The following is a 57,671-nucleotide window of genomic DNA, read 5'->3' as shown; positions in this document are numbered from 1 at the left end:
ATACAGATAGGTTGATTTCATTTGACTGAGCGAGTTGCTCATCAAGGAATAAATAACCAATGCTGTCTTTGGCCGGTTTGTCATCAGGAGAGGGAAGGTATTGCAGTTTTTCTCCGTGATTCAGCAATGTAATCGCAGGTAGGTAATAGCTGCTGGTAGACGTGCGCTTTTCGAAAACAAGCGTTTTTCCGCGCAGGTCAGAAAGTGACTCAATGCCACTCTCTTTATTAGTAAAGAACACCGTATGATATTTTTGCAGGCCTTTTTTCCATCGTATAGCGAGGACTTGGCTATTAGACTCCTTTTCTAAGGTCATCGCATTAAAGGGGGTCGCCGTTGCAATTTGAACGGTGCCATTTTCAAGCGCAACCGCGAGCTGACGATAATTTTTAAATACCTTTACCGCCCCTTTTGCGTAACCATATTCAGCCATATTTTCAGTTACATACTGGGTAAGGGGCGTCGCTTTTTTGATTTTGCTTTGGGCTTTATTCGACACAATGCCAAACGTGAATGTTTTCTCAATATTATCTTGTGCACTGACGACAAAAGGTGAACTCAGCAAAGTGAGTAATAACAGAGTGCAGGCAGGTTTCATCCGGCTTCAACTTCCTTCTGGTGCATGTCAGTAATATTTAGTATTTATCAATGTGCCGAAATCAATCTTAAAAACAGTATGATGTACAAATTTCGTTGTGTGCGCACTTTTTATAATGTGACTTGGTCACTTATTCCGTTCAAATAGTACCGAATTTGACGTTTATGTACAGGATGAATGTATCACCGTGAGTCTGAATTCACCGGATTCTTGGTCAAGCGCAGTATTGGCTGTGAGCTAATGCGCCTTATGTATCGCTATTTTGTACTAAGAAAATTTTTCCAACTGTTTTTGATACTTTTTCTCGAGAGCTTCATTGCCTGCTGCACGTTCAAGTTGAATCATGAGTTGCAAAGAGGGCTTCTTCACGCCATACATTTGATTGAATCTCATTAATCGAATTCTAGCTTCAGTATAATCACCGCTATCAATTTCTATTTTAGCGAGTTGCAAAATCGATTTTGGTCTATAGGGGTCATGATCGATAGCTCTAGTAAAGTAGTATCTCGCTTTGTCTTTATCTTGTGATTTTAGCGCACAAAAAGCTGCATTCTCATAGCTTGCTGGAATAAGGTAGTAATAAGGCTGCTCAATGGCTCGATTAAACATCTGATCGGCTTTTTCGAAGTCACCTCGCTTGCAAAGAAAAGTACCGTAGTTATTGAGCACATTTCCGTTTTTAGTGTGTTGGCGTAGAGAGCGTTTATACATCTGTTCGGCTTTAATATCTTCACCAACCGTTTCGTAGTAGTGAGCCATAGATAATTGCGCGCGATAGTATTGAGGTGCGTGGTTTAAGGCTTGTTGTAAGTTATCATGCGCGCGAATCATGTTACCGCCGTCTAAATAACCTAAGCCAAGTGCGATACGTGATTCTGCCATTGCCACAGGATCGGCTTTAACGACAGGGCTTCCATCTTCTTTCACCGTCACGCAACCCACGAGTGCAAACTGAGACAATAATATTAGTGCACCGAGCTTTGCTGTTTTCATTCTTTATCCCTACATCCCTGAATCTTTCTGCATGATATGAATTACTTAGCAAAAACCTATTGAGGAAAAAACACTATGCGATCAGGTTTGCAAACTGTTATGAAAAAGCCGCCATATGGCGGCTTGGTTCACATATTACATTTCGGTAATGATGAGTGCTTTGTTTGCTTATTTTGAAGCTAATCGTCTTTAGTGAAAGCATCTTCACTGAAGTGATCGAGGTCGTACGGTGTTTGCTGATAAACACAGTAGTTCAGCCAGTTTAAAAAGAGGAGGTGTCCATGGCTTCTCCAGCTTGCAATTGGTGGGTTATCTGGGTTGTTGTTTGGGTAATAGTTGACAGGAATAGCGGGCTCCATACCTTCGCTTAAATCTCGGATATATTCATTATGTAAGGTGTGAGAATCATACTCAGGGTGTCCTGTGACAAAGACATTGCGTTTGTCTTTTGTGGTGGCTAAGTACACACCTGCGACATCCGATGTCGCTAAAATGTCTAAGTCAGTATGCTCTTCTAGAAAGTGAGGCGAAAAATCTGCGTAACGCGAGTGAGGAGCCAAAAACGTGTCATCAAATCCACGTAAGATAGGGTGAAATTGATGATGGATTTGGTGGTGATACACGCCTGAAAGTTTTTCTTTACGCGTTTTTTTAGGTAGATCGTAGAGTAGCTTTAGTCCCGCTTGCGCAGCCCAGCAAACATAAAGAGTGGATGTCACATGATCTTTTGCCCACTCCATGATGGTTTTGAGATGATCCCAATAAATGACATCTTCAAATTGTACCAAACCTAATGGAGCCCCAGTAATGATCATGCCATCGAAGTTGTTATCTCGCACCATTTCAAATTGGCGATAAAACGTGTCTAAATGTTCAGTTGGCGTATTTTTACTCGGGCGGTTATCAATGCGCAGTAATTCGACGTTAACCTGTAGTGGGCTGTTTGAGAGTAGACGCAGAAACTGAGTTTCAGTCTCTATTTTTTTTGGCATCAGATTAAGGATCAGTACTCTTAAAGGACGTATTTCCTGACTCGCTGCACGCGTTTCACTCATCACGAAGATGTTTTCTGTCCTTAATACATCGGTAGCTGGTAATTGATCTGGAATTCTAATTGGCACGACTTTCTCTCCCTAAGTATAGTCAATCTAGACGTCTATACTTCTAAAGCTAACTTAATTAAGTTTAGATGTCGATACGAAATCCGACTTTTCAATCTACTCTTTACATTATGGTAAACCGTACTCGGGGTTGTCACACAATTGTGACTAAAGCAGAGTTTCTGATGAGATAGGTTTGAAACGCAGTGTGTACTATTTGCTGGTAATTATGCGATCACGTTAATATGTGAAGGTGACTTCGTAGTAAGGAAGTCTCAAATTAATGAGCCATACTAAAAACAATCAGCTCACCATTTTGCATTAATGTGCATATTTGGAAACATCGTCAGTGGAGGACATTATGTTCGGTATTTTCAAGAGAAAGACAAAGATTCAGAGCATCGCTCAAGAAGTTCCTTGCGTGCTACTGCATTCGTTTGGTGATAAAGACATTTATACGCCGGAAGAGATTGATCAAGCTCTTCAAAAGCTGGGTTATGATAAGAGCAAGGATATCAGTCATTATCAGTATGCGTATGGAATGTTTGCCGATGAAGCCTCTTACGAGCTCCTAGAACTAACGGATGAGCTAGGTAATTATGGTCATTTCCAACGTGAAGTAGGTAAGATGCTACTCAATACACCTGAGCCGATTGATATGCATATCTACTTTGAAATTTCTCGTCAGCACCAAAACGTCAGCCTTTCACCTGGTCATCAAAAAGTAAGCGAAAGTGATGGTGTGTAAACATCGTTAGTGGTATTCCATCGTGAGATGAGTTGGGTATAATGCGCGGCCTAATTATCCGGACATGTTGTCGGTTACATTTCTGTTGAGCGTTAATGCCTTATGTTCAAAATGCTTATCTCTATGCCACCAATGTTGGCGCTGTCGATCGCGATTGTATGTGAAGTGATTGCCACTTCTTATATTCCCAAAACAGAGCAATTTACGAAAGTAATGCCGAGCACAGTCGTTTTGATTGGTTACGGCATCGCTTTATTCTTGCTTTCCGTCACAGTGCAAACAATGCCTGTCGGGGTTGTTTATGCCATATGGAGTGGTGCTGGGATCGTTTTGGTTGCGACGGTTGGTTACTTTGTTTACGGACAGCGTCTAGACTTACCAGCCCTAGTTGGTATTGGGTTTATCATCGCTGGTGTGTTGATCGTAAATTTATTATCCAAAACAGTAGGGCACGAATAACGCCACTCTACTTGTTAAGTGAATAAGAAGCCGCAGCGAGAAATTGCTGCGGCTTTTTAGTGCAAATTCAATCGCTAATGACGAGTATTGATATCACTTCTTATTATTGTATTCATCACGGTCGCATTATGTGATTGAAAAATAGACATTATTTAGCGCATTGAAAATACAAAGTTATATTTCTTCAAACTTTAGGAAAGGGCAGTAGATAAATCACTCCGATAGATGTTAACGTGGCGACTCATCTGTACTGCTTTTTCATTCCCTACATATTTCTGCAAAGTTCTTATTGTGTAGTGTGTCGAAGAACCATAGAATCCGCGCGCTTTAATTTATGTTATTAGCGTTATCAATGATAAAAGTGCAGTCCATTATCATTGTTTTTATCACTTATAGATGGGCACATCTGACAATACTTACATGAACAAATACAAAAAGCCTGCATTCAAGGCCGAATTTCTTTTGCCTCGTTACTGGGGAACGTTAATTATCATTAGCGTGATGTACTTACTTAGCCTCCTTCCTTTTAAAGTTCAACTAGCTTTGGGACGCAACATTGGTCGTTTAGCTATGCGATTCATGAGAAAACGTCAAGTTACGATCAGACGCAATCTTGAGCTTTGCTTCCCTCATATGGAAAAATGCCAACGCGAAGCAATTCTAAAAGACAACATCGACAATACTGGCATCGCACTTTTTGAGACCGCAATGGCATGGTTTTGGTCAGATAAACGGGTAAACAAACACGTCACGATAAAAGGCATGGAGCATCTAGAGGCTTTAGAGAAGTCAGGCAAAGGTGCATTAATGTTGGCCGTACACTCAATGAATCTAGAGTTAGGTGCTCGAGCTTTTGGCATTAAAAAGTCTGGAACCGGTGTTTATCGCCCAAACAATAATCCGTGCTTTGATTATTTTCAGTATAAGGGACGCTCTCGCTCTAATCGTACACTGATTGATCGTAAAAACGTCAAAGCCATGCTTGAATCACTTAAAACGGGTGAGCGGGTTTGGTATGCACCGGACCACGATTATGGTAACCGACGCTCGACATTTGCACCGTTATTTGCCGTTAAAAATGCTTGTACTACGACAGGTACAAGTTTGTTGGTTGATTCTACAGATTGCGCCATTGTGCCTTTTACGATGGTAAGAGGAAAAGACGGACACTATACCCTAACCATTAGTGCGCCCGTCGAAGGTTTCCCGAAAGAGGATCATCAACGTGCCGCCGCATTCGTGAATCAAATAGTTGAAACATCAATCATGGCAAGTCCGAGCCAGTATATGTGGCTTCATCGTCGGTTTAAAACTAGACCAGAGGGTGAGGACTGTTTGTACAAGCCTAGGCTCATCCCTAGCTTGGCATAACACATAGAGAGCCTACAAAAAGCCCAAGGAACATACGAACCTTGGGCTTTTACTTTCTATTCTTTTCGCTTTATAAGTAGCGATCTTTTAGGTGAGCTTGAAAGTGTTTAGCATTCAGTGTTTCACCCGTGGCTTGTTTTACCAACTCATCAGTGGTGAATAAGCTACCTTTACTCCAGATGTTTTCCGAGAGCCAATTGAATATCGGAGCTAAGTCGCCAGAACGAATAACCGCATCTACATTGACGGTTTGTTTCATTGCTGCCATAAATTGTGCAGCGTACATCGCACCGAGCGTGTAGGACGGGAAATAGCCAAAACTTCCGTCTGTCCAATGGATATCTTGCATACAGCCATTTTTGAAGTTTCCTTCGGTTGATAGCCCCAAGTACGCTTTCATCTTTTCGTTCCAGAGTTCTGGTACATCTGTATGTTTGATGACGCCGTTCATGAGATCTCGCTCAATTTCATATCGAAGAATAACGTGAGCAGGATATGTTAGTTCGTCAGCATCTACGCGAATAAAGCCTTTTTCTACGCGAGTGTAAATTTTGGCTAAATTGTCTTTTTCGAATTCACTACCAGAAAAATGGTTAGAAGCCAGTCGAGCGAGGTGATCGATAAACGCGCTGCTTCGTCCTATTTGCATTTCAAAGAAGAGTGATTGTGATTCATGAATACCCATAGAGCGAGCTTCTCCCGCGGGTGTTCCTGATAAATCTTTTGGTAGCCCTTGCTCGTATCGAGCATGGCCAGTTTCGTGGACAATCCCCATCAGTGATTGGACAAACTCGTTTTCATTATAACGTGTCGTAATACGCACATCTGTCGGTACACCGCCACAAAATGGGTGGGTACTCTCATCAAGTCGACCGTGTTCAAAATCGAATTGAAGTAGCTTCATGACTTCCAAACCGAGCGCTTTTTGCTTTTCCGCAGGGTAGTGTGCAGTTGGCAATAAGATGTTGTCTGATTGTTGTTTTTCAAGCGCTTCATCGATCAAAGTAGGAAGCCAGGTTTTCACGTCAGCAAAAAGAATGTCTAACGACGCAGACGTTGTGCCAGGTTCATAAACATCGAGCATGGCATCATAAGGAGTCGTGCCATTTGCTTCGGCTCTAATTTGCGCTTCTTCCTGCGATAGCTTTACGACTTCAGCCCAGTTCTTTTCAAAACCAGCCCAGTCATTTTCTCCACGTTGCGTACGCCATGCATGTTCACATTTGGAGCCAGCAAGAGATTGAGCTTGAACTAATGATTCTGGTAGTAAGTTAGCTTGCTGCCACCCACGCTTCATTTCTCTTAGGATAGATTTTTCTTTTGTAGACAGCGTCTCTTCTTCTGCCTGAGCGAAAAGCTCTCCCAAGTGCGGTTGAGTCATTAAAGAATGGATATGTACATCGAGCTCTGCCGTGGCATTCGAGCGTGCTTCAGCGCCACCAGGTGGCATGACCGCTGCTTGATCCCAATCTATGATGGCAGATAGATGCTCAAAATTTGCCACTTTTTTGGAATGTTCAACGAGTTTTGTAAATGCGTTCATGTGACTACTCTTATTCTTTTGTTCTTTCCCTAAACACCCGATAACGGGTCCTTCATATGATGTTGCACTAAGCAACCTGCGTTAATTTACTAATAATTAACAATTAACTCCAACCCATTGTCCATAAACTCACCCAGTTGTATAGCTCTCTTAAAAAAGAAGCTTGCGAATCTTGTGGATTGGCGGTATTGATGAAGGATTGACAATTAATTATCACGATAATATGGATATTTTGAATTTCGAGGCATTTATTATTGCCATTACGATTTTAACGTTAACGCCAGGTTTAGATACTGCACTTGTTATCCGTAACACTAGCCGCTCGGGCCTAAAAGATGGATGTACAACCAGTCTAGGGATTTGCTTTGGCTTATTCGTACATGCTTTTTTTTCTGCGGTTGGTATCTCGGCGATTCTTGCGCAATCAGCAGAGTTGTTCCAAATCGTAAAAATGATTGGCGCGGCTTATCTTATCTGGCTTGGTTTGAGCAGTTTAAAAGCGCTAATGTCGTCGAAAGATGGATTGACCGTGACCGAGCAGATTCACGAAGTGTTTAATGGTAAGCGCTCTTTTAGAGAGGGCTTTCTTTCTAACGTCTTGAACCCGAAAACGGCGGTCTTCTATTTGGCTTTCTTGCCACAGTTTGTGAATCCAGAAGGTTCACCCTTGCTTCAATCAATGATGATGGCATCTGTACACTTTGCTATTGCGATGGTTTGGCAGTGTGGTTTAGCTGGCGCGCTTAACTCGGCTAAAAATCTACTAAAGAATGCAAGCTTTATGAAGTGGATGGAAGGCGCGACGGGCGCAGTATTAGTCGCACTTGGTGTGAAGTTATTAATTGAAAAACCCGTTTAATGCGTAATATTTATCGATTGTTGATACTACTCGCTGTATTTATTGTGGGGATAGGTGCCGCTGTTGCTTGGCATACGTGGCCACAAGTACAGTTTGCGCAACGCGGCATGATCTGGTCTTGGCACTGGGGCTACTTCGAGCCTTTTGCTAATGGAATACAACAAACGCGAACTCAAGACACTAAACAGTTATTGCTCAGGCGTGTGTATTTGCATGACGCTATTGTCGTTTTTGTTTCGACAACTATGGACAATAAATTTGAGGTCGACGTTGTAAAAGAGCAAACCTGTGAACCTAAAACGACGACTTGGGCTTCGGTCTCTGTCAATCATCAACGTGTCAGGCATGTACCTATGGTGTGCGATGCGTTTGGGCAAGGCTACTTTTATCGCTACATCGGGAAACATCTGGAATCGATTGAGGTTGGTGTCGGCGACTCGTTTGTAACAGAAGCATTTTTAGACTGGCCGCTATCAGAGTTGAAAGCGGATCAATTCAAGCAAAAAAATGCGAAGTTTTTTGAAGAACGTGGAGAAAACGTTGAGCATCAATGGTTGAGAGATTAACCATTTAACCGAAGATAAATAAAGCCCGCTAAATAATAGCGGGCTTTATGTTTTTACCATTTCTAATGTGCTTTGCTCTCCGTTACTGGTAGTTTGTGACCGAACAGCTGTCGTTTCACTAAGCTTTCACTGCTTCAACTTCACCTGATTGCGATGTTGAGCTAAAGAACAGTTTGGTTTCTGCCAGTACGACGTGACGCAGTGCGATCAAACCAATCAGGTTAGGAATTGCCATCAGACCGTTTACGATATCAGCCAGTAGCCAAATCATATCGAGGTGAAGGAATGCACCAGATGCCACCAAGCCAACGAAAATCAGTTTGTATGGAAGCACAGCTTTAGTTCCGAACAGGAACACAACGCAACGCTCACCGTAGTAGTTCCAACCAAGAATGGTGGTAAAAGCGAAGAACATCAAACCGATTGAGACGAGCATAGGGCCAAATGTATCTGCATTTAAACCCACCGCAAAAGCATGAGTCGTCATCGCGGCGCCTGCTAGGTCACTTTGCCATGCACCGGTCAGGATTAGAGCAAGGCCTGTCATGGTACAAATAATGATGGTATCGAAAAAGGTACCCGTCATTGAAATTAGGCCTTGTTTAACACAAGAGTCTGTCTTCGCTGCTGCTGCTGCCATAGGCGCGCTACCCAAACCTGATTCATTTGAGAACACACCGCGAGCGATACCTGATTGGATTGCCAGCATGATGCTTGCACCTAAAAAACCACCAGTCGCTGCTGTTGATGTAAAGGCTGAAACCAGCACTAATTCAACGGCATTGAACAATTGGTCTGCATTCATGATGATCACGCTTAAACACGCCAACACATAAAATACAGCCATGGTAGGAACCACTTTTCCTGCAACGTTAGCAATGGATTTGATGCCACCCAAAGTTACGAAAGCAACCAAAAGAGTTAGTACAAAGGCAGATAGCTCACGGTTAACACCAAGAGATATCTCACTTGCATCCAGAATCGCGTTTACTTGTGGAAACGTACCGATACCAAAACAAGCAACACCCAAAGCAAACACTGCAAACATGATCGCGAGAGCTTTTGAGCCAACACCGTATTGCAAGTAATACATTGGGCCACCAATCATTTGGCCTTTATCATCGACTCTTCGGTACTTAACCGCCAACAAACATTCGGCGTATTTAGTCGCCATTCCGAAAAGGGCAGCGAGCCACATCCAGAATAGAGCGCCTGGTCCACCGAGTTTGATTGCTGTGGCAACACCAACAATGTTACCAGTACCAATTGTTGCTGAGAGCGCAGTACAAAGAGCTGCAAAGCTAGAAACGTCACCTTGAGTATTAGATGACTTATCTTTACTGAATACCATCGCTAGCGCTGTTGGGAGGTGTTTAAACTGGATCAAGCCAAGGCTAAAAGTGAAGTAAACACCTGTACCTACTAGCAAAATAAGCAGCGGTGGACCCCAGACAAAATTATCGATGGTTTGTAGTAAAGATTGTAGGTTGTTCATGATTTCCCCTTAATAAAACAACTAATAAGGAGAAGAGGGAAAGGACGAGATCAACGATCTCTAAAAGAACTAAGCTATTGGTTGTAGGCGGGAAGGCCAAGCCAAAATAGTTAGGTTGTAACTTTCCACTCCTCTGTCCTTTTGCCTGAGAGTTTCACCTTGCGTGAGTGCAAGACTTGCTCCTTCGGCGACCGATTTAACGGTTCTCTCCAGAGGTTCCTCCAACTACAGTCCCCGCTACCTAGGTAGCACCTGAAATAGTTAATTCTTCGGCGAGTTATGCTAATCAAATGTTAAAATTTGATTAATAACCACTCTCCTGCAGTCTTCATCGGAACAATTACTCAATTAAATGAGTAAAGGTTAGTTAATGATGCTGGTCATCATTAACGTGTGAACTCTATCATGTTTTTGGTCCATTTCAACACCCTATGTCAATTTATTTTCAATGAAATAACCTCATCAATTTTCATGAAGGTATGTTTGCCAATCTTTTTGTGCGAGTCACGGCATAAATAAAATTTATTGGGTTAGGGAATGGAACCCAAAAATACTTCAGAACGATAAATGTGTTTCGATTGTTACGACATAAGTTATTCAATTAAGGACACAAAATTGATTAAAATCGGAGCACTTATTTTAAAATCTACGCTAAGTTGACCTTATGGTACGTATAAATGGGTTACAATGAATCTTTGTGAAACAGTCTACGGACCTAGGCAGTTTTTCATGAGTGGACAAGGAGGCGGTATGACCAGATTATTAGCCATTGCGGTGTTGATTGCAGTAGCATTTGTGCTGTTTCGTTATCGAACCAATGAAAAAGTCCAAAAAGCGACCGTTATAACATTAATTGGCGCATTTCTGATTTATACAGCATCAATTATGTTTGCGGAATTGATCCGCTAGCAAAGTAAAAGAGTCCTTGGAGTAGTATACGGTGAGTTCTCAGAACAAAATGGAAGAGCAAGACGACGTAGTTGTCATTGAAGAGCGTGACAAACGTACGCATATCTATATCGCAATCGCTGCGGTGTTAGGCTTGGCATTTGGTGGCCTTGTTGGATCGGTTGTCACTGCGAACAAGTGGGAATCGACTTACCACGTATTAGAAGAAAAGTATCAAGCACTAACGCAAGATAAAACCCAGTTGGCATCTCAAGTAAAAGTGCGTGAAGAGGCGCTCGACCAAGAAATACAAAACCAAGTTAGTGAGTTACTCGCCGCGAAAGATGAAGCTCATCAGAAAGCACTTAAGAAGTTGCAAAAGCAATTGACTGAGGTCGAGAAGGTCAACTTGTCACTAGAGTCTCAATTGAAGCAGCAGGCAGATAAGATCAACACGACGAAGTCAGAAAATGAGAAGTTGAGTCGTCAAGCGGATATGCAAGCGACTATGTTTGAGCGGTCCCGCGAAGTATTCCAGAAAGAGCTAAAAATTTCGCAAGAATTAGAGTCTCTCGAGAAAGAACGGTCAAAATTATTACCTAAGATTGAGAAACTCAAGAAAGAGTGTGACGTATTTTTAGAAGGCAAATCTTGGGACGTGAAGTCGGACGCGTGTGATAAACATGATGAAGCTAATTCACGACTAAGTCAGGTCGATCAAATGATTGAAGTCTATAAAATGGACCTCAAACAAATCAAAGCAATAACGGAAGATATCGGCCTTTAAGTCTTTTGTATCCGATTTTTGAAAAGCAAAAGGAGCTCTTTAAGAGCTCCTTTTTCGTTGTTAGCTATGACTTTTAGCCTGTCGCGTATATTAGATTCGTGAGGCGTCATAGCCTGAGGCGAGCAGGAGTTCTCGTTCGTGTTTAATCAGCTGAGCTCGATCTTCAATTAGTTCATTGAGTGCTTGAGATGGCTTACCTGCTAATGCTTTGAACGAAGCAAAAGATTCCGCGGTGTCGATTTTATCAATCATCTGACTGATGACATTACGAGCCTCACACGGGTTACTCGTCGTTGTAAAGTATTCTACTTGCTTTGCTGCCGATTTCATCTCAGTTAATAGCTCAAGCGGGCTACTTTCTTTGGCTACTGCCATGTAGTTATCCAGCACGCGCTTTGCATAAAGCAGTTCTTTGAGGGGGATATCTCTTCCGCTCTCGATTAGGGATTCGCTAAGGATCATACTTGAGCTCATGGGCATTCCTTCTTATTACTACGCCGCTTTTGATGTTTCCTTGAGTCTAATTTATTGAAGTCACATTGGGAATGGGTAAAAAGCATTTTTAACGCATTTTTATTCATTTATGAAAACGCGAATGCGATGCTTATCTGGATCGATAGCCATAAAATTTAACCCATACACTGATGTCGCTGGTGGTTGAACAAACTCAACACCTAGGTCTTTCCAGCGCTTGTAAATGCGCTCTAACGTATGCCTGTTGGGCACTGATAAAGACAACTCGGTACCACCACCTCGAATGCCGCTGTAGGGTGAAAGATTATCTCTTTGCTTGAGTGTCAACGTTAAGCCTTCGGTCAGTGGAATAGCGGCGAAGGTTGGAGACAACTGCGTGACTTTGCGTTCGAACAGTTTCGAATAAAAAACTTGGCTTATGTGGATGTCCTCAACGTAGAGAACGAATGAATTGATAGTCAGCATGGTTTGTTCCTTAATCAATTAGAAATAGTAGGGGCAATCTAACGGAAAGGAACGACAGGAGTTGTCAGTAGCACATTCTCGAAGGTAAGTGAAAGAATAAGAAAAAGGAGCCGTTTAGCTCCTTTTTATCAGCGCAATCATTGGTATTAATGAGTGTTTTTGGAAGAATACCAGTTGTTTTGATACGCTTTAGATGCAAATAATGCGTTTGCTTTTGCACGCTCGATAATAGACTCGTCCACCTCTAGCGGCTTCATGGTTTGGTCTTTAAAGTCGTACGCCAGGGTCGATATCTTTTCACCAGGGGAAAGCACAACGAGATTGTCGCGCGTTAAATAACCAAAGTTTTTGTCGTATTGCATCATTGCGCGTTCATCTTCGCGAGCCAGTGGCTTCGTTAAATCACGACCAATCATCGGTGTTTTAGCATCTACCCCAATTAGAGATAACAGTGTAGGCGGCATGTCTATGTTGTTTGCTATGCGGTCATCTTTACGTGGTTGAATGCCTTTACCAAGGATCAATGCTGGAATGTGAAAGTGCTTAACCGGAACAAGGTTAGCGCCAGAAACACGTGCATCATGATCTGCAATTACAATGAAAATGGTATCATCCCAATAAGATGACTTTTTCGCCTTTTCAAAGAAAGTGCCCAAAGCGTAATCGGAATATTTTACGGCGTTGTTACGCGTCATATGTTCTGAATCGTATGGCTCAATTTTGCCTTGCGGATACTCATAAGGGCTATGATTACTTGACGTAAAAACTAAGCTAAAGAAAGGTTTGTCGCTTTTTGAAAGGCGTTCAAACTCTTCGTTTGCTTTGTTATATAGATCTTCATCGCTAACCCCCCAAGAGCCAACAAAGCTTGGGTTGTTATAATCGTCTTCTTCTACTATTTGATCAAAACCGTTACCAAAGAAGAAAGTTTTCATGTTGTCAAAGTTGGCTTCACCGCCGTAAATAAATTGCGTGTGATAGCCTTGAGCTTTTAGTAAGTCCGCGATAGTAAAGAAACCCGTTTGGCTTTTACTCAGCTTCACTACCGCGCGAGACGGAGATGGAGGAAAGCCCGTGGTTACGGCTTCAATTCCACGGACAGAACGAGTACCAGTGGCGTACATTTGTGTGAACTGCCAACCTTCCTTCATGAGTTCATCAAGGTTTGGTGTTAGAGGCAAACCACCCAAAGCACCGACAAATTGGGCGCCTAAGCTTTCTTGTAGCAAAATCACTAAGTTTTTATGTTTACCTTGGTAAGTCGCGGGGTTACTGTTCATGGTTGGGAGTAATGAAGGGGTGAAGTCGGACTTTGTTGATGAAGTGCGAACTAATTCCAACATCTTTTGAGTGTCCATTTTTCCGTAGAACTGCTCCGCGCTCTTTTCTGACTTCATGCTATTAACCGCAAACAACAATGAGTAAGATGAGTTCAGTGCTAAGTCGTTAAGCAGTGGATCGTTAGAAAAGGCGACCATAGCAGGATTTAGCGGGCGGTGACCTAAAGATGAGCGAGCACCTGCAACCCCAAAAAGAACAACGAAAAGTGCCAATAGTGGTCGCCATTTCCAGTTGACCTGCTGCGCCTTATCGGTCAGTTTCTTACTCCACTTCCAACCTAAAGTGATGGTTAAAACTGTACCTAACGCACCAATAAACAGTTCTAATTTGTAGCCAGTCCAGAGCATACTCAAGACTTCTTTTGGGTAGATTAAGTATTCCACAAACAGGCGGTTTGGACGTAGGTCGTATTCCTGAATGAATGGCGCTGTTGCGAGCTCCATGTATACAAGCACCCAAAGCCCTAAAACCATCCATATGCGTAATATTCGCTTCCAACACTCTCCCATCTTACCGGTTAATGGCATGAAGGTTGAAAACAGTGCTGGAAGAATAAATAACCAGCAAAGCGTTGCAATATCTACGCGCAAACCTTGACCTAGGATGTAAATTAAGTCGTTTAGAGAGTCAATACGGTCAATCTGCCAAAAAGCTAGCAAAACTCTTGAGATAGACAGAAATAGAAGTGAAAACAAAGAAAAGGCAGCAATTGGCTGCAAAGGCCCCCACACAGAGCTCTTTGATAAGTTTTTCATATTTATTCGAATAGTTTAATTGTTATGTTGTGTTGTTTTTAGCAAAGCAAGCGTGAAATAAACGTGAATTATAATGTGGGTTTATGGTCGAGTAGTGTAAGTGTTGGTATGTCTATGTAAGGGGGAGGGGCGTTTGTGTAAAAAAGAGCCAGTTGATAACACCAACTGGCTCTAGAGATTGATAAAGGCATGATTACATTGCGGCTTTCTTCGCTTCTTCGACCCATGCGTCGAACTTTTTCTGGTTCGCTTTGATCCAACCATTTACATGAGACTCGATGTCCGCTGAGCTGTTCTTACCTTGGCTCATCATCATATTCTGAGCACTAACATCATTGATATTTAGTTTGATGATTTCAAATAGCTTCGCAGCAGCAGGGTTTTTTTCCGTAAACTCTTTATTGGCAACGATGCGCATAGAGTTCATCTCGAAGCCGTAGTTCTTACCGTTCTCTAGTGTCGTATCAATGTCCTTACGCTCACCAGGAAGTGAAGAGAATGGCACTTCTAACCACACAACATCTTTCCCTGGAACTAAAACGCCACTTACCCAGTACGGTGTCCAAGTGTAGTAAAGAATCGGATCGCCTTTTTTGTAACGTGAGATCGTATCAGCGATAATCGCCGCGTAGTTACCTTGGTTGTGTGTTACTGTGTCACGAAGTTTGAAAGCATCCAACTGATGCTCAACAACCATTTCACACCCCCAACCTGGGTTACAACCAGTTAAGTCCGCTTTGCCATCGCCGTTTGCATCGAATAGCTTCGCCAATTTTGGATCTTTTAACTGACCAATGTTCGTGATGTTATATTTTTCCGCGGTTTTCTTATCGATCAAATAACCTTGCGCAGCACCACTTACGTATTGGCCTTTACGGAAGAACTTATCATCACCGCCCGACATCGTGTACTTATCGGCGTGAAGAGGGAACCAACCAACCGCTAAGAAAGTAGCATCACCTTTAGCAATAGAGGTGTAGCCTACGTTGTAGTCCACTTCTTTGGTCGGTTTAACATCGTAACCAAGCTCTTCAAGTGCGCGGTTTACGATCAACGTTTGAAATGTTTCTTCTGCAACGGTTGATTGAACAGGCTGAACAGTGACACCTTCACCCGGTAGTTCACTTGCCACACCATAAGTTGAAAATGCGATAGTACTTAGAGCTCCAACAGAGAGCGCTTTCTTCCATGAATTATTCATTGATGTTTCTCCTAAGTTTTAGATCGTCTTGGTTCGTCTTTGTTTTCAGTTTTAATAGGTATGAAACAGGACCTGTGTGATACCAGCGAAGTTTAGTGTTGCCCGCATTAACCCCTAACACCTGGGTGATACGGTCTAACAAAATCGCAAGAATAACGATGCCTAAGCCACCAACGGCAGCAAGACCCATATCAAGTCGGCCAATACCACGAAGTACCATTTGGCCTAAGCCGCCAACAGCAATCATTGAAGCAATCACTACCATAGAAAGTGACAGCATTAAGGTTTGGTTTACACCTGCCATGATGGTTGGTAACGCCAACGGTAACTGGATGCGATAAAGCATCTGTTTTTTGTTTGCCCCGAAAGAGTGGCCAGCTTCGATAAGCTCTTCAGGTACTTGCTGAATACCCAAAATAGTCAGGCGCACAACGGGAGGCAGGGCGAAAATGATCGTTACTACTACGCCAGGAACGTTACCAATACCAAACAACATAACAATTGGCACAAGGTAAACGAACGCGGGAGTCGTTTGCATTGCATCTAATATTGGCCTAACAAATTTGGCAGCGGTTTGGCTCCTTGCCAACCATATCCCCATTGGTAGCCCTATAAGCAAACAGAAGAAAACGGCGGTTAACACCAGTGCTAGCGTTGTCATCGCTTGTGACCACGCACCAATTAGGCCGATGAAAACAAGGGATACAAGAGTAGAAAAACCAAGTTTTACATTGGAAAACTGCCACGCTAGCAAAAATAAAATGAGTACCATTATAGGCGCAGGTGTAGACACCAAAGCAGTTTCAAACGACGTTAGAATAAAGTCGATTGGAACTCGTATTGCTTGGAAAACAGGTCGACCATGTTCCACCAGCCAGTTCAAACCGGACTCTACCCAGCTATCGAGGGGTAAAACCGCATCTTGGAATGGGTTCATAATATCGAATGGTGCTTGCTCTACAGTTTCTGAGTTGAGCCAATCATTACTTGGCGCGGCCTCTGTACCTTGCGACCAAGGATCATCTTGCGCAGGAGCAGTATTTGACCAGGGATCATTGTTAGTTTGCTCTGAAGACATCGTGTTAATCCTTATCTAGTGTTTGTAGAAGACGTGATTTAGTCACGACACCAAAGTAAGTTCCTTTCTCATCTACGACAGGCACGGCATAAGGAACACCAGCAACCAGACCCAAAATGTCATTAATTGACTGATCAGGCTGAAGAGTAACTTCATCCGGTAATTGAGCACTGGCTAACGAACGGTTTTCTTTATGAGCCAAACGTAGTGAATCAAGAGATACGATGCCGGAATATCGGCTAGATTTATCGACGACAATACCGTAATCACGGTCGTGATCCATCAGAATCTGCATCGCAGAGCCTGGACCGTCATTTTCCGATTTCTTAAAAACAGCCGCTGGCTTCTTGCGCGCGATATCTTTTGCTGTCAAGACACTTGCGATGTTTACGCCGCGGAAAAACGCTTCGACATAATCATTTGCTGGACTGTGTAATATTTCATCAGGTGTGCCAACCTGAACAACCTCACCGTTTTGCATGATGGCGATACGGTCGCCAATGCGCATTGCTTCATCCAAATCATGAGAAATGAAGACAATTGTGCGTTTGTCATCGTTCTGTAGACGAATAAGCTCATCTTGCATCTCAGAACGGATCAATGGGTCTAAAGCGGAAAACGCCTCGTCCATTAATAGGATGTCTGGATCACAGGCTAACGCTCTCGCTAAACCAACGCGCTGTTTCATACCACCGGATAATTCGTCAGGGAAAGATTCTGCATAAGGGTCTAAACCCACTCTTTCTAAGGCGGAAAGGGCACTTTTCTGACGCTCATTAACATCGATGCCGGCAAGTTCTAAACCAAAGGCGGCATTTTCAATCACCGTCATGTGTGGCATGAGTGCGAAACTTTGAAACACCATTGAGATATTATTACGACGAACTTCTCGAAGTTCATTCTCGGAGATGTGGGCGATATCTCTTCCTTTGAGATAAACACTACCTTTAGTCGGCTCAATGAGCCGGTTAAGAAGTCGAACAAGGGTGGATTTCCCGGAGCCAGAAAGGCCCATGATTACGAAAATTTCCCCTTCATTTATGGTGAGAGATACATCGTTTACGCCGACTGTTAAACCTGTCTGTTCAAAAATACCGTCTTTATCGACGCCTTTGTCGATAAGCGAGAAGGCTCTCTCTGGGTCTTCTCCAAACACTTTATACAGTCCCTTAACTTCCAGTATGGGATCCATGTTATCTGTCCTTTTTCGTGTGTTTATAACTGTTTAACGATTTGTACTCTAATTAATTTTAGTTCAACTTTCAACGAAAGGGGGCTGGTTAACTAGTTCTGCCGTGCATAGAGAATTCGTTGAGCAAGGTATGTTCAATTCTTATTTTTTATATTTAAAACAATTGCTTGTGATGTGTTTTTATCCGCCATAACGTTGCCCTGACGTAGGGTTGAATTTATTTTGAATTTTTTTGTACATTTCAACTCAACTCGCTTGCATAGATATAAGCTGTGATAGCTTAGAACTCTACATATAAAAGGTTAGAGCTCTAATTTTTGGTTAAGGCTTGGTCCTGTGAAATCGGTTAGGTACTGTTATCCTTAGATTTATTTATTGCTTGATTTCACTCAGAGTGATATTTATCGCTGTAGTTTAGGCAACGTATGGAATAAAAAATGGAAGCCGAACAGTTAGAAGTGCTCAATTTCATTAGCCAGTACCCACCTTTTGATGACCTACCTGAAGAGCAGCTTAGAAAAATTGCTCTCAATGCCGAAGTTGCATACTTTCGGCAAGGAACAAAAATCCTTAACTTCGGAGATACGATCCGCGACTTGTATATGGTGAGAAGTGGGGCGGTAGAGATCTATCGACGTAAAGGTGAACTCTATAACAGGATTGATGCTGGTGGACTGTTTGGTCAGATGGGGTTGTTGATGAACAACCGCGTACGGATGCCAGCCAAAGCGATAGAAGACACTCTCGTTTACTGTATTCCGGAAAACATCTTCAATGAACTTTGTGATGAGTTTGAAAACTTTGCGGACTACATGGAACTGGAAGATAGCGCGCGTTTGCGAAGCGCAATATCTAGCCGCTCCGAAAGCAATGACTTTACCACCGCTAAGGCACGTAAAATCTTAGCAAGAGATCCAGTAACTCTGGAGGCAACGGCTTCAATTCAGGAAGCTGCGATACTAATGGCAGAGGAAAATGTCACCTCTCTGCTCATTATTCGCCCGACAGAGGAGCTCACAGAAGAAGATGACGAACAGCTGCTTGGAATATTGACTGATCGCGATCTTTGCATTCGCGTACTAGCTCAGGGTATTGATACCAATATTCCAGTGAGTGAGGTCATGAGTTATGACGTGGTTTCATTGGATTATAACGCCTATGTGTTTGAGGCCATGTTAACCATGTTGCGTTACAACGTGCATCATTTACCAATTTTAAAAGATAAAAAGCCGATAGGAATTATTGGCATGACGGACATCGTTCGTTACGAATCTCAGAACAGCCTATTGCTAGTGAGCTCTATTTTTCAGCAAACCAGTGTCGAGGATCTCAAGCAGGTTTCTGAACAAGTAAAAGACTGTTTCGTAAGAATGGTCAATGAAGATGCCAACGCGCACATGATTGGTCGAGCCATGTCGGTTATAGGCAGTAGTTTCAAACAACGCCTCGCTGAATTAGCTGAGCAAGAGTTCGGCCCAGCGCCCATTCCTTATTGTTTAGTCGCAATGGGTTCAATGGCGAGGGATGAGCAGCTAATTGTAACGGACCAAGATAACGCGCTTATTCTCGATAACAGTTATGACGTTGAGATTCACGGAGAGTACTTTGAAAAGTTTGCTAAATTTGTTTGTGATGGTTTAGCGGCATGCGGCTATGCTTATTGTACTGGAGACATTATGGCTACCAACCCAGAATGGCGAAAAACTCGTGCAGAATGGGAAGAATGCTTTGGAAACTGGATAGACAATCCAACCCCTGAGAGATTGTTAAATAGTAATATCTTTTTTGATCTCCTCGGTGTGCATGGGCGAGTGAAATGGGCGGAGCAATTAAGCAGCTTTATTGTGAGACGAGCGAAAAGAAATAACCGCTTTCTTGCTTGTATGGCGTATAACGCAATACGTAGGACGCCTCCACTGGGCTTTTTCAAAGACTTTGTGATGGAGAAAGATGGTCGTCATCGCAACTCGATTAACTTGAAGCGAAGGGGGACGGCTCCGTTGGCCGATTTAATACGGGTGCATTCTCTGGCAATCGGTTCGCGATCGCAAAACTCTTTCGACCGTTTAGATGACATTAATGATGCTGGCATTTTACCGAAAGGTCGAGGTTTGGATTTAAGGGATGCGATGGAGCTAATCTACATGGTTCGAATTCGTCACCAAGCCCTTGATATAGAAAATGGAGAAGAGCCAGACAACAATATTGAGCCGGAGAACATGTCTGAATTTGAACGTCGAAACTTAAAAGCAGCATTTCAAATTCTAAGTAACGCTCAGAACTTCATTAAGTTTCGATACCAGAGAAGTAGCAAATAATGTGGTTCTCAAAAAAAGTAGAAAAAGAACAGCCGTTGTTGGATACATCCCAGACGCCAGAGTGGTCAATGTTGTTCAAACAACTCGCTAAAGAAGCGAAAGACGAGAGGCTCAAACGCTACTATTCGACACCGATGGTTAATGGGGAAACACCAATTGAACAAGTGCCATTTGTCTCGGTAGACTTTGAGACAACAGGATTGAACTCGGAAGAGGATGTCATTCTCACGATCGGACTTGTGCCGTTCACTATTGATCGTGTTCAATGTAATGGTTCTGCTCATTGGGTCGTTAACCCAAACAGAGAGTTAAACCACGAGTCTGTCATTATTCACGGTATCACTGACTCTGAGGTTAAAAACGCGCCGCAGCTGTCTCAGATCTTGGGTGAAATATTGGATGCGTTGTCAGGCAAAGTGGTACTTGTTCACTACAAGAACATTGAAAGGCAGTTCTTTAATAACGCCTTGCTAAATAGCATCGGAGAGGGGATACAGTTTCCTGTTGTTGATACGTTAGATATTGAGTATGCGATACAGCGCCGTGAATGCAGAGGTTTTATCAATAAGTTGAAAGGCAAGAAACCCGGTTCTGTACGATTAGGGCACGCTCGTGAAAGATATGGCCTCCCTGCTTATCAACCTCACCATGCCCTGACGGATGCGTTAGCAACTGCGGAGCTGTTTCAAGCACAACTGCAGTATCACTTTAATCGAAACATGCCAATATCTTCGGTTTGGCAATAGGCGTTATTTATGGTGAAAACAATAAAATGCAATGAGAGATAGGGGGCTTTAAGATTGTGATGGCGGATTGAGTAACCGCTTATAAGAACAATGTTTTATGAACATGTGCTTGGTAGTGATGAAGACGTTTCATTACTCGAACTCCGACGAAAGTAATTTAAACTTGGTCACGTATTTTTAAGGAGATTATCCGTGAGCACCGATAATAACGGTGGCATTCAACGCCCCGATGGAAAAGTAAACGCAATAGATACTGACTATCAAATTGGTCAGGATAACGTTGCGCTAAAGGTAGGCCCATTTGGCCTTGATATTCACAACCGTGTTTTTGCAATTTCTGGCTTAGCAATCGTCATGTTTGTTGTGATAACACTATTATTCCGAGAACAGGTAGAGCCGTTTTTTTCAGACCTACGAGCGGGTTTGTTACACAATTTAGACTGGTTTTTTCTCGCTTCAGGTAATATTTTTGTCATTGTCTGTGTCGGATTGATCTTCACACCATTAGGCCGTGTACGAATCGGTGGTACTGAAGCAACACCGGATTACTCCTATGCTGGATGGTTGGCAATGCTATTTGCTGCGGGTATGGGCATTGGTCTCGTATTCTTCGGTGTATCAGAACCGATGTCCCATTTTAGTTCTGCGATTGGTGGCGTGAACGTTGAGAATGGTGTACGTACTGACTGGGCACCGCTAGGTGGTGCAGAGGGCGATGCAACTGCAGCTTCGGCATTAGGGATGGCTGCGACGATTTACCACTGGGCACTTCATCCGTGGTCAATATACGCGCTCTTGGCTCTTGGGCTGGCTATCTTTTCATTTAACAAAGGTTTGCCACTCACCATGCGCTCAATTTTTTACCCTTTGTTTGGTGAGCGTGTATGGGGTTGGACTGGTCATATTATCGATATTCTTGCAGTGGTAGCGACGGTTTTTGGTTTAGCAACATCGCTAGGCTACGGTGCGTCTCAAGCAGCAACGGGTTTGAACTTCCTGTTTGATGTCCCAATGACCAATACCACGCAGGTTATATTGATTATTGGTATTACTGCGCTCGCTTTAATCTCTGTTGTGGCTGGACTCGATAAGGGCGTGAAAATCTTATCTGAAATCAACATGGGTCTTGCAGCGCTGCTATTGCTATTTGTTATTGTTGTTGGCCCGACGATTGCGATTTTAACTGGTTTCTTCGAGAACATCGTTTCCTATGTGGCTAATATCCCTGCCTTATCTATGCCATTTGGACGAGAGGATGTGAATTACTCTCAAGGCTGGACGGCGTTTTACTGGGCGTGGTGGATTTCTTGGTCACCATTTGTGGGTATGTTCATCGCACGTGTGTCTCGCGGTCGTTCAGTTCGTGAGTTTATTATTTGCGTTATTCTTATCCCATCTTCAGTTTGTGTGTTATGGATGACGGCTTTTGGCGGTAACGCAATTAGCCAATACGTTAATGATGGCTACGAGGCGGTGTTTAACGCAGAACTACCTTTAAAACTTTTTGCCATGTTAGATGTTATGCCATTGGCTGAGATAACATCTTTTGTCGGCATTATCTTAGTCGTGGTGTTCTTCATTACCTCTTCTGACTCAGGATCACTGGTTATTGATACTATTGCTGCGGGCGGTAAGGTCGATGCACCAACGCCACAACGCGTGTTCTGGTGTACGTTTGAAGGTTTGGTTGCGATTGCATTGATGTTGGGTGGTGGTCTAGCTGCTGCTCAAGCAATGGCGGTGACGACTGGTTTACCGTTTACTATTGTTTTACTTGTTGCAACGGTATCTTTGATAAAAGGTTTGATGGATGAACCTCGTCCAAAGGCGGTTTCTAAGAAATCAAAATAACTAGTATCAGCAGTTAAATTATTGATAAAAGCGGTATGCGAAAGCATGCCGCTTTTTTTTGGATTTCTATTTTTCTCTGAGAAATGAACAGCATGGAAAACGGTCTTATTCTGGTTGTTTTTTGTACTGTGCATTTAGGTGACTATTTAATAAATTAGACCTCGAACTATTTTAACTTTTGGTTAATAGGTTTATTTTTGTGACATGTGTCACAAAAATACCGATAAAAAGGCGGATTATTTGATTTTTAGTCGCGAGGGATGCCCATAATAAAAAGGAAATTTAATTAGACCTCAAAGGATATGTATTTTCACATGATCACATCAGCACCTTGGGTCCTTTATCCAGAGATTGGAGAAGACTCAAGTAAAAAATGGATTTTTCGTGAGCCTAAAATCTCTGATGGTGACGACATTTACAGCTTGATTGCAGACTGTCCTCCATTGGACATGAACTCATCTTATTGCAATTTCCTACAGTCTACGCATTTCAGCAAAACCAGTATTTTGGTTGAGCAAAAAGGCGAAATCGCAGGTTTCATTTCCGGTTATCAGAAACCAGACGAGCAAGACGTTTTATTTGTCTGGCAAGTTGCAGTCTCACCTCGCTTTAGAGGTCATGGTTTAGCATTCCGCATGTTGAAAGAACTTCTCACCCGAGAGGAATTAGGCGGTGTTAAATCGGTAGAAACTACCATCACGGAAGATAATAAAGCCTCTTGGGCACTGTTCAAAAAGTTAGATGCGATGAACGGCAATTCTGGCCAAGTAAGCACATTTTTGGATGAAGAAGCCCACTTTAAAGGCAAACACGATACAGAATATTTGTATCGCATTCCTCTCAAATAATCCTCAAACAATAGGAATTAAAAACGGTCTCATCATGGATATTTTCAAAAAGCAGGAATCCAACGTACGCTCATATTCAAACAATTTCCCGGTCGTTTTTCGTAAAGCGAAAGGCTGCTGGCTAGAAACAGAACAAGGTGAACGATACTTAGACTTCCTTGCTGGAGCGGGATCTCTAAATTATGGCCATAACAATCCAGTACTAAAACAAGCGTTGCTTGAGTACATTGAAATGGACGGTATTACTCACGGTTTGGATATGCACTCAGAAGCGAAAGCATCGTTTCTGGAAGCGTTGGATACTTACATCCTTAAACCAAGAAACTTGGATTACAAGGTTCAGTTTACGGGCCCAACAGGCACTAACGCTGTTGAGGCGGCATTGAAGCTGGCTAAAAAAGTAAAAGGCCGCGACAGCGTCGTTGCGTTTACTAACGGTTTCCATGGTTGTACTGCTGGCGCACTGGCTGCAACGGGTAACCAGCATCACAGACAAGGTAACGGTTCTAGTCTAAGTAACGTCACTCGTATTCCATTTGAAGGTTACGCTGGCGTAGATGGTCTCGCGCTGTTCGAAACCATGCTAAGTGATAACTCTGCAGGTATGGATAAACCAGCCGCTGTACTTCTTGAAACTGTGCAGGGTGAAGGTGGTTTAAATGCTGCTTCAAACGAGTGGTTACAACGTTTGAGCAAAATCTGTAAAGCCAATGACATTCTTGTGATTGTCGATGACATTCAAGCAGGTTGCGGACGTACCGGTACTTTCTTTAGTTTCGAGCCGTCTGGTATCCAACCGGATATCGTGACGCTATCGAAGTCGATCGGTGGTTACGGTTTGCCGATGGCTGTCGTATTACTTAAGCCTGAGCTTGACCAGTGGAAGCCAGGCGAGCATAACGGTACGTTCCGTGGCAATAATCACGCCTTTATTACTGCGGCAAAAGCACTAGAAATTTACTGGGCAAACGATGATTTTGAAACACACATCAAGCAGTGTTCAGACAAGGTGAGTGCAGTGATTGACCGTTGTGTTCGTCGCTTTCCACAAATGTTTGTGCAGAAAAAAGGCCGCGGCATGATGGTTGGTATTGAATGTATCAATGGTGACATGGCATCTGAAATCGCGAAAAACTGTTTCGAGAATGGAATGGTGATAGAGACAGCGGGTCCAGACGATGAAGTTGTGAAGTTCTTCTGTCCACTAACCATCAGCGAATCAGAGCTAGATCAAGGACTAAGCATCTTTGAAAATGCAGTAGAGACTATCGCTGCGAAACATTTCAAACAAGCATCTTAATAAGGATTTTAATTATGATCGTCAGAACTCTAGATGAATGCCGCAACAGCGAACGACGTGTTGTTTCAGATAACTGGGAAAGTGTCCGCATGTTGTTGAAAGACGACAACATGGGTTTCTCTTTCCACATCACAACGATTTATGAAGATACAGAAACTCATATTCACTATCAAAACCACCTTGAATCGGTGTTTTGTATGAGTGGTGAAGGTGAGATTGAAGTTGTAGGTGGAGAAACGTACCCAATCAAACCAGGTACATTATATATCCTTGATAAACACGATGAGCACTACTTGAGAGCTTATAAGAATAAAGAAATGGTAATGGCGTGTGTGTTTAACCCACCGATTACTGGCGCTGAAGTGCACGATGAAAACGGTGTTTATCCTCTCGTTGACTAAAAGATGATGGTGGGGTGCTTTGCCACCCCACACTTTACTATCTCTTCTTTTTTCTTTTTAAAGTTACCAATCAAAAAAGGCTTATCATGACATTTACCGTAGAAAAAATCGGCGGTACATCAATGACAGCATTTGATGCTGTTCTCGACAATATTATTCTTCGTCCCAAAACACCATACAATCGTATTTTTGTCGTATCTGCATACGGTGGTATGACCGATGCGCTGCTCGAGTGTAAAAAAACCAGTAAACCAGGCGTTTATCAGCTTATCGCGAAACGCGACGACAAATGGGAAGAAGCGTTAGCGTACGTTGAAAGCCGTATGTTGCTGACCAATGAAAATATTTTTGCGGACCCAATGAATCGTATCCGTGCGGATAAATTCATTCGCTCCCGCATTGCTGAAGCGAAAAACTGTATCGCGAATATTTTAGAAACCTGTCAGTACGGTCAATTTTCGTTGCGCCAGTACTTGCCTCAAATTCGAGAGTTTCTCTCGTCTATCGGTGAGGCACATAGTGCTTACAACACAGCACTAAAACTAAAAAATATGGGTATTAACGCTAAGTTCGTTGACCTGTCTGGTTGGGATAATCAAGCGCCAAGAAGCCTTGATGAGTCGATCAGTGACGCGTTTGCTGATATCGATGTATCAAAAGAACTGCCAATCGTGACAGGTTATGCTTACTGTAAAGAGGGCCTAATGCACACTTATGACCGAGGTTATAGTGAGATGACATTTAGCCGAATTGCAGCAATAACAAAAGCGGATTTAGCAGTAATTCACAAAGAGTACCACTTGAGCTCAGCAGACCCACGCGTTGTTGGCCCTGAAAAAGTATTACCAATTGGTAGTACAAACTATGACGTAGCAGACCAACTTGCTAACCTTGGCATGGAAGCGATTCACCCAAATGCCGCTGCGGGTTTACGTGAAAGTGGTATTGAGCTACAGATTAAAAATACATTCGAACCTGAACACGAAGGTACTTTGATCTCTTCAAGCTACCGCCCAGAAGAAGACAAAGTCGAGATCATCGCAGGTAAAGAAAAAGTATTTGCACTGCATTTGTTTGACCAAGCAATGGTAGGAAAAGCCGATAACGTTAGTTACGAATTGATGGAAATCATCTCCGATGCTCGTGTAAGTTTGGTTGGTAAAGAGATGAACGCTAACTCTATTACTTACTATCTAGGTGGCAGTACTGATAGCTTAAACAAAGTATTGTATAAAGCCGAGAAACGTTATCCGAATGCCTCGATTAAAGGTCGTATGGTCGCGCTTATCTCAGCCATCGGTTCTCAAATTGATACCAACAAGACGTTGGCGAAAGGTGTGCTTGCATTGATGAATAATGGCGTTACGCCAGTTGCACTGCACTCATCATTGAGAAATGTAAATGTTCAATTTGTTGTCGGTGATAAGGAATACCAGCACGCGATTTGCGCATTGCATGATGAGTTTTTCCAAAGTAGCAGTTTAGCTAAATCGGTTAATGTGGCTTAGTTTATCCACGGTTAAAATACAAAGGAGAGCAGGTTAGCTCTCCTTTTTTTGTTTTTCAGTTTGTACTCACAATGCCCACTTTGTATAGGCTAAACAGGCGATTTAAGTAAGTTCCTATGTGGCGATACACATAAGCCAGCAGAATGGTCTGCTGGCTTATGTTACTGATTAACTAACGTTAACTTAGTTTACTTAAACTTGCTGATTTCTTGTTCAACTTTGTCTAGTTGTTGCAGCTTCTCTTGCATTTTTAGAGAGTCGTAGTTTAGTGAAGCAGGGTTCATCGCTGTGCCACGCTGCATTGGGTATTCTGGAAGTGTTTTAAAGAACTCTCCCACAACGTCTTGTACAGGTACAAATAGCCACATGTTGTCAGCCATCCAACGCAAGTACATTTGTGATTCGCTTGGGCCTTTTTCGAATGGGTCAGCGCGTAGGTGGATGATTTTAGGCCAGTTCGGAGCAAAACGAACTGCGTTACTTAGGTTCCCTTCAAGCGTTGCAAAGTGAAGTTTCCAGTCATTCCAGCGGACAGCGTTTAATTCACCATTAGACGTAAAGTAAAGCAGCGACTCACGAGGGCCTTTTTCTTCCTTACCTTCAAAGTATGGCATGAAGTTATAACCATCTAAATGCACACGCCATTCTTTGCCATTTGCTTTGTAGCCTTCTGCCAGTTTTTCTTTTACATCAGGTACGCCAGCAGCTGCCAATAATGTAGGCAACCAGTCTTGGTGTGCCATCATTTCATTGATCTTGGTTCCTGGCTTAATGACGCCTGGCCAACGAACCAGTTGAGGAACACGCATACCGCCTTCCCAAGTTGTACCTTTTTCACCATGGAATGGTGTTGCGCCACCATCTGGCCAAGTCATGGTTTCTGCGCCGTTGTCCGTTGAGTAGATAACGATAGTGTTGTCTGCAACACCTAGCTCATCCAGCTTGTCGAGTAAAACACCTACATGATCATCATGTTCCAGCATACCATCGGCATAAATGCTTACACCTGATTTACCTTGGTATTTTTCCTGCAAGCGAGTCCAAACGTGCATACGAGTGGCGTTATGCCAAATAAAGAAGGGTTTATCCGCCTTAACTGCTTTTTCCATAAATGCCAAAGAGCTCTCTAGGAACTCTTCATCTGCGTGCTCCATACGTTTTCGTGTCATCGGGCCAGTGTCTTCAATCTTACCGTCGGCATAAGACTTAATGACACCACGAGGGCCATAGTTTTTACGAAACTCTGGGTCTTTAGGGTAGTAATAAGTTTCAGGTTCTTCTTCTGCGTTTAGGTGATATAAGTTACCGAAGAATTCGTCAAAGCCGTGTTTTGTCGGTAAGTGCTTATCTTGGTCACCTAAGTGGTTTTTACCAAATTGACCCGTCATGTAACCTTGTTCTTTTAACAGATCTGCAATGGTTGGTGCCCAATCAGGTATGCCGTGGTCAGAGCCTGGCATACCAATTGTTAACAAACCCGTACGAAATGGCTCTTCACCCGTAATAAAGGCAGCGCGACCAGCAGTACAAGACTGTTGTCCGTAGTGATCTGTGAACAACGCACCTTCATTCGCGATACGGTCGATGTTTGGCGTTTTGTAACTCATCATACCTTGGTTGTATGCGCTGATATTCCAGTAGCCGATATCGTCACCAAAAATTGCCAGTATATTCGGTTTGTCTGCTGCTATAGCAGCACTAGACGCCGCTAACAGTCCTGCGCCTACAGCGATTTTGCTCAATTGATTTGCCATAAAAACTCCAGATTGTTGAGAGTAAAGATAAGCACAAGTGAGCCTTATGCTTAGTTGCTGCATAAGTTAATGATGTATATAGAAAAATCCTCTTATACTCGATATAACTATAAGTTATTGCTAGGTAGTAACCATTTGTTAATTAAGAAGAAATAGGATTGTCCTGTTAGTTTGTAGAGATTCGTAAAGTAGATTTAGATCACTGAAGAGCCTTATTTTTATTGCGTAGTAGAAGAGGGGATGGAAATGAAAAACAATAGGATGCTCGCTTGTTTTACGGTCCTAAAGCAATACTAAAGTCGTTATGTATTGCTTGTAATTATTTGTATAACCAGTGATTTAGTGTCTATATTGATTTAGGTTGTGCATTATAAATATAAGGATATCTATGAGTCAGTGGGCAGGCCGGTTTCGTATTTTATTGCTGGTCAACGTTGTTGTCAGTTTTATGGCTTTTTCTCAAGAGTTATTAACAGAGAAACCAAATATTCCTTTAGGCTTAAATCCAGAATATGCTGGCACACAAGCTTGTATAGATTGCCACCAAAACGAGGTGGAGGCCTGGAAAGGGTCACATCACGATATGGCCATGAAGCATGCAAGTACAACCTCTGTGCGTGGTAATTTTGATAACCATGTTGTAACACACAAAGGAATGCCTAATCGTTTTTTTAAAAAAGGCGGCGAATATTGGGTCAACATTCAAGGCTCTGACGGGCAATGGCATGACTATAAGATCAGCTATACATTTGGCTGGGAGCCATTACAGCAGTACATGGTCGAGTTTGAAGATGGCCGCGTGCAGCTTATTCCTTTTGCTTGGGATACAAGAGCTAAAGTTGAAGGGGGACAGCGTTGGTTTCATCTTTATCCAGAAACGACAACAACGGATGAATTCTATTGGACCAATACCGGGCAAAATTGGAACTTCATGTGTGCTGATTGCCATTCAACGAACCTAAAGAAGAATTACGACGCTGACAAAAACACTTACAACAGCTCATGGTCAGAGATTAATGTGGGATGCGAAGCATGCCATGGTCCCGCTAGTCAGCACATAGAACTGGCCAAGAAATACAAAAATGCTGGCACTTCTTTTGAGCATGACAGCCATTATGGCTTTGATCGAAATTTGTCTAAAGCAGTGTCGGATTGGGTGTTTGAGGAAGGCCATAGTACGTTACAGCCGAAATCAATTGAAGCAACCAATCAAGTGCAAACATGCGCTCAATGCCATAGTCGCCGAACCCAGTTAAATGAAACAGGTGATCATGTTAAAGGTTCCTTTTTTGATAAATATCGCTTAAGTCTTATAACACCTGAACTCTACTATCATGATGGACAGATTTACGACGAAGATTATGTTTATGGTTCGTTTCTTCAATCTGAAATGGCGGAGAAGGGGGTCACGTGCACTAATTGTCATGATCCACACACGGCAGAGTTAACGATCCCAGAAGAGGCAGTATGTTCGCAATGCCATATTGCATCGGAATATACACCTGAAAAGCATACCTTTCATAAGGCTGGATCTGAAGCATCGCAATGTACGACTTGTCACATGCCAGAAACGACTTACATGCAAGTCGATCCTCGTAGAGACCACAGTTGGCATATTCCACGACCGGATTTGAGCAAACATATTGGAACGCCCAATGTTTGCATGTCATGCCATGAAGATAAAAGCAATCAATGGGCCGATGAACAGATAGCAGAATGGTACCCGAATTCGAAGTATCGTAATCAGCAACATTTTGCTGTCGCATTTTATGCGGATTCAATTGGTCATCAAGGAGCAGCAAATGCGTTGGCATACTCTGCTCAGGATTCGTCGTTAAAAGACATTATTCGTGCTTCAGCCCTGGAGAGAATGGGGGGCAATACTGACCAAAATACAACAGTATCTTTGGCTAGGGCCGTTAAGAATGAGAATGAAATGGTTCGATTAGGGGCAATTTCAGGCTCGTCTGGTTATGAATTTCATGATCGGTGGCGGATTCTAGAGCCATTGCTTGGTGACCCGGTGCTTTCAGTGAGAGCGGAAGCTGCCTCGGTGCTGGTAGCGAACTACGCACAAATGACCCCTTTACAAAAAGATATCATTAAATCGCCTTTAGAAGAGTACATGGAAATTCAAGAGTTTAATGCCGATCGTGGTTTCGGAAGAACCAATTTGGCGAATGTGTACCGCAGCTTAGGTGAAATCGACAAAGCGGCCGAGCTGTATAAACAAGCGATCAGCATCGAACCCTATTTCGAAAATAGCTACGTTAACCTAGCAGATTTGTATCGTCACCTAGGTAAAGAAGAAGCTGCGCTCACGGTGCTACAACAAGGGATGAAAGCTCAACCTAAATCCAGCACATTACCATACAGCGCAGGTCTTTCTTTGTTACGTCAAGGCAAAGCCGATGATGCGAAAAAGCTACTTAGACGCGCCGCAGAAGTTGGTGAAACTAATGCGCATTATTGGTACGTGTACGGTCTAGCTCTAGAAAAAAGCGATGTTCTAGAAGCCAGTAAAGCGTTGCAAACAGCATTTGAAGTCGGTGGCAATCCACAGCACTTGTATGCTCAATGCGAGGTTCTAGCGAGAAATCATAAAAAAGGTGCTGTCGCTTTTGCTTTCGATAGGTGCATACAAGAACTTAGTCACTATGCACCTAAACAAGCAATTGATCAGCTTAAAGCCTCTATTGTCGGGGTCAATAGGAGCTAATTACCAAAAGTGGAGCTTTTATCGCTCCACTTTTTCTTACTTGGTTTAATCAGCGTCTTTCGCTAATCTCAGCCCCATGTCGGACATGATGACTGACTGGCTAGCAAAATCGCGACGATAGTTTTCGGATTCGTCAGCATCATAGGCAAAGCTACCACCTCGTACAGACTTGTGTGCCAGGCTTTCTTTTTCATCTTTTGCGTTTACCGGATTATCACTTGGTGCTGATTTGTAATAGCCTTCATCAAACGCATCAATAACAAACTCACCAACATTACCCGTCATATCGTATAAGCCAAGCTCATTCGGTTTTTTCTGACCTACCTTGTGTGCCTTATTGTTTGAGTTACTGGCATACCAGGCAACGTCGTTAATATCATCAGACCCCGCGTAAGTGAATCCTTGACTTAGATTCCCCCCTTTCGCTGCAAACTCCCATTCTGCTTCGGTGGGTAAACGATAGTGCTCTCCCGTTTTTTCATTCAATTTCTTTATAAAATAATTGGCTTGTTGCCAGCTAATGTTATTCACGGGCGTATTTGGGTTTCTAAAATAACTCAGAGAAGAGCCTGTAACCGATTCGAATAACTCTTGGGTTACCTCAAATTTTGCCAAATAGAAATCATCCACGCGAACGGTGCGAGCCGGGCGCTCTGATTTATTTGCTGATGGATTATCCGAGCCCATCATAAATTGTCCACCTTCAATAAGAACCATATCTTGATCGATTTTTTGAGCAAGAGGGCTAGGTTGTGTTGTTGCACATCCAGTCATAATTAGCGAAATCGAAATAGCGGCACCAAGGTAAAGAGTATTACTTTTGGAATGCTTCATAGGGGAGCTCCATCAACATTTATGATCAAAGAATTTTATCAGGCAAGTCTATGAAAAACAGTTATACACACTATAACAAGCGCCACGAATAATTGAACATTATCATCACACTAGGCGATTAACTTAATGATTAGTCTTAACGCCGTTGGGCACAGGCTAGCAACTAAGAAGGTGATGAATGCACATAACTCAAGGTCCGCAGTTCAATGGAAAAGCATCCAAGCGATTACATGTCATGGCGAAACCTATCGGTGCAGTGTGCAATATCGATTGCACCTATTGTTATTACCTAAGCAAACAAGATTTACTTGAGTACAAGCCAGGCTGCTCACCAGTCATGGATGAGGAAACGCTAGAGACCTATATCCGTCAATATATAGCGGGACAGAATACACCTGAAATCATTTTCTCTTGGCAGGGTGGTGAGCCGACAATGCTAGGTTTGGATTATTTCAAGACAATTGTTGAGCTACAGAATAAATACCGTCCCGATGGCATTACGATCTCCAATGATCTCCAGACTAATGGCACACTGCTTAACGATGAATGGTGTGAGTTTTTAAAGGCGAACAACTTTCTCGTCGGTTTAAGCATTGATGGCCCAGAAATGATGCACAACGCTTATCGAACAAACCGAGCTGGTAGAGGCACATTCCGGCAAGTTATGAATGCGGTTGAACTATTACATAAGCACGAAGTAAAGTTTGCTACGCTCACTTGTGTTAACAACTTGACCGGCCGTAACCCACTTGAAGTGTACCGATTCTTGCGAGATGAAGTACGCTCCCCTCAAATGCAGTTTATTCCAATAGTTGAGCAGAAAACATTCAGAACAACCGCCCCTCAAACTTGGGAGCCAAACGAGCAACTAAAGCAGGGAGATAAACGGTTGATCCCAGGTCATAAAGATGCCGTTGTTGAGCCTTTTTGCGTTGCGGATGAAGCATGGGGAAATTTTCTGATCGCGATTTTCAATGAATGGGTTTTACACGATATCGGCAACGTGTTTGTGCAGTACTTTGAAGCCAGTATCGAAACCTGGATGGGCAGAAAAAACCCACTGTGTACTTTAGGTGAAATCTGCGGGAAAGGCTTAGCAATGGAGCCTAATGGTGATGTGTTTGCGTGTGATCATTACGTGTACCCAGAATATAAGGTTGGAAACATTCATCACGAAAAGCTCGATACGCTCGCTTATAGCTCTGAACAGCAGAAATTTGGGTTTGCTAAAAGTCGTACGCTGCCCCAACAGTGCCTTCAATGTGATTATCAATTTGCATGTTTTGGAGAATGTCCCAAAAACCGTTTTATCCGTACTAGGCAAGGTGAGCCTGGTCTTAATTATCTCTGCGCGGGTTGGAAGAAGTTTTTTACCCATGTTGATCAGTCGATGGCGTACATCTTACGAGCGACAGGTAACCCAGTGGTTCACGGTAAATACAGTGACCAGATTCTACGCCAGCAAGCTACTCAAACACAGACTGTGTTTGAAACGAAGTTTTAAGATAGTCACTACGCCTGCTACAGGCCCGGAAATGAAAGAATATAGGTTATTGAATGCAAAAAATTAAGCTGCTCTCTAAATCATTACTCGTGATCTCGATCGGCATTGCTACGAGTCAAGCCGTGGTGGCACAAGAAACAACATTGCTAGACCCAGATCAAGTATCGCCGACAACGGTTGTCACTCCACAAGAAGCTCAAATGACACCGGCGCAACGAGTCGAAAAGCTGTCTTATGATGCGCAAAATAAAAAGTTGTCTTCAGAAAAACGTATTGATGCTTTACGTGAGTTAGCCAACTATCCAAGCCAAAATGCATTGGTTGCAGTTGCGCGTGGGTTGCAGGATGAAGATGCAGGTATTCGCGAAGCTGCGATCGTGGGAGCACAACCATATATGATTGAGCACCGTTGGCGTTTGATTTCACCATTATTGAGTGATGACGCCGCCATGGTGCGAATTACAGCAGCGATTAACCTCGTTCGAGATTACGCCAATTTGAGTTCAGAGCAACAGCAGTCACTTGAAGGGCCTGTTTCAGAGCTGACAGCACACTTGTCCAGTAAGAACGATAATGTTTCCAAGTTATTACTTGCAGACGTTTACCGTTGGCATCGTGATTGGGATAAAGCGGCGCTGATATACCCAGAGTTAACTAAGCTTGAGCCAAACAACCCTCAAGTTTGGTTAAGCTATGCAGACAACTTCCGAGCGCAACAGCTAGACCAAAAAGCTATCAACGTGCTTGACGAGGGCATCAAGCTAAATTCAGAAGATGCCTCGCTGCATTATTCTAAATCTCTCGCTTTGGTTAGATTAGACAAAAAGAAAGAAGCGGCGTTTGAAATAGACAAAGCTGCGACGATGGCAAAGACGAACAGTTACTTTTGGTATTTAAATGGTGTTCTGCAAGAAGAGTTAGACTTGAAGAAGTCTGTCAACGCTTTTGAGCAAGCGTATTTGATATCCGGTGCTCCAGAACAATTGTATGCCGTGTGTGACATCTATGTTAGATACGGCAACCCTAAAACGGATGACTGTTTAACAGAGCTAACGAAGGTCGCTCCCGACTATGTTATTGAAGAGCTCAATCAGAAAAAGGGACGTAAAAGTGCCCCTACATCAGTTGAAGCCAATGAATTTAAACTCTAATCGTTAAATTCCATGTTTCTATTTTAATAAAATAGTGGACTAGATTGGTGACATTGTCACTTTTTTGGTGGCCGTTGCATATTTCAGTTCAATATGCGCCTGTTTCAATTGAACTATACTTTTGATTGGATTCGCACCTAGCACCTCAATATAAGGAATTAAGATGGCTATAAAGTTAAAGGCGATTGTCTTAGCAACAGGTTTTGCTCTGTCTAGTTACGCTGTTGCTGCTGATATGCAAGATCCACTTCCGTCATGGAACAACACTGACGCTAAGCAAGCTATTATGGCGTTTGTTACGAAAACAACGACCCAAGGTTCGGATTCCTATGTTCCTGAAAGCCAACGAATCGCGACGTTTGATAATGATGGAACACTTTGGGCAGAAAAGCCTGTTTATCTACAGTTGTTTTTTGCGATCGATAGAGTAAAAGAAATGGCCTCTGAGCATCCTGATTGGAAGACAACCGAACCCTTTGCTTCCGCATTAAAAGGTGACATGGAGGGGGTTGGTAAACAAGGACTCGAAGGTGTAATGAAGCTTGTTATGGCAACCCATTCTGGAATGTCTACTGAACAGTTTCATCAAGAAGTTAAGGAATGGTTGAAAACGGCTGTCCATCCAACAACGGGTAGACCATACACTGAAATGGTCTATCAACCTATGCTCGAACTGCTCGACTATTTAAGAGCTAACGACTATCAGACCTACATCGTTTCTGGAGGCGGAATTGAATTTATGCGCGTTTGGGCGCCGGAAGTATACGGCATTCCAACGCAAAACATCGTGGGAACGACGTTAAAGGCGGAATATCAAAGTGTTGATGGAAAACCTACCATCCAACGTATGCCGGAAATAGACTTTGTCAATGACAAAGCAGTAAAGCCTGTGACGATCCAAAACTTCATTGGCAAACGTCCGGTAATGGCGTTTGGTAATTCTGATGGTGATTTACAGATGTTAGAGTGGACGAAAGCAGGTTCAGGTCCAAGATTTTCTGCGATTATCCATCACACGGATGACAAGCGCGAATGGGCGTATGATAAAGATTCTCATGTTGGTAAGTTAGATAAATCGTTTAAAGTAGGTGAAGAGCAAGGTTGGCTATTTGTCGATATGAAACAAGATTGGAATCAAGTGTTTAAAGAAGCCATGAAACAATAGCTCACTAATCATGATGAACCCTACGTAGAAATTTTTGTGATGGGGGATGATGATCATCAGTACGCTTACCATTTCTCTAACAATTTATGTTCAGTGTCTGTCCCAACCATTTTTGTTGACCTACGTTGGTTATTTGATTGATATGTGGCATCATGACTTAAAACCACTTAAGTGAATTTAAGTTATGACACAAGAAGAAAGACTCGTAGCACTCAGAGCGAAGCTGGAGCAGCAAAACAAAGTAACGTTGTCTGAAGTTTGTGAGTACTTTGGTATCTCGCGAGATTCAGCTCGCCGAGACTTAGTTAAGTTGAGTCAGCAACCTGGGTTACAAAGAATACGAGGTGGTGTCATGCTTGCGCCGATCTCTTCCCATACCGAGGCATACGCGAGTCGACCCGTGAGTGACGTTAAACATCGACTGGCTCAATCTGCCGCAGCGTTGTTGGATGAGCGCGACCATCTTGTTATTGATACCAGCACCATTTTATCTCTGCTCCCACTCTATGCAGGAAAAGCGCGTTGTGGAGAAAACAAGCTCAACGTCGTTACTAACAGCATTGATGTGCTGACCGCTGCTGAGACAAACGACACAATGGACGTTTATTTCTTAGGCGGACACTTTGACCCTTATGCCAGAGCAGTTTTAGGGGCGCAAGCAGAGCAGCAAATGCAGCATTATCACGTGAACAAAGCGTTCATTGGCGTGTGTGCGTTGTCATCCCGAGGGCTGACAACAAATAGTTTGTTAGAAGCAACAATGAAACAAGCGATGATTGCTCAAGCTCAGCAGGTCATCGTCGTTTGTGAATCCCGAAAAATTGGTAGCGACAATTTCCACCACGTATGTGATTTGTCAAAGATCGACATCATTATTACAGACCATCCCCCTCAATCAGATTTTCAACAACTCCTCGATCACAATGATATTGAATGTATTGTTGTATCACCGAAATAAGGAATCTTACAATGGCTTACGATCCCGTAAAAACCGCTGTGATTGGTTACGGATATTCAGCAAAAACGTTTCATTTACCCTTCATTAAAGCGCTACCAAATTTAACGCTGAGCGCGATAAGCTCTCGTCAACAGGAGGCGGTTCAAAATGATTGGCCAGATGCTAAGTGGTTTTCTGATGCGAATACTTTACTCGATGATAGTGATGCAGAACTCGTAATCATTACTGCGCCAAATGACGTACATTACGAACTTGCAAAGCGTGCGTTGAACAATGGGAAACACGTCATCGTCGAGAAACCGTTTGTTACTCGTATAGAAGACGGTAATGAACTTATCGCCTTGGCGGAAGAGAAAGGTCTGGTGCTGAGCGTTTTTCACAATAGACGTTGGGATGGAGATTTTCTCACGGTTAAATCTCTTATCGAACAAGGTAAGTTAGGTGATATAAAGCTATTCGAGTCACACTTTGACCGTTACCGCCCTGAAGTTCGTCAACGCTGGCGAGAGCTAGCCCAAGATGGTGGTGGTATTCTATTCGACCTTGCTCCTCATCTTCTCGATCAAGCATTGGTGTTGTTTGGCTTGCCAGATGCGATAGACGCACAATGTCGAATGATGCGCCCGGGTGCGACAACGATTGATTATTACAACTTGATACTTCATTACCCTGAGCATATTGTGCACTTGCATTCAAACTTGTATAGCCCAGAGCCGAATCTCCGCTACAAAGTATTGGGTACGGAAGCTAAATATGAAAAGTTCGGATTAGATCCTCAAGAGGGCTACTTAAAAGAAGGCCGTTTGCCGGAAAACGATGCTTGGTCGGAAGAAGATGAGGCGTTATACGGCGTCCGTTACGACGAAGACGGTGCGCAAACTATCAAAACGGAGAGAGGCGCGTACCAAGCTTACTTTGTTGGTGTGGCAGATGCCATTCGTTTGGGCACTGATAACCCAGTTCCTGCCGCTCAGGCAGTACAGAATATCGCTCTGATTGAGATGGCATTGGAAAGCAGTAAAACGGGTAAAACGATTCAGGTGAAACCATGAGTTTGACGCTTGAACTCGTGGCCCTGCAAGAGCATGAACTTCAGTTGGCGGAATTTAATCACCATATTGCGTGGTCTATCGGCCTCGCTCTAAAAGAAGAGGCTGAAGCTCGCGGCGCGGCTGTTGCTATTGAGGTTTACGGCTTTGGACAAACGCTATTTCAATACGCGATGGCAGGAACCTGTGCTGATCATTTAGATTGGGTCCGTAGGAAGCGAAACTCAGTATTAAGGTATGGCCACAGCTCTTACTATCTTTCTATGTACAACAAGCAAAAGCAACGTGATTTCGAAAATCAGCCTCATCTCGATGCTCGTGAGTACTGCGCTCATGGTGGCGCGTTCCCAATTCGGCTTTCTGGGTCTGGTTTGGTTGGGGTTGTGACGGTATCGGGTTTACCGCAGTTAGATGATCATCAGCTAGTTGTGGATATATTAAAAACGATGACAGAGACAAAACCCTCTTAAACGCCAAATATGAAAGTAGCACGGTTTCTTTATCGTGCTACTGAATTCTCTTTTTAGCTCATAAAGTGTTCTTTAATGTGAGCAAATATTAACATTGATCCCAACTTACTACCTGAAAATCAAATCAATTTCATATAACCTATACGCTCATTCATATAGAAAGCCTTCAAAGTTGGCCATTGGCAATGTCTTTTAGAAGAAAAGAAAAACTCAATCTTAGAAATCTTATTGTCACCCTATGTGTGTTCAGTGTGCTTGTCACTTTGATCAACGCATTCTACTCGATTTATCGTGTTCAAAGGGATCTCATCATCAATAACACGTTAGAATCAAACCGTGTTTACGCCCAAAAAATGTCTGAAATGACAGACTCTTTCATAGAAAGCTCAATGTCGCAGCTAAAATACAGTGCGAACGTGCTAAAAGACAAGATGCATGACGCTCAGCTTCTTGATAAAGAGGCTGAGAGATTAAGAACGCAAACCAAATCATTTAACTCTGTGGTTGTCGTTAATGCAAAAGGGGTTATTATTTCTGTATCCCCTGAAACACTTCAGGTGAAAGGTGTAAGGTTAGTGGGTGAAAGAAAACGCCAGTCTTTAAACGCTCAAGCACCGGTTGTTACTGAACCATTTATATCGCCAGCTGGAAATTACTTGTTAACCATCTCATATCCTATATTTTCTCAATCTAATGAATATTTAGGTTATATCGGCGGCACTATTTATCTAGAAAAAGAAAATATTCTTGCAGAGTTACTCAGCCAGCACGCATACAAAGATGGTTCTTTCCTTTACGTTGTCGATGAGAGTAACACTCTGATTTATCACCCAGATCAGTCGAGAGTTGGTGAAGTAATCGACGATAATGAGGCAATCAAAGCGGTGACGATGGGGCAGAGCGGTAACAAAGAAATTGTTAACTCTCGCGGCGTCGAAATGCTTGCTGGTTATGCACCAGTAAAGTCATCAGGATGGGGAATTGTTGCTCAGCGCCCGAAATCGATGACGTTATCTGTGCTAGATGAACAGATGTGGAATGTTTTCCTTAAGTCGATTCCAATTGGTTTATTAACTTTGTTGCTAATTTGGTTCTTGTCCCTTCTTATTTCTAGACCACTTTGGCAGTTAGCGGGTGCTGTGCGAGGTGTCGAAGAACATTCATCATCTATCGATGATCTCAAACTGGTTAAGTCTTGGTATTTTGAGGTCTCACATTTGAAGCTTAGCTTTCTTAAAGCATTTGGTATCGTGTCAAAAACCATTGATAAGCTGCAACTGGATACATTAACAGATTCGATGACTGGATTATTGAATCGACGTGGATTAGATAAAGTTCTTGGTTTGTTTAAGCAGGAAAATACCGCGTTCTCTGTTTTGGCGCTAGATATTGACCACTTTAAGAGCGTAAACGATAACTATGGCCATGACGTGGGTGACAATTTACTTAGAGAGTTTGCGCAGTTAATGAAAGACCAAGCTCGCTCTAATGATCACCTGTGTCGTTCTGGCGGTGAAGAATTTATGATGTTTTTGGAAAAAACAGACGTAAACCACGCTATGGATGTTGCAGAGCGTATTAGACACAACGTGGAACAACATGACTTCCAGGTGGTTGGTAAAGTCACGGTTTCGTTGGGCGTTTCTCACTGGAAAGGCAATGACACACCAATTGAAGCGGTAATGAAAGACGCCGATAATGCACTTTATAAAGCGAAACATAATGGAAGAAATAGAACGGAGTTGGGTGACGACGCACAATAGATATTGCGCTTTATGCTGAACATAAAACGAGCCAGTGACTAACCTTTGCTGTTAATCGCTGGCGTAACCACTACCAATTGCGCGAAACGGCAAGCTCAGCTCTAATTCTGGAATTTGTTTACCCACCCAAGCCGGAAATGTATTGCTATTTGGCCCTGGAAACAGCGTATATTCTTCAGCCCAAGGGTATTGGTTAATAACACTTTGTATTTTAGGGATAAGCTGGCGGGCCTTTTCACCTTGTATGGAGAGGATCTTTTCTGGTTTTGCACCATACCAATATCGATCTGGCGTCCCAGTTTGGTACTGATATAGAGCGGGTTGTCCGCGATTCACTCTCCAGCCGACTACTTCATACACTGTATATTCGTTCGCATTTTCAGGCTTTATTGCAAACCATGTATGAACAGCAAACCAGCCTCGCCAACCAAACGCGTCTGCGGCGTAAAACTCAATCACAGCATGCTTAACATTGGAAGGATCGGGTGCGATACCCGCAGGTTCTCTGCTAGCGGTACGCCAATCTCCTTGAGTGCATCCACCCAGCATAACCGCGATTGACATGAGCCAAATTTTTACATGGTGAGTAAAGTTGAGAGGGTCTTTCATTTATTGCTCCTAGACCAACCGATGCTGGTAACGCTCTATTGATTTTAGCTATAAAAACGTGGCAAGTCTGATAGTTGAAATACTCTCCTTATTAAAAGAGAGAGGGAAGTTAGTGCCATAATTCCAGTTCATACGTAATAATAAGGTAAGCCGATTTGTAACATGTGGCATAGACGATGCCGTATTTCTCGAACGATTCGTCTAGTTGCGTATGAAAAAGTAAGAGGTTGTATGTATTCCTTACACGGCTACATTAATTAAAAGCATTAAAAAATAGAGGCTTACAGTGGATTTTGACTGATTGAGTGAGTTTGGGACCCTCACATTGTCTCACATTTGCTTGTTTTGGGCGGAATTTTCATCGCTCATCTTTTTGCGCGTTTAGAGTCAGCGTTCAGCTATGGCACAATAGGCGCTCACAGAACAAGTGCTGTTTGGTCATGCAAATAGCAGAAAAATAACTAGAAATAGAATAATTAATGTTTAAATCAAAAAGTATACTCGCATTAAGCATGTTCGCATTTGGCTGTTTTGCCAATCAAGATAGCGAACCAACGTCCGTTGTGCTGAACTATGGTGATTCCTCCATCAGTACTGATATTCAAGCCAATCGAAAATTTCATGTTGTCCGAGACAATGAAAGTGAGCACGTAGAATTTTCCGGCGGAATCATAAAGGAGTATTCCGATTATATTGTGAATGTTCATATCATAAGAAAAAGCAAAATACGCAGATCAAGCCGAGAGCTGAATACAACCGTACTGATGAACAGTGATCAGATTGGGAAGCCTTTAGTGATTGGCATTGAAAATGATGAGTTCACTAGTATCACTTTGCGTTAATGCTTAGTATTTATTGAATAAGAATGAGGAAATTGATGCTCTCAATACGCTGCTATCGCACCGAGGATGCCCCAACACTGTGGGCACTCTTTTACCATACTGTGCGAATCATTAATCGTCGCGATTATACGGAATCACAAGTTTCCGCTTGGGCACCATCAGATTTTGACCTCGATGTGTGGCAACGAAAAATGGACTATATTCAACCATACGTCGCGGAGATAGAAGGGCAGGTCGTTGGCTATTGTGATTTGCAAGGTGACGGCTTGATTGATCATTTCTTTTGCCATCATGAATACCAAGGACAAGGTGTTGGTCGTGATTTGATGTCTTTTCTTTTTTCACAGGCGAAAGTACAGGGGATAAAACGACTGTATTCTGAAGTGAGTATTACCGCCCGACCTTTTTACGAGAAAATGGGTTTCACAGTTAAGTCTCGACAACGTGTTGAGGTTAGGGGAGAAACCTTAACTAACTTTATGATGGAAAAGTATATTTAACTTAAATAGTGAGCATTTAGTGAGCTTGAACACAGATATAAAATGTTTTCCAATGTGAAAACGAGTTCATTGATCTCGCACCAACGTTTTGTTTGAAAACAGTGTACATAATCTTCTCTGGAACGCCATTACCGCATTTCGTCTCTGAAGGCTTAAAAACAGTCTGAAAGTTTTGGTTTTGCGGCGGGTAATAGCGTTCCAAACGCCAAATGTGTCTGGCTAACCATCTCAGGAAGAGAAATAGTACTATGCGCCCTTATCTCAAATACGTTGTTCCAACATTGATACCATTGCTTGTTTGGTTAATGCCTCTCTCTGCGTTCCCATTTGATGGCATTACTATCGTCCAGCAAAGAGTGATTGCAATCTTCTTGCTTGCCGCACTTTGCTGGGTATTCGAGCCAATTCCAATCTACGCCACTTCGGTTGTGATCATTGTCCTAGAGCTATTGCTTGTATCAAATAAAGGTATTGTGCTCTTTCGTTTGCAAGAAGGGCAGCCACATTTTGGTGAGCTATTACAATACAACGAGATAATGGCGACCTTCGCTAGTCCGATTATCATGCTCTTCCTCGGCGGTTTCTTTTTGGCTATGGCGGCGACAAAGTACAGGTTAGATGTCAACCTAGCCCGAGTGTTACTCAAACCATTTGGACAAAAACCAAAGTTCGTTATGCTGGGGTTGATGCTGATCACCGCTGTTTTTTCCATGTTTATGTCAAACACCGCAACAACAGCGATGATGTTGTCCATTTTAACCCCTGTGATAGCGGTTTTCGGGCCTAAAGACCCAGGTCGAATTGCATTCGCCTTGTGTATTCCTGTTGCAGCCAACATTGGTGGCATTGGTACTCCAATCGGCACGCCACCGAATGCCATCGCCCTAAAATATTTGGTTGGTGACAACTTAATTACGTTTGGTGAATGGATGGTATTTGGTGTGCCATTCGTTATTGTGATGATGGCGTTAGCCTGGTTTCTGATTGGCTTTTTGTATAAAGCCGAACAAACCACCATCGATCTGAACATTAAAAGCAAGTTTTTGAAAACACCCAAAGCAATAATGGTTTACGTCACCTTTGCCGGCACGATTATTCTTTGGTTGATGGGTTCTACACATGGAATGAATTCTTACACAGTAGCATTAATTCCGGTGGCAGTGTTCTCATTGACGGGCATCATCAACAAAGAAGACTTGAAGAAAATCTCTTGGGATGTGCTTTGGTTGGTGTCAGGCGGTATTGCTCTGGGCCTTGCTCTAGATAAAACCGGGCTTGCGAAGCTGGTGGTACACAGCATTCCGTTTGATCAGTTCTCGCCATATGTTGTCTTGTTTGGTGCGGCTTTCTTGTGCTTGTTAATGGCAAACTTTATGTCGCATACAGCCACAGCAAACTTGCTGATGCCGATTATGGCTGCGCTGGGTACTTCTATGGCTTCGCTAACGCCTCTCGGCGGTGAAGTTACTCTGATCTTGGTCGTGACATTTGCCGCTTCACTCGGTATGTCGTTACCAATTAGTACGCCACCAAACGCGTTAGCTCATGCAACAGGGCATGTCGAGAGCGGCCAAATGGCTCGTATCGGTGCCGTGCTAGGCGTGATTGGCGTATTACTCAGCTTTGTGATGGTGTGGATTTTACATACTGTTGGGCATATTGGATAACCCATGTACGAAACGAAGTTAGACGCGTTAGTACAACGCTACTTTAATCACCTTGAACGCCGATTAACGGTTTTATCCGGGTCGGTGCTTATTGAGCAAGCAGGCTACAACGATCGCTTGTACTATGTGCTGTCGGGAGAACTGGCGGGCTATTACGCGGAAGATGACAAGAAACCGATTCAGGTATTTTCTGCGTCTCAAGGTGCGTTTATTGGCGTACATAGTTTCTTTTCTGGTACGTGGACTGCCTCTTCGACAGTGATTGCTCAAACCGATGTTGAATTGGCTTGGATACAACGTGATACACCCGCCGTGGAAGAGGCGACATACGGGCCATTGACGACACAATTTATGCCTGTGATGGTTAACGAATTATCTCGTCGTCAACGGCGCGCAATGCAAGAGGCATTGGCTAAAGAAAAAGCACTACAAAAGCTTCATACCGCAGAGCAAATGACAACGTTGGGGCAGCTTGCAGCGGGTCTTGCTCATGAGTTGAACAATGCGATAGGCGTTGTAAGCAGTAAATCAGAACGGCTAGAGACAGTTATCATGGAACTGCTTGAAGAAGTTCATCCGGAAGCGAGTCAATTTTTTGATTTTGGTTTAATGCAAGGGCAGAAAGTCTCTTCTAGCGAAGCGAGAAAGCGGGGGCGCCACTTCGAAAAATACTACGGTTTAACCAAGGAGGTTGCTCGTGATCTTGCACGTGCCGTTCCAAATAATTTCCTTTCGGAACATTGGCTAAAAAGACCAGAAGAAGCGATACGTTTCTGGCAAATGGGGCGAGATCTCCATGACTTACGCATCGCCTCTAAACATACCGTTGGCATTGTGCGATCCGTAAAACAATTGGGGCGCACGGATATCGACTTGGATGAAGCGATTAACATCAATGATTCAATCAATCGCGCCTTGGCTCTATTGCAAAGTGACTTAAGACGAGTGAGTGTTCGTTTTAGCCCTGCGGATTTACCTGCTTTTATTGGTTCTCAAACCGAACTCGTCCAAGTTTGGGTAAATATCTTAAAGAATGCGTGCGATGCACTTGATGAAACGGAGAAACCCGGTATCGAAATACATACTCGGGAGAGTAAGGGTAAAATTTTGGTCACGATTGCTAACAACGGACCAGAAATTGATGAAGCGACACGTAGAAAAATTTTCCGGCCAAACTTCACCACTAAAAAGGGGGGATTGTCGTTTGGTTTAGGGTTAGGTCTGTCGATTGTGAAGCGCATTATCGCCGGATATAACGGCTCTATTGTGGTAAAGAGCGACAGTGAAAAAACGATTTTTAGAATCAAGTTACCAGTAGAGGGTGAACATGGAGAAGCTTAATGTAATTTGCGTTGATGACCAACGAGAGGTACTAAGCGCGGTTCTACAAGATTTAGAGCCGTTAAATCAATGGTTGAATGTCGAAGACTGCGAATCAGCAGGTGAGGCTCTAGAACTGATGGATGAATTTGATGCAGAAGGCGAGATGATCGCATTGATTATTTCCGATCATGTGATGCCAGGTAAAACGGGAGTAGAACTGCTGACCGATGTATCAAAAGACGGTCGTTTTGGCTTTACGAGGAAAGTGCTTCTTACCGGGCAAGCGACGCACACCGATACGATTAATGCGATCAACTCCGCAGGCATTGACCGCTACTTTGAAAAACCATGGCAAGCAAGCCAATTAATAGAGTGCGTTAGAAACCTGGTGACCCAATATATCTTTGATGTGGGCTTAGATTACACTCAGTATCACGAACATTTAGATCAGAGTGTGGTGTTTGAACGTCTACGTTAATCGGGGGACATTAAGCTTGTTTTCGTCACGGCCAGTTAGTGTCTGAAATCTATAGTGAATAGTTCAGCATGTTTAACGTGGCCGTGCGGAATATTGCTCTAGTATGCTTAACTCAACGAATAGCGGCTTGCACTGGCAACAGAAAGTGGCTTAGAGAACCAATAACCTTGCAGATAATCGACGCCCATTTCGGTAAAAAATTCACACATTTTGGCGTCTTCAATTCCCTCAATCACTACTTCAATATTATTTTCCTGACACATAGTGATAAGAAACTTCAGATATTCTTGTGAAGAGCGGTTGGTTAGTGTTTTCCACGCCATCGACCTATCAATTTTGATTTGTGTCATCGGGAGGTCGAAGAAGCTATTTAATGAACTGTAACCCGATCCAAAGTCATCCAGAGAGAGTGCAAATCCTAGTTCCCTGAGGGTATTCAGAGGGGCAATGGCTGTCTGATTATTATCCAAAATAAACGTTTCTGTTAGTTCCAACACAATAGACTCAGGATCGACACCAACCTCATCCGCCATGGCTTTAATTCGCGCAGGGAATTCACTATTCATTAACTGAAGTACAGAAACATTCACGTTTACACGAACTTGGTTTTGGTAACGCTCACGGTAGTTTTTGATAAATTCACACGCTTTGGCAAAGACTTGATATCCGAGTTCGACAATCAAACCTTTGTTCTCTGCGACGGGGATGAATTCGTCTGGATAAATTTCGCCAAACTCTTTGCTACGCCAGCGAACCAGAGATTCGAAGCTCACTACTTTTGAGCTTTTGGCGTCAATAATTGGCTGAAACTTAACGCTTAATGTCTGTTTTTCAAGTGCACTTTTTAGACCTTGCTCAATAAAGAAATAACGGTCTACGGCATGCTGAGTTTTCTCACTGTAAACCGCAACACGGTCTTTATTCTGCTCGCTTGCGTACTGACAAGTTCGTGCTGCTTTACGTAATATTTCCTCTGCTGAGTGACTTGGATCTATGCAAGGATACAAACCAATACTAATGTTACTTCCTAAGTATTGGCCCTCTTCAATCACTGCCTCGTGGTAGGTTTCCTTTAAACTTTCGGCGTAACTTTGCAGCGTTTCTACCGAGCATTCATCGTGAATCAAAATCGCAAAGTCATCATCATGTACGCGATATACAGAACTATTTGGAGAAGGTAGGTGACTGAGAGTTTGTAGCAATTTTTCCACTAACCCATCGACCAACTCGCTGCCATATTGATTTAAGTAAGATTTAATCTCTTCTATCTGAATGTAACAGATAGATGCACAAGAATCGGTGGCTCGCACACTATCTTCAATATCCAGCAAGAGATGGGCGCGATTAGCCATACCTGACGCATTGTCATGAAATGCGACTTGATGAATGTAGCTTTCCATCAGCTTGCGTTCAGAAATATCACGGTGGCTACCAACCATATAATGACCATGTTCTGTTTCTTTGGTCATGGCTACGCCTTCAATCCAGACGTACTGTCCATTGGGTTTACGCACGCGGTAGGTCGTTGTGACCCTCGTGTTGTTGGTAATGATGTGAGCATCGACCCGAGTGGAGAGTCTTTCTCGATCGAGAGGGTGAACAAGGTCTAACCATTGCTCTAAGCTGATTCGACCAGCGTTGATACCAAGCTGCTCATAAAAGCCCTTGTTATAAAATACCATGGTGCCAAACTCATCCATGTAAAAGAGGCCTTCGTTAAATACATCGAAGATATGAATGAATCGTTCTTCGACGATTTTTAGGAACTCTCGGTCACTATCTGAGACTTGTTGGTCAAATATGGTGGTCAAGATATTTCCTCCTCGAGCCTTTTAGCATCAGAGATGAGTGTTGGAGTTGATAACATAGAGTTGATCTGCTGGCGTACATTACAATCACAAAAGTGTCAGTTCAAATTGTTTGGCTATCATTTTATGCGCTACTAGGTTAATAACATACTAAGATTAGGCGGCTAATCATCGACATTTATAAAAAATAGTCAACAGTAAAAATCATTTATAAAATACAGTTATTGATGCCGTCCGCAATCTATAAATATTTATGAATAATTATCCTAAAGTTATTTTCAGTTGTGTCGGTATCAATGTGCTGTTTTCTAACGTCATTTGTATATATGTTATCTTGGATAAAACCATAATAACAAAAAGGACTTAATGAGCGCGACCGATTATTAATTGACAGGATGCTCATTAATTGTAATCAATTCAAATTTATTATCACGCCAAGTAATCAAATCTCTTATAATGCGGACGTTAATATCGAGTAAGCCTTCTTTATATGCAGTACGATCCGAAAAATTCAATCAAAATTGCGCTCGCTGATATCGGCGTTGGTATGTTTGTTACCGCGATAGAGCACAACAAGCGCGTCAATTTAGCCAATGCAGGGCGGATATCTAGCCCTGAAGGCATTAAGAAGCTTGCTACAAGTGGCGTAAAGTATGTTTGGGTAGATCAAACATTATCTTCGCAGCAGTGTGTCTTCAAGCCTGTAGATGAATCAACTGATGCCACTAAAGAGACGAGAGAGCAGAAACACTCAGATTTTAAGAGGGGTCAACGAACTTATCGTTCGAGAGACATCCAACACAAGCGAGCCAAAAAGCTGATCGCCGAAGCAAAAGATTTGGCGCAGAAACTATTGAATCAAACTTTTGAAGGAAAAATCATTGAAGTTGATGAAGTAGAAGCTTGGGCTGACGATGTCATTGAAAGTGTTTTGATTGACTCAGATGCGTTGCAGTGTGTCTCTGCACTCCGAAAAAAAGACTCTTACTTATTGGAACACTCCGTCAATGTCGCTTGTCTTTTAGTGTCATTCGGTAAGTACTTGGGCTTGGATAAGCCAACGCTAAAACAGCTTGCTGTAGGTGGCATTATTCATGATGTAGGTAAAATTAAAGTCGATGATAAGATCTTGCACAAGCCAGCGAAGCTAACGCCTGAAGAATTTGAACATATGAAGCTACATCAAGTGTTCGCAGGTGAGATTATCCTTCACGTAAAAGGACTTAGTGACGTAAGCCGTGATGTTTGTTTGATGCACCACGAGAAGTTAGATGGCAATGGTTATCCTAGAGGCTTGAAGGGGGAGGAGATTCCAATTCACGGCCGTATGAGCTGTATTGTAGATATCTACGATGCGCTAACGGCTGATCGCTGTTACAAAAAAGGCATGAGTTCTGCCGAAGCGTTTAAAATCTTGTTGAGTCTAACGCCATTTCATTTAGACGCCGACTTAGTTTACAAATTCATTAATTGCATTGGGATGTACCCCGTAGGCTCTATTGTCGAGTTGAACGATGGGCGTGTTGGTATTGTTTGGTCTTCAAATGAATCTCAAGCATTAAAGCCAGAAGTGAAATGTTTCTACTCCCGCAAGTATAAACGATACATTGATGTCACGATGGTGGATTTAAAAACGAGTGCGTACAAAATTGAAAGAGCGATAGCGCCTTCATCGTTAGAGATCGATCCTAAGCCTTTTTATGATTAAGAGAAATAGATAAGCTTATACAACAGGCTTTACATCCTTGCATGTAGATCGTATTTTATTTGCATAACTATCTATTAATTTTTTCTAAGTTGTTTAGATGCAAGATGGTTATTAAGACCTCGGCTTCATGGATAGAAACCGGGCGATAAAATAGTTCTATACACAATGGGCTATAAACCTCATTTTGCTGGAAGGGATGCCAATGCAAATAGATACATGGATTTTTTACACTCTTGCTATTCTCGTGCTCACAGCTTCACCAGGACCAAGCTCACTGTTGTGTTTAAGTAAAGGAGTGAGTAGTGGGTTTCGTATTGCTTTCATGACTGCGCTTGGCAGTTTGTCTGCGATTACGATCATCCTTACGCTCTCATTTACCGGGCTGGGAGTTGTCATTGCTTCATCTGAGTTAGTTTTTAATATTATCAAATGGTGTGGCGCCGCTTATTTAATCTGGTTAGGTATTCAAGCGTTGCGCTCATCTCAGACAGATTTTAATAAAACGGCAACGACTCAAAGTTCCGCGACAGCGTTTAGCGCGTTCACTAGTGGTTTCATTGTTGGCGCTAGTAATCCCAAAGCGATAGTCTTTTTCACCGCTTTGTTTCCTCAATTCATAGAACCTTCCGCACCGCTACTGTCTCAATACGCGATTTTCGCGTCTACATTTGTGGTTTTTGAGCTTAGCTGGCTAACATTTTATGCATTGTTAGGGGTAAAAGCCTCCGATTGGTTGTTTGTCGCTGGAAGAGCGAAGTTGTTTAATCGTTTGACTGGGGGAGTATTTATTGGTGCAGGCGTGATGTTGTCGACGGCAAACCGATAAATAAGACAGACTTCGGTACGCAGTTAGGTTTTCCCATATAGTAAGTTGGAATGCGCTAATTTAGCTTTGTCTTATTTCCAGAATGGAAATAGACGTTTTGTTTATTTTCATTAGTGGCAACAGCCAAGCAGGAGTAAAATCACGTTACTCTTTAGGGGTAGAGCTCGTATTTTGTCTTGTGGGCTTGTGGTTACTTTGTAGGAATATCTTAGATGACAAGCCTTTCTAAACTACAACAACGTTTTCTAGATATCGCGACCGACGTCCGTCTTTCTCCAAAACAGAAGTCGAGTTTTTTAGCTTTAGAGGCTGAAGCGTGCATTCCTTACATGACCGTATCTCCATCACTGAGACAAGCAATGGATGAAGGCATCATCTGCGATATGTTTGAAGGTCATGCACCGTTTAAACCTCGCTATGTGTTGCCTGATTACGCTAAATTTCTATCGCAAGGCTCAGACTATTTAGAGTTGTCTCCGGCTGATGATTTCGATGATGCGTTGAACATGCTGACCATCATTTACCATCATGTTCCTTCGGTAACGAACATTCCGGTTTACTTAGGCCAGTTAGATGATGTCTTGTTGCCTTACATAGGCGACCTAACAGAGAGCCAGATTTACAAAAAGTTAAAACATTTTTGGATCATGCTGGATCGCACATTGCCAGATGCGTTTATGCATGTGAATGTCGGACCGACAGACAACATTATTTGTCGCACTGTTTTAAAAGTAGATGCGGAGCTCAAGCAGATCGCACCGAATCTCACCTTTATGTACGACGAGACAGTTACACCTGATGATTTACTTCGTCAAGCGACACAGAACATTTGTGAATGCAGTAAACCGCATATCGCCAATTACCCAATGCACACGAAAGCCTACAACGGCTCACGCTTTGGTATTGTAAGTTGCTACAACTCGCTTCCATTAGCAGGTGGCTCGAACACATTGGTGCGAATGAATTTAAAAGAAGTTGCAAAACGAGCATCAGACTGTAACGACTTCTTAAACAGTGCGTTGCCTTCTTACCATCGATTAATGGTCGAGCTCATAAACGCAAGAAGCACGCACTTGCATGAAAAATCGAACTTCTTTCAAGGCTTTTTGACGCAAGAAGGGTTGATAAAAGAGTCCTATTTCGCGCCAATGTATGGCGTTTACGGCATGGCCGAAGCGGTAAACCTTCTATTTGAAAAAGAAGGGCAAATAGGGCGATACGGAAAAAATGATCGAGCAAATACTTTTGCTCATGATGTTTCAGCAACACTGGCTAAACTGGTGGACTCAACCCCGGTGAAATATGGTTTAGATGGCAAAGCGCTCTTACATGCACAAGGCGGCATTAGCTTAGATCATGATGTTACGCCAGGTGTACGTCTGCCTTATGGTGCAGAGCCAGACCCTGTCACTTATGTACAAGCAACGGCGAAGCATCATCAGTATTATCGTGCGGGTATCAGCGATATTTTGACGATTGATGAAACGGTGAAATCTAACCCAGAAGCGATGTTCAATTTATGTAAAGGGGCACTAAATGCTGGTTATCGTGAGTTTACCGCGAATGTCACTTCAAATGACTTAATTCGCGTGACAGGCTACATGATCAAACTTTCAGATGTCGCGAAATATGATAAAGAAGGTTCGAGAACCAACACGACGTTTCTAGGTGCAGAAGCAGCAAAAAATACCAAAATTTTAGAACGCTCGCCACGTGTGGTGAGTCATGAAGTAACACCGACTTACACGCAGGCATAAGTTCGGTTTAGGAAAGAACAAGATGTCTAGACGAAGTGGAAGCCTTTTGGCAAAAGTCACTCGTATCCTTCCTTTCTCTTGTGTTGATGGGCCAGGAAATCGTCTAGTCATCTTTCTACAGGGTTGTAACTATCAGTGTTTGAACTGCCACAATCCTCACACGATAAACCATTGTAATCATTGTGGTGAGTGTGTGAGTGAATGTTCAGCAGGCGCATTGAAGTTCGACGAAAACAACAACGTTGTTTGGCTTAAAGAGGAGTGCACCCACTGCGATCATTGTATAGAGATATGTCAGAACCAATCTAATCCAAAAATTACTGACTACTCTGTAGTAACAATGCTCGATTTGATACGCAAACATCGCTTTTTCATCAGTGGTGTTACTGTATCCGGTGGGGAATCTACCTTACAACTTCCTTTCATTATTGAGCTGTTTAAAGGGATAAAACAAGATCCTGAATTACGGCACCTCTCTTGTTTCATCGACAGTAACGGTTCTTTAGCGGTTGCTGGCTGGCAGCGTATTCTACCTTTTCTGGATGGCGCAATGATCGATTTGAAAGCGTGGCAGACGGAGACGCATCAGTGGCTAACTGGGCGTGATAATCATCGTGTATTTAAAACCCTTCAGTACCTTGTTGAGCACGAAAAATTGTACGAGGTCCGCTTACTGCATATTCCCCAAAAAAGTGATTTAGATATAGAAATCGTAGCAATTGGACGTTACTTGAGTACTCTTCCTGAATCGGTGATTATACGTTTAAATGCCTTTCAGCATCACGGAGTAGTGGGGGAGGCGTTAACTTGGGATATGTGCTCTCATCATGATATCGAACGCTTAAAATCAGAGCTTCGATGCTACGTGAGTAACCCTATCACAGTGCCGACAGTACTCACGTAGTACCGTTGTTTATCTATGCTTACGCATCACAGGCATCTAACATGGCGCAGGCGTCGAGTAATTGTTGCTGCAACCATTTTAAAGCGGGATCGTTTAAGCTCGCTTTGTTCCAAACGAGGCTGTAGGCTACCTGTCCGTAATCGAATGGAAGAGCTTGTTCAACCAAACCTTTTGCTTGCATTGCCGCTCTTGCCCAAAGCTTGGAGCATGTGAACAAGTAATCCGAGTGCTGACACATCACCGCAGCTGAACCAAAGTCGGCTACACGCATGGCCAAGTTTCGCTTTGAATGCCTTTGGGTGAGATTTTGCTCAAAATAAGGTTGTGACAGATCTTTATCATGAATACCGATGTGTCTTGCACAAAGGTAACTTTCAACAGATAAGGGTTGCTCAGCGAGTGGGTTCGATGCTCTCATTAAGCAAACCATTTCGTCTTTCAAAATGGTTTTCCAGACCAAGTCTTTATTTTGTGTGGGTGGTTGGCTGAGATCGTGAGGAAGCAACAAAAAATCCACTTGACCTCTTGCTAATGCATCGAAGCTCATTTCCTCTTTCGCATGGACATTCAAGTGCGCGTGGTTGCTCAGTTGTTGGGACAAGTGCTGTAGAACTGGCGCAAAGAGCTCAAATGAACTTTCACGCATTGCTAATGAAAAACTACCTTGATAGTAAGCCGGATTGAAAGAGCCTTGATGTAATAATCCATTCATACTGGAGAGTATGCCATGGATTGATGGGCCTATATGCAGCGCAAATGCTGTCGGCACTAAGCGAGTGCCATCACGGTAAAAAAGGTCATCCTTTAGCGTTTCGCGCAACTGTCCGAGCGTTTTACTGACGCTCGATGGTGTTACACACAAGCGTTCTGCCGCAAGTGTGACGCTGTGAGTGGTTAACAACATATGTAAAACAGTTAGATGTTTAAGGCTTATACGCGAAAGAGCAATGTAGTCCATAAATAGCATGGTTTCTTATGATTTTTGGCAGTATATCAGCATGAAACAAATTTTTACTATTGTTTATCTCGGAAACACGCCTGTTTCTCTTTGAGCTCAATGCATTTAATGGGTTGCATAAGGGTTGATGGTGCTTATAAGTCTAGAAATTTATCTTAGTTTTGTTGGACTTTAATGCTTTCATTTATTCAATTCTAAAGCTTCTATGTAATTTTAATCAATTTGGAGGAGTTGATTGATTTGTACACGAATTAAACTTGTTCCTTGTTAATTAAAATAGATATTGTTTTGTTGATTGTTTGGTGATTTACTCATGATCCCTCAGTAACAAAGGTATAAATAATTAATGGACGACCCCTTTAGTCGGCAAAACCCTTCACCATATGTCTTCTTATTATTGGAGACATGCTCATGCTAGAACTTTTTATGCAACCAGAAGCTTGGGCTATTTTCGCCACTTTGTTTGCGCTTGAAGTTGTCTTAGGCGTTGATAACGTCGTTTTTATCTCTGTCTTATGTGAAAGACTGCCGCTGCACCAACGTAAGCTGGCAAGAAACCTTGGTATTGGTCTTGCTGTTATTGCTCGTATTGGTTTAGTGTTTTCAATCTCTTGGATCATGCAACTGACTCAACCGCTATTTTCTTTGGCGAACCAAGCGTTTACCGGAAGAGACGTCATCATGATTGCGGGTGGTGCATTCCTCTTGGCTAAAAGCCTGAAAGAGTTGTGGAGTTGGTTAAATCACAACGAGTCTGCTCACTCAACTCACGCCCGTACTGGTTTAGCGGTAGTTCTGTTGCAGATTGTTGCCGTGGATGCTGTATTCTCGATGGACTCGGTGATAACCGCCGTTGGTTTAACAAGTGATGTCCCACTTATGGTCGCAGCGATTGTTTCTTCTGCTATCGTGATGGTCATGACAGCAGAAAAAATCAATAACCTGGTGTCGTGTTACCCTGGTTTTAAGACACTTGCTTTGTTATTCCTCGTTTTGTTAGGTGGTTTATTGATGGCAGAAGGCTTCGAAATTCATATCAACAAAGGTTATGTGTACTTTGCGATGGCATTCGGCTTAATTCTGGAACTTTGCCATATCCAGTTAAAAAACAAACAACGCCCGACTATTAAACGTCTTAGTCCGTTGCGAGTTCATCCAACCAGATTAGATGCTCGTCAATAATATAAAAATGCCGCTCATATGAGCGGCATTTTTATATTCGTCATCACCTATTTTTACTCTCTTTTATTTTGTTGTCGTTTCGACAAAAAATCGCATTTGTTGTGGGGTTGAAGATTTTTTATATAGACCGCCCAACTAATATGAGTGAACGACAATAATGGATAAAATGATCGATGCGTTAGCAACCCATGGCTACTACATCTGGGATGATTTTCTTTCTGAACAAGAAGTGGCTCAATTACGAGACTGCATTCCAAGTAACTGGAAAAAAGCGCGTATTGGTCGTAATGACGATGTGACACGTATTGAGTCAATTCGAAGTGACAAAATTCAATGGTTATCGCCCAATATGGGGCACGCGGTTACTTCTTACTTAGATAAGATGGAAGAAATACGCCAAGAAGTGAACCGTCACTTGTTTCTGGGGCTTTTTGAGTATGAAGCTCACTTTGCCAAGTACGAGGAAGGGGATTTCTACCAAAAGCATCTAGATTGTTTTAAGGGCAATGAAAACCGTCGATTGACAACCGTTTTTTACATGAACGAATCTTGGACGGAAAAGGATGCAGGTGAATTGGTGGTTTACGATCTAAATGATAATAAGATAGCAACCATCCCTCCTCAATCAGGACGCTTACTTTTATTCTTATCTGAGCAATTCCCGCATGAGGTTTTACCGACCAACGCAGAGCGGTTCAGCATTGCAGGTTGGTTCAGAATCAATGGTGTGCGAGACAATGTACTTGATATTGCAAAATGATTGGTTTGCAACCTGTACAAAATCAGCAAAGGGCGTAGATACGCCCTTTATCGATTAAACATTAGTTGATAGCTCGTAACACTCGGTCATGTTTCGCTCTAGCACTGCATAGACGTCAGAACAAAGTTCTTGATTAGCGACTTGCTCGCCCATAATCGCGGCGATTTGCGCTTGAGCCATTCGTCCTCGGTAGGGACGGTCCTGAGACAGAGCTTGGAAGACATCCGCGACAGCAATGATACGCGATGGAACATCGAGCTCGGCGCCTGTTTTGTGATAGGGATAGCCCGACCCGTCTAAACGTTCATGATGATTGGAAGCCCACTCCGCTATTTTCGCGTTAGGGAAGACCTTATGCAATGCGAGCTGAGTATCAATTGTATGGCGTTTGATACGCGTATACTCTTGTTTATTAAGAGATCCTTCTTTATGAAGAATCTCATCTGGTGTTTTTAACTTTCCGATATCATGCACCAACCCAGCAATAAATAACATCTCTTGGTCGTTCTCACAGAACCCAAGCTTGATGGCTAGATACCGAGATAACTCCGCCACTTTTTGCGAATGTTGATAAGTAAATGGGCTTTTTGCGTCAACAATTCGAGCGATAAACATGCCCAAACTATTCATATCTTGGATGGTGAGCTGTTTTTGAAGCCAATCAATGCTTTTAAAGTTTAATCCGATGGTTTCTATATTTTCAGACTCCATCGCGAACCAAAATGCGTCGGTCATAACGAGCTTAACCATTGCCTTAGCCATGTCTGGATTAAACAAAGTTCCAGCGTTTGCCATGATGCATTCTGCAATTAGTTCTTCATGAAGTGTGACAATGTCACAGTGGCAGTTCATGACGTATTTGGAACGCATAAAATCGAGACGGTCGGCTAAATAAAGTAGGGCAGCGACCTCTTTTTCAAAAGGCGGTAAATCAAGATATTTTAGTTCACTCCAATGTGTATGGTGGTAAAGAACAGGTGTAGCAAACTGACGCAACAAACGACACTGCTTGAGGCTTCGGTATCCTCTTAAGCAATGTGTTTTTACATCTTGTGGCACCAACTCCTCAAGTAACATTTTATGTTCTTGTGTTTCGGAGACTCCACAATCGTGGATCATCCCTGCGAAGTAGCAAAACTCCGCTTTTTCTGGTTCCCAGTTCATGACCCGAGCACATTGGTAAGCGATGTAAGCGACACGATGGCTATGGTGCGTATCATCAACACCTACATAGTCGAGTGCTCGAGCAACCCAGATAAGTGCTTGTTTCAGATCGACTTCAAAGCCCATGTCCGTATGGGAATGGCAAGAATGATTCATGGTTTATACCGACATTGCTAATTAGCCCACGCTAAACCCAAATCAGAAGGTGATAGGAAAAATTGGGTACGACAGCGAATAGACCCCAAAAAGGTGGGCGTTTAGACATAGTTTTGATTATGGGCGGGATAATAATCCTAGTTGCATAATAATATCACCTGAAGCTCATGGTTAAGAGTCAGATATTTGAACTAAGTATAAGTTTTGAAAGATTATTGTTGCTCTTGTTGACTTATTTGAAAACGACAATAAATCATGATGTAACGCATTCTTATTTTTATTTTTGTAAATCGTGCTCGGGCTCAACCAGAGACACACGGTATTGATGTGTGATTAACAGAATTCATATTGTTGCTTTTGGCAAAAAATAAGAAGACTTCTTCGAGGCTCGCTCTGTAACTAACAGAGTAATAGGGAAAGAAGCTTGTTAACTACATGACAATAGAGCGTCGTTGAAAACATTTTCTCTGTAGCTCATGTCGTTGAGGAAAGATAATGAAATGGTACGGTTTCCCAGCGATGCTAGCCCTTTTAGTGAGATAAGTTTATTGAAAATGTGTGATTGCAAAGTAAGCATAGGTAGTAAAAGTAGCTAGAATGATAGCTCTAAATGAAAAGGATTTCGTATGTTGAAGCATCGTTTATACCGGAGTTACACCGCTGGGTTAAAAATTGCAGCCCATATCCTTCCTATGCCGAGACCAACCTTGTTTTCCGGCCCTGGTTCGATGAATGAGCTATTAGAATCGATGGCCGAGCTGGGATTTAAACGCGTTT

51 protein-coding genes and 1 riboswitch (2 of these 52 cut by a window edge) are annotated in these 57,671 nt (G+C 42.8%); of the genes, 34 read left to right on the top strand and 17 right to left on the bottom strand.

Features of this window, described 5'->3' with window-relative positions:
* From R7O13_RS09115 to metA, 3 genes are all read right to left on the bottom strand, one after another.
* Positions 1-598, bottom strand: the 5' portion of a protein-coding gene (locus R7O13_RS09115; RefSeq protein WP_171344727.1) for a phosphate/phosphite/phosphonate ABC transporter substrate-binding protein. Its footprint begins 332 nt before the window's first position; only the first 598 of its 930 coding nucleotides appear in the window; its start codon is at positions 596-598; the stop codon falls past the left edge of the window.
* Positions 599-865: 267 nt separating this feature from the next.
* Positions 866-1,591: a type IV pilus biogenesis/stability protein PilW gene (gene pilW, locus R7O13_RS09110; protein WP_318303639.1), complete on the bottom strand. Its 726-nt coding sequence runs from the start codon at positions 1,589-1,591 to the stop codon at positions 866-868.
* 179 nt (positions 1,592-1,770) lie between these two features.
* Entirely contained in the window at positions 1,771-2,712 is a 942-nt protein-coding gene (gene metA, locus R7O13_RS09105) for a homoserine O-acetyltransferase MetA (RefSeq protein ID WP_318303637.1), read from the bottom strand.
* 340 nt (positions 2,713-3,052) lie between these two features.
* Here metA and R7O13_RS09100 point away from each other — a divergent pair, with 340 nt between their 5' ends.
* The 3 genes from R7O13_RS09100 (at position 3,053) to R7O13_RS09090 (ending at position 5,269) form a co-directional block, all read left to right on the top strand.
* Positions 3,053-3,439, top strand: coding sequence for a DUF6559 family protein (locus R7O13_RS09100; RefSeq protein WP_005377791.1), 387 nt, complete (start codon positions 3,053-3,055; stop codon positions 3,437-3,439).
* A gap of 123 nt (positions 3,440-3,562) precedes the next feature.
* Positions 3,563-3,898, top strand: a complete 336-nt coding sequence (locus R7O13_RS09095) for a DMT family transporter (protein ID WP_412125715.1) — start codon at positions 3,563-3,565, stop codon at positions 3,896-3,898.
* Positions 3,899-4,318: 420 nt separating this feature from the next.
* A complete protein-coding gene (locus R7O13_RS09090) occupies positions 4,319-5,269 on the top strand; it encodes an LpxL/LpxP family Kdo(2)-lipid IV(A) lauroyl/palmitoleoyl acyltransferase (RefSeq protein ID WP_053303308.1) in 951 nt (316 codons plus the stop codon).
* Between the two features lie 70 nt (positions 5,270-5,339).
* On the opposite strand, the gene R7O13_RS09085 is transcribed toward R7O13_RS09090, so the two are convergent.
* Entirely contained in the window at positions 5,340-6,812 is a 1,473-nt protein-coding gene (locus R7O13_RS09085; RefSeq protein ID WP_318303634.1) for a carboxypeptidase M32, read from the bottom strand.
* A 223-nt stretch (positions 6,813-7,035) separates the two neighbouring features.
* Between R7O13_RS09085 and R7O13_RS09080 the strand changes: the two genes are divergently transcribed.
* On the top strand, positions 7,036-7,671 hold the full coding sequence (locus tag R7O13_RS09080) for a LysE family translocator (RefSeq protein ID WP_017820932.1): 636 nt from the start codon (positions 7,036-7,038) through the stop codon (positions 7,669-7,671).
* The gene (locus R7O13_RS09075) at positions 7,671-8,237 is read left to right on the top strand and encodes a hypothetical protein (RefSeq protein ID WP_005385713.1); all 567 of its coding nucleotides are present in this window, start codon (positions 7,671-7,673) and stop codon (positions 8,235-8,237) included. The genes R7O13_RS09080 and R7O13_RS09075 overlap by 1 nt, the downstream gene beginning before the upstream one ends.
* Positions 8,238-8,355: 118 nt before the next feature.
* On the opposite strand, the gene R7O13_RS09070 is transcribed toward R7O13_RS09075, so the two are convergent.
* Positions 8,356-9,732 carry an alanine/glycine:cation symporter family protein gene (locus R7O13_RS09070; protein ID WP_005377785.1) on the bottom strand — a complete coding sequence of 459 codons (1,377 nt, stop codon included), beginning with the start codon at positions 9,730-9,732 and terminating at the stop codon, positions 8,356-8,358.
* Between the two features lie 123 nt (positions 9,733-9,855).
* Positions 9,856-9,955, bottom strand: a riboswitch (glycine riboswitch).
* Positions 9,956-10,482: 527 nt separating this feature from the next.
* Here R7O13_RS09070 and R7O13_RS09065 point away from each other — a divergent pair.
* Positions 10,483-10,641 (top strand): hypothetical protein, encoded by a 159-nt coding sequence (locus tag R7O13_RS09065; RefSeq protein WP_005377784.1) that lies wholly within the window; start codon positions 10,483-10,485, stop codon positions 10,639-10,641.
* 31 nt (positions 10,642-10,672) lie between these two features.
* Positions 10,673-11,407, top strand: a complete 735-nt coding sequence (locus R7O13_RS09060; protein ID WP_017820934.1) for a chromosome segregation ATPase — start codon at positions 10,673-10,675, stop codon at positions 11,405-11,407.
* A gap of 90 nt (positions 11,408-11,497) precedes the next feature.
* On the opposite strand, the gene R7O13_RS09055 is transcribed toward R7O13_RS09060, so the two are convergent.
* From R7O13_RS09055 to proV, 6 genes are all read right to left on the bottom strand, one after another.
* Positions 11,498-11,881, bottom strand: coding sequence for a hypothetical protein (locus R7O13_RS09055; protein WP_005377782.1), 384 nt, complete (start codon positions 11,879-11,881; stop codon positions 11,498-11,500).
* Between the two features lie 99 nt (positions 11,882-11,980).
* A complete protein-coding gene (locus R7O13_RS09050) occupies positions 11,981-12,346 on the bottom strand; it encodes a VOC family protein (protein ID WP_130546073.1) in 366 nt (121 codons plus the stop codon).
* 146 nt (positions 12,347-12,492) lie between these two features.
* On the bottom strand, positions 12,493-14,442 hold the full coding sequence (locus tag R7O13_RS09045) for an LTA synthase family protein (protein WP_193837409.1): 1,950 nt from the start codon (positions 14,440-14,442) through the stop codon (positions 12,493-12,495).
* Between the two features lie 193 nt (positions 14,443-14,635).
* Positions 14,636-15,643: a glycine betaine/L-proline ABC transporter substrate-binding protein ProX gene (gene proX, locus R7O13_RS09040; protein ID WP_054865582.1), complete on the bottom strand. Its 1,008-nt coding sequence runs from the start codon at positions 15,641-15,643 to the stop codon at positions 14,636-14,638.
* Entirely contained in the window at positions 15,636-16,721 is a 1,086-nt protein-coding gene (gene proW / locus R7O13_RS09035) for a glycine betaine/L-proline ABC transporter permease ProW (protein ID WP_005377778.1), read from the bottom strand. The genes proX and proW overlap by 8 nt, the downstream gene beginning before the upstream one ends.
* A gap of 4 nt (positions 16,722-16,725) precedes the next feature.
* Positions 16,726-17,913 carry a glycine betaine/L-proline ABC transporter ATP-binding protein ProV gene (gene proV / locus R7O13_RS09030; RefSeq protein WP_005377777.1) on the bottom strand — a complete coding sequence of 396 codons (1,188 nt, stop codon included), beginning with the start codon at positions 17,911-17,913 and terminating at the stop codon, positions 16,726-16,728.
* 437 nt (positions 17,914-18,350) lie between these two features.
* Between proV and R7O13_RS09025 the strand changes: the two genes are divergently transcribed.
* The 7 genes from R7O13_RS09025 (at position 18,351) to R7O13_RS08995 (ending at position 26,885) form a co-directional block, all read left to right on the top strand.
* Positions 18,351-20,231: a DUF294 nucleotidyltransferase-like domain-containing protein gene (locus R7O13_RS09025; RefSeq protein ID WP_005377775.1), complete on the top strand. Its 1,881-nt coding sequence runs from the start codon at positions 18,351-18,353 to the stop codon at positions 20,229-20,231.
* On the top strand, positions 20,231-20,977 hold the full coding sequence (locus tag R7O13_RS09020) for a 3'-5' exonuclease (RefSeq protein ID WP_017820938.1): 747 nt from the start codon (positions 20,231-20,233) through the stop codon (positions 20,975-20,977). Before R7O13_RS09025 ends, R7O13_RS09020 begins: the two co-directional genes overlap by 1 nt.
* 192 nt (positions 20,978-21,169) lie before the next feature.
* Complete coding sequence (locus tag R7O13_RS09015) at positions 21,170-22,828, top strand: BCCT family transporter (protein ID WP_170893819.1); 1,659 nt, start codon at positions 21,170-21,172, stop codon at positions 22,826-22,828.
* Between the two features lie 314 nt (positions 22,829-23,142).
* Positions 23,143-23,676 (top strand): diaminobutyrate acetyltransferase, encoded by a 534-nt coding sequence (gene ectA / locus R7O13_RS09010; RefSeq protein ID WP_005393379.1) that lies wholly within the window; start codon positions 23,143-23,145, stop codon positions 23,674-23,676.
* Positions 23,677-23,710: 34 nt separating this feature from the next.
* A complete protein-coding gene (ectB, locus tag R7O13_RS09005) occupies positions 23,711-24,976 on the top strand; it encodes a diaminobutyrate--2-oxoglutarate transaminase (protein WP_318303629.1) in 1,266 nt (421 codons plus the stop codon).
* Positions 24,977-24,990: 14 nt separating this feature from the next.
* Entirely contained in the window at positions 24,991-25,377 is a 387-nt protein-coding gene (locus R7O13_RS09000; protein ID WP_005377769.1) for an ectoine synthase, read from the top strand.
* Between the two features lie 86 nt (positions 25,378-25,463).
* A complete protein-coding gene (locus tag R7O13_RS08995) occupies positions 25,464-26,885 on the top strand; it encodes an aspartate kinase (protein ID WP_005377768.1) in 1,422 nt (473 codons plus the stop codon).
* Positions 26,886-27,073: 188 nt separating this feature from the next.
* Here R7O13_RS08995 and R7O13_RS08990 read toward each other — a convergent pair whose 3' ends face one another.
* The gene (locus R7O13_RS08990; RefSeq protein WP_130546076.1) at positions 27,074-28,639 is read right to left on the bottom strand and encodes an arylsulfatase; all 1,566 of its coding nucleotides are present in this window, start codon (positions 28,637-28,639) and stop codon (positions 27,074-27,076) included.
* Positions 28,640-29,027: 388 nt separating this feature from the next.
* Between R7O13_RS08990 and R7O13_RS08985 the strand changes: the two genes are divergently transcribed.
* Positions 29,028-31,358, top strand: coding sequence for a tetratricopeptide repeat protein (locus R7O13_RS08985; RefSeq protein WP_318303627.1), 2,331 nt, complete (start codon positions 29,028-29,030; stop codon positions 31,356-31,358).
* A gap of 45 nt (positions 31,359-31,403) precedes the next feature.
* On the opposite strand, the gene R7O13_RS08980 is transcribed toward R7O13_RS08985, so the two are convergent.
* A complete protein-coding gene (locus R7O13_RS08980) occupies positions 31,404-32,132 on the bottom strand; it encodes a formylglycine-generating enzyme family protein (protein ID WP_373920819.1) in 729 nt (242 codons plus the stop codon).
* 238 nt (positions 32,133-32,370) lie between these two features.
* On the opposite strand from R7O13_RS08980, the gene R7O13_RS08975 reads away from it, so the two are divergent.
* The 7 genes from R7O13_RS08975 (at position 32,371) to R7O13_RS08945 (ending at position 40,252) form a co-directional block, all read left to right on the top strand.
* Positions 32,371-33,696 (top strand): anaerobic sulfatase maturase, encoded by a 1,326-nt coding sequence (locus R7O13_RS08975; protein WP_104975283.1) that lies wholly within the window; start codon positions 32,371-32,373, stop codon positions 33,694-33,696.
* Positions 33,697-33,749: 53 nt separating this feature from the next.
* Positions 33,750-34,847, top strand: coding sequence for a hypothetical protein (locus R7O13_RS08970; protein ID WP_213966586.1), 1,098 nt, complete (start codon positions 33,750-33,752; stop codon positions 34,845-34,847).
* 163 nt (positions 34,848-35,010) lie between these two features.
* A complete protein-coding gene (locus R7O13_RS08965) occupies positions 35,011-36,012 on the top strand; it encodes an HAD family hydrolase (RefSeq protein WP_318303624.1) in 1,002 nt (333 codons plus the stop codon).
* 184 nt (positions 36,013-36,196) lie between these two features.
* The gene (locus tag R7O13_RS08960; protein WP_053306490.1) at positions 36,197-36,970 is read left to right on the top strand and encodes a DeoR/GlpR family DNA-binding transcription regulator; all 774 of its coding nucleotides are present in this window, start codon (positions 36,197-36,199) and stop codon (positions 36,968-36,970) included.
* Between the two features lie 11 nt (positions 36,971-36,981).
* Positions 36,982-38,022 (top strand): oxidoreductase, encoded by a 1,041-nt coding sequence (locus tag R7O13_RS08955; protein ID WP_005377752.1) that lies wholly within the window; start codon positions 36,982-36,984, stop codon positions 38,020-38,022.
* On the top strand, positions 38,019-38,489 hold the full coding sequence (locus R7O13_RS08950; RefSeq protein ID WP_151514744.1) for a heme-degrading domain-containing protein: 471 nt from the start codon (positions 38,019-38,021) through the stop codon (positions 38,487-38,489). The genes R7O13_RS08955 and R7O13_RS08950 overlap by 4 nt, the downstream gene beginning before the upstream one ends.
* Before the next feature lie 185 nt (positions 38,490-38,674).
* Positions 38,675-40,252, top strand: a complete 1,578-nt coding sequence (locus R7O13_RS08945) for a sensor domain-containing diguanylate cyclase (RefSeq protein WP_005389121.1) — start codon at positions 38,675-38,677, stop codon at positions 40,250-40,252.
* A gap of 51 nt (positions 40,253-40,303) precedes the next feature.
* On the opposite strand, the gene R7O13_RS08940 is transcribed toward R7O13_RS08945, so the two are convergent.
* Positions 40,304-40,861 carry a DUF3750 domain-containing protein gene (locus tag R7O13_RS08940; RefSeq protein ID WP_005377749.1) on the bottom strand — a complete coding sequence of 186 codons (558 nt, stop codon included), beginning with the start codon at positions 40,859-40,861 and terminating at the stop codon, positions 40,304-40,306.
* 479 nt (positions 40,862-41,340) lie between these two features.
* Between R7O13_RS08940 and R7O13_RS08935 the strand changes: the two genes are divergently transcribed.
* The 5 genes from R7O13_RS08935 (at position 41,341) to R7O13_RS08915 (ending at position 45,671) form a co-directional block, all read left to right on the top strand.
* Entirely contained in the window at positions 41,341-41,703 is a 363-nt protein-coding gene (locus R7O13_RS08935; protein ID WP_025766707.1) for a hypothetical protein, read from the top strand.
* 35 nt (positions 41,704-41,738) lie between these two features.
* Positions 41,739-42,203, top strand: coding sequence for a GNAT family N-acetyltransferase (locus R7O13_RS08930; protein WP_238844423.1), 465 nt, complete (start codon positions 41,739-41,741; stop codon positions 42,201-42,203).
* Between the two features lie 248 nt (positions 42,204-42,451).
* Entirely contained in the window at positions 42,452-43,870 is a 1,419-nt protein-coding gene (locus R7O13_RS08925) for an SLC13 family permease (protein ID WP_182017046.1), read from the top strand.
* A gap of 3 nt (positions 43,871-43,873) precedes the next feature.
* Positions 43,874-45,211: an ATP-binding protein gene (locus R7O13_RS08920; protein WP_238844424.1), complete on the top strand. Its 1,338-nt coding sequence runs from the start codon at positions 43,874-43,876 to the stop codon at positions 45,209-45,211.
* A complete protein-coding gene (locus R7O13_RS08915; protein WP_005377744.1) occupies positions 45,198-45,671 on the top strand; it encodes a response regulator in 474 nt (157 codons plus the stop codon). Before R7O13_RS08920 ends, R7O13_RS08915 begins: the two co-directional genes overlap by 14 nt.
* A 107-nt stretch (positions 45,672-45,778) precedes the next feature.
* Here R7O13_RS08915 and R7O13_RS08910 read toward each other — a convergent pair whose 3' ends face one another.
* Positions 45,779-47,482, bottom strand: coding sequence for a putative bifunctional diguanylate cyclase/phosphodiesterase (locus R7O13_RS08910; RefSeq protein ID WP_005377743.1), 1,704 nt, complete (start codon positions 47,480-47,482; stop codon positions 45,779-45,781).
* Between the two features lie 487 nt (positions 47,483-47,969).
* On the opposite strand from R7O13_RS08910, the gene R7O13_RS08905 reads away from it, so the two are divergent.
* From R7O13_RS08905 to R7O13_RS08890, 4 genes are all read left to right on the top strand, one after another.
* Positions 47,970-49,187, top strand: a complete 1,218-nt coding sequence (locus R7O13_RS08905) for an HD-GYP domain-containing protein (protein ID WP_025766705.1) — start codon at positions 47,970-47,972, stop codon at positions 49,185-49,187.
* Positions 49,188-49,389: 202 nt separating this feature from the next.
* Positions 49,390-50,013: a LysE family translocator gene (locus R7O13_RS08900; protein ID WP_025766704.1), complete on the top strand. Its 624-nt coding sequence runs from the start codon at positions 49,390-49,392 to the stop codon at positions 50,011-50,013.
* Between the two features lie 212 nt (positions 50,014-50,225).
* Positions 50,226-51,770: a YjjI family glycine radical enzyme gene (locus R7O13_RS08895; RefSeq protein ID WP_053350580.1), complete on the top strand. Its 1,545-nt coding sequence runs from the start codon at positions 50,226-50,228 to the stop codon at positions 51,768-51,770.
* Positions 51,771-51,792: 22 nt separating this feature from the next.
* Positions 51,793-52,674, top strand: coding sequence for a YjjW family glycine radical enzyme activase (locus tag R7O13_RS08890; RefSeq protein WP_031778972.1), 882 nt, complete (start codon positions 51,793-51,795; stop codon positions 52,672-52,674).
* 19 nt (positions 52,675-52,693) lie between these two features.
* On the opposite strand, the gene R7O13_RS08885 is transcribed toward R7O13_RS08890, so the two are convergent.
* Positions 52,694-53,632, bottom strand: coding sequence for a LysR family transcriptional regulator (locus tag R7O13_RS08885; RefSeq protein ID WP_005377737.1), 939 nt, complete (start codon positions 53,630-53,632; stop codon positions 52,694-52,696).
* A gap of 411 nt (positions 53,633-54,043) precedes the next feature.
* On the opposite strand from R7O13_RS08885, the gene R7O13_RS08880 reads away from it, so the two are divergent.
* Complete coding sequence (locus R7O13_RS08880; RefSeq protein ID WP_318303615.1) at positions 54,044-54,814, top strand: TerC family protein; 771 nt, start codon at positions 54,044-54,046, stop codon at positions 54,812-54,814.
* A 157-nt stretch (positions 54,815-54,971) separates the two neighbouring features.
* The gene (locus R7O13_RS08875) at positions 54,972-55,574 is read left to right on the top strand and encodes a 2OG-Fe(II) oxygenase (RefSeq protein ID WP_005377733.1); all 603 of its coding nucleotides are present in this window, start codon (positions 54,972-54,974) and stop codon (positions 55,572-55,574) included.
* 54 nt (positions 55,575-55,628) lie between these two features.
* On the opposite strand, the gene R7O13_RS08870 is transcribed toward R7O13_RS08875, so the two are convergent.
* Positions 55,629-56,894, bottom strand: a complete 1,266-nt coding sequence (locus R7O13_RS08870) for an HD domain-containing phosphohydrolase (RefSeq protein ID WP_031778971.1) — start codon at positions 56,892-56,894, stop codon at positions 55,629-55,631.
* A 626-nt stretch (positions 56,895-57,520) separates the two neighbouring features.
* Between R7O13_RS08870 and R7O13_RS08865 the strand changes: the two genes are divergently transcribed.
* On the top strand, positions 57,521-57,671 hold the start of the coding sequence (locus tag R7O13_RS08865; protein WP_318303614.1) for an iron-containing alcohol dehydrogenase. It continues 1,043 nt past the right edge of the window; 151 of the gene's 1,194 nt are visible here — the first part of the coding sequence; it begins with the start codon at positions 57,521-57,523; its stop codon lies beyond the right edge, outside the window.

Source organism: Vibrio sp. Y176 (assembly GCF_033438945.1).
Note: the sequence above shows the minus strand (reverse complement) of the source record. Positions and strands in the feature narration are given on the sequence as shown.

Coding starts and splice junctions, on each gene's coding strand:
- R7O13_RS08970 (WP_213966586.1), top strand. CDS start 33,750: ATGCAAAAAATTAAGCTGCTCTCTAAATCATTACTCGTGATCTCGATC.
- R7O13_RS08985 (WP_318303627.1), top strand. CDS start 29,028: ATGAGTCAGTGGGCAGGCCGGTTTCGTATTTTATTGCTGGTCAACGTT.
- R7O13_RS09095 (WP_412125715.1), top strand. CDS start 3,563: ATGCCACCAATGTTGGCGCTGTCGATCGCGATTGTATGTGAAGTGATT.
- pilW (WP_318303639.1), bottom strand. CDS start 1,591: ATGAAAACAGCAAAGCTCGGTGCACTAATATTATTGTCTCAGTTTGCA.
- R7O13_RS09080 (WP_017820932.1), top strand. CDS start 7,036: ATGGATATTTTGAATTTCGAGGCATTTATTATTGCCATTACGATTTTA.
- R7O13_RS09085 (WP_318303634.1), bottom strand. CDS start 6,812: ATGAACGCATTTACAAAACTCGTTGAACATTCCAAAAAAGTGGCAAAT.
- R7O13_RS08995 (WP_005377768.1), top strand. CDS start 25,464: ATGACATTTACCGTAGAAAAAATCGGCGGTACATCAATGACAGCATTT.
- R7O13_RS09070 (WP_005377785.1), bottom strand. CDS start 9,732: ATGAACAACCTACAATCTTTACTACAAACCATCGATAATTTTGTCTGG.
- R7O13_RS09020 (WP_017820938.1), top strand. CDS start 20,231: ATGTGGTTCTCAAAAAAAGTAGAAAAAGAACAGCCGTTGTTGGATACA.
- R7O13_RS08920 (WP_238844424.1), top strand. CDS start 43,874: ATGTACGAAACGAAGTTAGACGCGTTAGTACAACGCTACTTTAATCAC.
- R7O13_RS09000 (WP_005377769.1), top strand. CDS start 24,991: ATGATCGTCAGAACTCTAGATGAATGCCGCAACAGCGAACGACGTGTT.
- ectA (WP_005393379.1), top strand. CDS start 23,143: ATGATCACATCAGCACCTTGGGTCCTTTATCCAGAGATTGGAGAAGAC.
- R7O13_RS08900 (WP_025766704.1), top strand. CDS start 49,390: ATGCAAATAGATACATGGATTTTTTACACTCTTGCTATTCTCGTGCTC.
- R7O13_RS09090 (WP_053303308.1), top strand. CDS start 4,319: ATGAACAAATACAAAAAGCCTGCATTCAAGGCCGAATTTCTTTTGCCT.
- R7O13_RS08955 (WP_005377752.1), top strand. CDS start 36,982: ATGGCTTACGATCCCGTAAAAACCGCTGTGATTGGTTACGGATATTCA.
- R7O13_RS08975 (WP_104975283.1), top strand. CDS start 32,371: ATGCACATAACTCAAGGTCCGCAGTTCAATGGAAAAGCATCCAAGCGA.
- R7O13_RS08935 (WP_025766707.1), top strand. CDS start 41,341: ATGTTTAAATCAAAAAGTATACTCGCATTAAGCATGTTCGCATTTGGC.
- R7O13_RS08980 (WP_373920819.1), bottom strand. CDS start 32,132: ATGACTGGATGTGCAACAACACAACCTAGCCCTCTTGCTCAAAAAATC.
- R7O13_RS08885 (WP_005377737.1), bottom strand. CDS start 53,632: ATGGACTACATTGCTCTTTCGCGTATAAGCCTTAAACATCTAACTGTT.
- R7O13_RS08890 (WP_031778972.1), top strand. CDS start 51,793: ATGTCTAGACGAAGTGGAAGCCTTTTGGCAAAAGTCACTCGTATCCTT.
- R7O13_RS08915 (WP_005377744.1), top strand. CDS start 45,198: ATGGAGAAGCTTAATGTAATTTGCGTTGATGACCAACGAGAGGTACTA.
- R7O13_RS08930 (WP_238844423.1), top strand. CDS start 41,739: ATGCTCTCAATACGCTGCTATCGCACCGAGGATGCCCCAACACTGTGG.
- R7O13_RS08950 (WP_151514744.1), top strand. CDS start 38,019: ATGAGTTTGACGCTTGAACTCGTGGCCCTGCAAGAGCATGAACTTCAG.
- R7O13_RS08940 (WP_005377749.1), bottom strand. CDS start 40,861: ATGAAAGACCCTCTCAACTTTACTCACCATGTAAAAATTTGGCTCATG.
- R7O13_RS08895 (WP_053350580.1), top strand. CDS start 50,226: ATGACAAGCCTTTCTAAACTACAACAACGTTTTCTAGATATCGCGACC.
- R7O13_RS08905 (WP_025766705.1), top strand. CDS start 47,970: ATGCAGTACGATCCGAAAAATTCAATCAAAATTGCGCTCGCTGATATC.
- R7O13_RS08870 (WP_031778971.1), bottom strand. CDS start 56,894: ATGAATCATTCTTGCCATTCCCATACGGACATGGGCTTTGAAGTCGAT.
- R7O13_RS09025 (WP_005377775.1), top strand. CDS start 18,351: ATGGAAGCCGAACAGTTAGAAGTGCTCAATTTCATTAGCCAGTACCCA.
- ectB (WP_318303629.1), top strand. CDS start 23,711: ATGGATATTTTCAAAAAGCAGGAATCCAACGTACGCTCATATTCAAAC.
- R7O13_RS08965 (WP_318303624.1), top strand. CDS start 35,011: ATGGCTATAAAGTTAAAGGCGATTGTCTTAGCAACAGGTTTTGCTCTG.
- proX (WP_054865582.1), bottom strand. CDS start 15,643: ATGAATAATTCATGGAAGAAAGCGCTCTCTGTTGGAGCTCTAAGTACT.
- R7O13_RS08925 (WP_182017046.1), top strand. CDS start 42,452: ATGCGCCCTTATCTCAAATACGTTGTTCCAACATTGATACCATTGCTT.
- R7O13_RS09100 (WP_005377791.1), top strand. CDS start 3,053: ATGTTCGGTATTTTCAAGAGAAAGACAAAGATTCAGAGCATCGCTCAA.
- R7O13_RS08945 (WP_005389121.1), top strand. CDS start 38,675: ATGTCTTTTAGAAGAAAAGAAAAACTCAATCTTAGAAATCTTATTGTC.
- R7O13_RS08880 (WP_318303615.1), top strand. CDS start 54,044: ATGCTAGAACTTTTTATGCAACCAGAAGCTTGGGCTATTTTCGCCACT.
- proV (WP_005377777.1), bottom strand. CDS start 17,913: ATGGATCCCATACTGGAAGTTAAGGGACTGTATAAAGTGTTTGGAGAA.
- R7O13_RS09075 (WP_005385713.1), top strand. CDS start 7,671: ATGCGTAATATTTATCGATTGTTGATACTACTCGCTGTATTTATTGTG.
- proW (WP_005377778.1), bottom strand. CDS start 16,721: ATGTCTTCAGAGCAAACTAACAATGATCCCTGGTCAAATACTGCTCCT.
- R7O13_RS09050 (WP_130546073.1), bottom strand. CDS start 12,346: ATGCTGACTATCAATTCATTCGTTCTCTACGTTGAGGACATCCACATA.
- R7O13_RS08960 (WP_053306490.1), top strand. CDS start 36,197: ATGACACAAGAAGAAAGACTCGTAGCACTCAGAGCGAAGCTGGAGCAG.
- R7O13_RS09055 (WP_005377782.1), bottom strand. CDS start 11,881: ATGAGCTCAAGTATGATCCTTAGCGAATCCCTAATCGAGAGCGGAAGA.
- R7O13_RS08990 (WP_130546076.1), bottom strand. CDS start 28,639: ATGGCAAATCAATTGAGCAAAATCGCTGTAGGCGCAGGACTGTTAGCG.
- R7O13_RS09045 (WP_193837409.1), bottom strand. CDS start 14,442: ATGAAAAACTTATCAAAGAGCTCTGTGTGGGGGCCTTTGCAGCCAATT.
- R7O13_RS09065 (WP_005377784.1), top strand. CDS start 10,483: ATGACCAGATTATTAGCCATTGCGGTGTTGATTGCAGTAGCATTTGTG.
- R7O13_RS08875 (WP_005377733.1), top strand. CDS start 54,972: ATGGATAAAATGATCGATGCGTTAGCAACCCATGGCTACTACATCTGG.